This window comes from Manganibacter manganicus (assembly GCF_002075885.1).
Taxonomy (GTDB): Bacteria; Pseudomonadota; Alphaproteobacteria; order Rhizobiales; family Rhizobiaceae; genus Mesorhizobium; species Mesorhizobium manganicum.
The window spans coordinates 1-57,671 of record NZ_MDET01000018.1 but is presented as its reverse complement, the minus strand read 5'-3'; the positions used below and the strand labels follow the sequence as shown (position 1 = coordinate 57,671).

Annotated in this window: 50 protein-coding genes and 1 tRNA gene (1 of these 51 running past the window's edge); 29 read left to right on the top strand and 22 right to left on the bottom strand. The window is 59.7% G+C overall.

The window, feature by feature from the left end; translation table 11 throughout:
* Both BFN67_RS12800 and BFN67_RS12795 read left to right on the top strand, forming a co-directional pair.
* On the top strand, window positions 1-1,178 hold the 3' portion of the coding sequence (locus tag BFN67_RS12800) for an alpha-hydroxy acid oxidase (RefSeq protein ID WP_080919959.1). Its footprint begins 16 nt before the window's first position; the window shows 1,178 of its 1,194 coding nt (coding positions 17-1,194); its start codon lies beyond the left edge, outside the window; it ends in the stop codon at window positions 1,176-1,178.
* 1 nt (window position 1,179) lies between these two features.
* Window positions 1,180-1,965, top strand: coding sequence for a metallophosphoesterase (locus tag BFN67_RS12795; protein WP_245295251.1), 786 nt, complete (start codon window positions 1,180-1,182; stop codon window positions 1,963-1,965).
* On the opposite strand, the gene BFN67_RS25085 is transcribed toward BFN67_RS12795, so the two are convergent.
* Together BFN67_RS25085 and BFN67_RS12790 are read right to left on the bottom strand one after the other, a co-directional pair.
* Window positions 1,938-2,069 carry a hypothetical protein gene (locus BFN67_RS25085; RefSeq protein WP_280951331.1) on the bottom strand — a complete coding sequence of 44 codons (132 nt, stop codon included), beginning with the start codon at window positions 2,067-2,069 and terminating at the stop codon, window positions 1,938-1,940. The two genes, BFN67_RS12795 and BFN67_RS25085, sit on opposite strands and share 28 nt — an antisense overlap.
* 261 nt (window positions 2,070-2,330) lie before the next feature.
* Complete coding sequence (locus BFN67_RS12790) at window positions 2,331-3,035, bottom strand: type 1 glutamine amidotransferase (RefSeq protein ID WP_080919981.1); 705 nt, start codon at window positions 3,033-3,035, stop codon at window positions 2,331-2,333.
* A gap of 93 nt (window positions 3,036-3,128) precedes the next feature.
* On the opposite strand from BFN67_RS12790, the gene BFN67_RS12785 reads away from it, so the two are divergent.
* From BFN67_RS12785 to BFN67_RS12770, 4 genes are all read left to right on the top strand, one after another.
* Complete coding sequence (locus BFN67_RS12785; protein ID WP_080919958.1) at window positions 3,129-3,791, top strand: hypothetical protein; 663 nt, start codon at window positions 3,129-3,131, stop codon at window positions 3,789-3,791.
* A 32-nt stretch (window positions 3,792-3,823) separates the two neighbouring features.
* Complete coding sequence (locus tag BFN67_RS12780) at window positions 3,824-4,558, top strand: 16S rRNA (uracil(1498)-N(3))-methyltransferase (RefSeq protein WP_080919957.1); 735 nt, start codon at window positions 3,824-3,826, stop codon at window positions 4,556-4,558.
* Between the two features lie 130 nt (window positions 4,559-4,688).
* Entirely contained in the window at window positions 4,689-6,062 is a 1,374-nt protein-coding gene (locus tag BFN67_RS12775; RefSeq protein WP_080919956.1) for a glutamate--cysteine ligase, read from the top strand.
* Window positions 6,063-6,135: 73 nt separating this feature from the next.
* Entirely contained in the window at window positions 6,136-7,023 is an 888-nt protein-coding gene (locus BFN67_RS12770) for a DUF937 domain-containing protein (RefSeq protein WP_080919955.1), read from the top strand.
* A gap of 132 nt (window positions 7,024-7,155) precedes the next feature.
* Here the strand turns inward: BFN67_RS12770 and BFN67_RS12765 are convergent, their stop codons facing one another.
* The gene (locus BFN67_RS12765; RefSeq protein ID WP_080919954.1) at window positions 7,156-7,446 is read right to left on the bottom strand and encodes a DUF1127 domain-containing protein; all 291 of its coding nucleotides are present in this window, start codon (window positions 7,444-7,446) and stop codon (window positions 7,156-7,158) included.
* 186 nt (window positions 7,447-7,632) lie between these two features.
* Here BFN67_RS12765 and BFN67_RS12760 point away from each other — a divergent pair, with 186 nt between their 5' ends.
* A complete protein-coding gene (locus BFN67_RS12760) occupies window positions 7,633-8,589 on the top strand; it encodes a LysR substrate-binding domain-containing protein (RefSeq protein WP_080919953.1) in 957 nt (318 codons plus the stop codon).
* A 51-nt stretch (window positions 8,590-8,640) separates the two neighbouring features.
* Window positions 8,641-10,086, top strand: a complete 1,446-nt coding sequence (gene xseA / locus BFN67_RS12755) for an exodeoxyribonuclease VII large subunit (protein WP_080919952.1) — start codon at window positions 8,641-8,643, stop codon at window positions 10,084-10,086.
* A gap of 60 nt (window positions 10,087-10,146) precedes the next feature.
* On the opposite strand, the gene BFN67_RS12750 is transcribed toward xseA, so the two are convergent.
* The 3 genes from BFN67_RS12750 to BFN67_RS12740 form a co-directional block, all read right to left on the bottom strand.
* Window positions 10,147-10,527, bottom strand: a complete 381-nt coding sequence (locus BFN67_RS12750) for a hypothetical protein (RefSeq protein ID WP_245295250.1) — start codon at window positions 10,525-10,527, stop codon at window positions 10,147-10,149.
* Between the two features lie 114 nt (window positions 10,528-10,641).
* Window positions 10,642-10,718, bottom strand: a tRNA-His gene (locus BFN67_RS12745).
* Between the two features lie 289 nt (window positions 10,719-11,007).
* On the bottom strand, window positions 11,008-11,457 hold the full coding sequence (locus BFN67_RS12740) for a phasin (protein ID WP_080919950.1): 450 nt from the start codon (window positions 11,455-11,457) through the stop codon (window positions 11,008-11,010).
* 244 nt (window positions 11,458-11,701) lie between these two features.
* On the opposite strand from BFN67_RS12740, the gene BFN67_RS12735 reads away from it, so the two are divergent.
* Window positions 11,702-15,130, top strand: a complete 3,429-nt coding sequence (locus BFN67_RS12735) for a PAS domain S-box protein (RefSeq protein WP_080919949.1) — start codon at window positions 11,702-11,704, stop codon at window positions 15,128-15,130.
* A 307-nt stretch (window positions 15,131-15,437) separates the two neighbouring features.
* Here the strand turns inward: BFN67_RS12735 and BFN67_RS12730 are convergent, their stop codons facing one another.
* Window positions 15,438-17,396 (bottom strand): acetoacetate--CoA ligase, encoded by a 1,959-nt coding sequence (locus BFN67_RS12730; protein ID WP_080919948.1) that lies wholly within the window; start codon window positions 17,394-17,396, stop codon window positions 15,438-15,440.
* 207 nt (window positions 17,397-17,603) lie between these two features.
* Between BFN67_RS12730 and BFN67_RS12725 the strand changes: the two genes are divergently transcribed.
* Entirely contained in the window at window positions 17,604-19,472 is a 1,869-nt protein-coding gene (locus BFN67_RS12725; protein WP_080919947.1) for an AsmA family protein, read from the top strand.
* A gap of 14 nt (window positions 19,473-19,486) precedes the next feature.
* Here the strand turns inward: BFN67_RS12725 and BFN67_RS12720 are convergent, their stop codons facing one another.
* From BFN67_RS12720 to BFN67_RS12690, 6 genes are all read right to left on the bottom strand, one after another.
* Complete coding sequence (locus tag BFN67_RS12720; protein ID WP_080919946.1) at window positions 19,487-20,305, bottom strand: ABC transporter permease; 819 nt, start codon at window positions 20,303-20,305, stop codon at window positions 19,487-19,489.
* Window positions 20,302-21,273, bottom strand: a complete 972-nt coding sequence (locus BFN67_RS12715; RefSeq protein ID WP_080919945.1) for an ABC transporter permease subunit — start codon at window positions 21,271-21,273, stop codon at window positions 20,302-20,304. The genes BFN67_RS12720 and BFN67_RS12715 overlap by 4 nt, the downstream gene beginning before the upstream one ends.
* Window positions 21,274-21,283: 10 nt before the next feature.
* Window positions 21,284-22,423 carry an ABC transporter ATP-binding protein gene (locus BFN67_RS12710; RefSeq protein ID WP_080919944.1) on the bottom strand — a complete coding sequence of 380 codons (1,140 nt, stop codon included), beginning with the start codon at window positions 22,421-22,423 and terminating at the stop codon, window positions 21,284-21,286.
* Window positions 22,424-22,489: 66 nt separating this feature from the next.
* Window positions 22,490-23,587, bottom strand: coding sequence for a polyamine ABC transporter substrate-binding protein (locus BFN67_RS12705; RefSeq protein WP_080919943.1), 1,098 nt, complete (start codon window positions 23,585-23,587; stop codon window positions 22,490-22,492).
* Window positions 23,588-23,960: 373 nt separating this feature from the next.
* The gene (locus tag BFN67_RS12695) at window positions 23,961-24,917 is read right to left on the bottom strand and encodes a DMT family transporter (protein ID WP_080919941.1); all 957 of its coding nucleotides are present in this window, start codon (window positions 24,915-24,917) and stop codon (window positions 23,961-23,963) included.
* Between the two features lie 126 nt (window positions 24,918-25,043).
* Complete coding sequence (locus BFN67_RS12690) at window positions 25,044-26,483, bottom strand: helix-turn-helix domain-containing protein (protein ID WP_080919980.1); 1,440 nt, start codon at window positions 26,481-26,483, stop codon at window positions 25,044-25,046.
* Between the two features lie 245 nt (window positions 26,484-26,728).
* On the opposite strand from BFN67_RS12690, the gene aceA reads away from it, so the two are divergent.
* The 3 genes from aceA (at window position 26,729) to BFN67_RS12675 (ending at window position 28,962) form a co-directional block, all read left to right on the top strand.
* Window positions 26,729-28,018 carry an isocitrate lyase gene (aceA, locus tag BFN67_RS12685; RefSeq protein ID WP_080919979.1) on the top strand — a complete coding sequence of 430 codons (1,290 nt, stop codon included), beginning with the start codon at window positions 26,729-26,731 and terminating at the stop codon, window positions 28,016-28,018.
* Between the two features lie 28 nt (window positions 28,019-28,046).
* Window positions 28,047-28,289, top strand: a complete 243-nt coding sequence (locus tag BFN67_RS12680; RefSeq protein WP_080919940.1) for an SMc00767 family acetate metabolism repressor — start codon at window positions 28,047-28,049, stop codon at window positions 28,287-28,289.
* 280 nt (window positions 28,290-28,569) lie between these two features.
* A complete protein-coding gene (locus tag BFN67_RS12675; protein ID WP_245295249.1) occupies window positions 28,570-28,962 on the top strand; it encodes a DNA-binding transcriptional response regulator in 393 nt (130 codons plus the stop codon).
* 13 nt (window positions 28,963-28,975) lie between these two features.
* Here the strand turns inward: BFN67_RS12675 and BFN67_RS12670 are convergent, their stop codons facing one another.
* Window positions 28,976-29,689, bottom strand: a complete 714-nt coding sequence (locus tag BFN67_RS12670; RefSeq protein ID WP_080919939.1) for an HAD family hydrolase — start codon at window positions 29,687-29,689, stop codon at window positions 28,976-28,978.
* A 149-nt stretch (window positions 29,690-29,838) separates the two neighbouring features.
* Here BFN67_RS12670 and BFN67_RS12665 point away from each other — a divergent pair, with 149 nt between their 5' ends.
* From BFN67_RS12665 to edd, 6 genes are all read left to right on the top strand, one after another.
* Window positions 29,839-31,260, top strand: a complete 1,422-nt coding sequence (locus tag BFN67_RS12665; RefSeq protein ID WP_080919938.1) for a glutamine synthetase family protein — start codon at window positions 29,839-29,841, stop codon at window positions 31,258-31,260.
* Window positions 31,261-31,295: 35 nt separating this feature from the next.
* Complete coding sequence (locus BFN67_RS12660; protein WP_080919937.1) at window positions 31,296-32,582, top strand: NAD(P)/FAD-dependent oxidoreductase; 1,287 nt, start codon at window positions 31,296-31,298, stop codon at window positions 32,580-32,582.
* 246 nt (window positions 32,583-32,828) lie between these two features.
* Window positions 32,829-33,623 (top strand): SH3 domain-containing protein, encoded by a 795-nt coding sequence (locus BFN67_RS12655; protein WP_080919936.1) that lies wholly within the window; start codon window positions 32,829-32,831, stop codon window positions 33,621-33,623.
* 385 nt (window positions 33,624-34,008) lie between these two features.
* On the top strand, window positions 34,009-35,478 hold the full coding sequence (zwf, locus tag BFN67_RS12650) for a glucose-6-phosphate dehydrogenase (protein ID WP_080919935.1): 1,470 nt from the start codon (window positions 34,009-34,011) through the stop codon (window positions 35,476-35,478).
* Window positions 35,460-36,179 carry a 6-phosphogluconolactonase gene (gene pgl / locus BFN67_RS12645; protein ID WP_080919934.1) on the top strand — a complete coding sequence of 240 codons (720 nt, stop codon included), beginning with the start codon at window positions 35,460-35,462 and terminating at the stop codon, window positions 36,177-36,179. Before zwf ends, pgl begins: the two co-directional genes overlap by 19 nt.
* Before the next feature lie 60 nt (window positions 36,180-36,239).
* Window positions 36,240-38,063 (top strand): phosphogluconate dehydratase, encoded by a 1,824-nt coding sequence (gene edd / locus BFN67_RS12640; RefSeq protein WP_080919933.1) that lies wholly within the window; start codon window positions 36,240-36,242, stop codon window positions 38,061-38,063.
* Window positions 38,064-38,076: 13 nt separating this feature from the next.
* Here the strand turns inward: edd and BFN67_RS12635 are convergent, their stop codons facing one another.
* The 3 genes from BFN67_RS12635 to BFN67_RS12625 form a co-directional block, all read right to left on the bottom strand.
* Entirely contained in the window at window positions 38,077-39,315 is a 1,239-nt protein-coding gene (locus BFN67_RS12635; RefSeq protein ID WP_080919932.1) for a vWA domain-containing protein, read from the bottom strand.
* A 92-nt stretch (window positions 39,316-39,407) separates the two neighbouring features.
* Complete coding sequence (locus BFN67_RS12630; RefSeq protein ID WP_139789163.1) at window positions 39,408-40,370, bottom strand: GlxA family transcriptional regulator; 963 nt, start codon at window positions 40,368-40,370, stop codon at window positions 39,408-39,410.
* A gap of 172 nt (window positions 40,371-40,542) precedes the next feature.
* On the bottom strand, window positions 40,543-42,669 hold the full coding sequence (locus BFN67_RS12625; protein WP_080919930.1) for a GumC family protein: 2,127 nt from the start codon (window positions 42,667-42,669) through the stop codon (window positions 40,543-40,545).
* A gap of 160 nt (window positions 42,670-42,829) precedes the next feature.
* On the opposite strand from BFN67_RS12625, the gene BFN67_RS12620 reads away from it, so the two are divergent.
* Window positions 42,830-44,128, top strand: coding sequence for a lipopolysaccharide biosynthesis protein (locus tag BFN67_RS12620; RefSeq protein ID WP_080919929.1), 1,299 nt, complete (start codon window positions 42,830-42,832; stop codon window positions 44,126-44,128).
* 6 nt (window positions 44,129-44,134) lie between these two features.
* Here the strand turns inward: BFN67_RS12620 and BFN67_RS12615 are convergent, their stop codons facing one another.
* The 3 genes from BFN67_RS12615 to BFN67_RS12605 are packed head-to-tail and all read right to left on the bottom strand — an operon-like array spanning window position 44,135 to window position 47,018.
* On the bottom strand, window positions 44,135-45,055 hold the full coding sequence (locus BFN67_RS12615) for a DUF6492 family protein (protein WP_080919928.1): 921 nt from the start codon (window positions 45,053-45,055) through the stop codon (window positions 44,135-44,137).
* Window positions 45,052-45,855: a WecB/TagA/CpsF family glycosyltransferase gene (locus BFN67_RS12610; protein ID WP_080919927.1), complete on the bottom strand. Its 804-nt coding sequence runs from the start codon at window positions 45,853-45,855 to the stop codon at window positions 45,052-45,054. Before BFN67_RS12610 ends, BFN67_RS12615 begins: the two co-directional genes overlap by 4 nt.
* The gene (locus BFN67_RS12605) at window positions 45,852-47,018 is read right to left on the bottom strand and encodes a glycosyltransferase (RefSeq protein WP_080919926.1); all 1,167 of its coding nucleotides are present in this window, start codon (window positions 47,016-47,018) and stop codon (window positions 45,852-45,854) included. Before BFN67_RS12605 ends, BFN67_RS12610 begins: the two co-directional genes overlap by 4 nt.
* 172 nt (window positions 47,019-47,190) lie before the next feature.
* Here BFN67_RS12605 and BFN67_RS12600 point away from each other — a divergent pair, with 172 nt between their 5' ends.
* The 4 genes from BFN67_RS12600 to BFN67_RS12585 all read left to right on the top strand — a co-directional run bounded on the left by BFN67_RS12600 (window position 47,191) and on the right by BFN67_RS12585 (window position 50,745).
* Window positions 47,191-48,189, top strand: a complete 999-nt coding sequence (locus BFN67_RS12600; protein WP_080919925.1) for a glycosyltransferase family 2 protein — start codon at window positions 47,191-47,193, stop codon at window positions 48,187-48,189.
* Window positions 48,158-49,477, top strand: a complete 1,320-nt coding sequence (locus BFN67_RS12595; RefSeq protein WP_080919924.1) for an O-antigen ligase family protein — start codon at window positions 48,158-48,160, stop codon at window positions 49,475-49,477. The genes BFN67_RS12600 and BFN67_RS12595 overlap by 32 nt, the downstream gene beginning before the upstream one ends.
* Window positions 49,478-49,534: 57 nt before the next feature.
* Complete coding sequence (gene proC / locus BFN67_RS12590; RefSeq protein ID WP_080919923.1) at window positions 49,535-50,350, top strand: pyrroline-5-carboxylate reductase; 816 nt, start codon at window positions 49,535-49,537, stop codon at window positions 50,348-50,350.
* 104 nt (window positions 50,351-50,454) lie between these two features.
* Entirely contained in the window at window positions 50,455-50,745 is a 291-nt protein-coding gene (locus BFN67_RS12585) for a hypothetical protein (RefSeq protein ID WP_080919922.1), read from the top strand.
* Between the two features lie 238 nt (window positions 50,746-50,983).
* Here BFN67_RS12585 and BFN67_RS12580 read toward each other — a convergent pair whose 3' ends face one another.
* Window positions 50,984-51,181: a hypothetical protein gene (locus BFN67_RS12580; RefSeq protein WP_080919921.1), complete on the bottom strand. Its 198-nt coding sequence runs from the start codon at window positions 51,179-51,181 to the stop codon at window positions 50,984-50,986.
* Window positions 51,182-51,470: 289 nt separating this feature from the next.
* On the opposite strand from BFN67_RS12580, the gene BFN67_RS24555 reads away from it, so the two are divergent.
* The 4 genes from BFN67_RS24555 (at window position 51,471) to BFN67_RS12560 (ending at window position 54,781) form a co-directional block, all read left to right on the top strand.
* Window positions 51,471-51,641 (top strand): hypothetical protein, encoded by a 171-nt coding sequence (locus BFN67_RS24555; RefSeq protein ID WP_192856827.1) that lies wholly within the window; start codon window positions 51,471-51,473, stop codon window positions 51,639-51,641.
* 398 nt (window positions 51,642-52,039) lie between these two features.
* Window positions 52,040-52,756 carry an HNH endonuclease gene (locus BFN67_RS12570; RefSeq protein WP_204842171.1) on the top strand — a complete coding sequence of 239 codons (717 nt, stop codon included), beginning with the start codon at window positions 52,040-52,042 and terminating at the stop codon, window positions 52,754-52,756.
* Window positions 52,743-53,456, top strand: a complete 714-nt coding sequence (locus BFN67_RS24015) for a hypothetical protein (protein WP_139789162.1) — start codon at window positions 52,743-52,745, stop codon at window positions 53,454-53,456. Before BFN67_RS12570 ends, BFN67_RS24015 begins: the two co-directional genes overlap by 14 nt.
* Entirely contained in the window at window positions 53,453-54,781 is a 1,329-nt protein-coding gene (locus BFN67_RS12560) for a hypothetical protein (RefSeq protein WP_139789161.1), read from the top strand. The genes BFN67_RS24015 and BFN67_RS12560 overlap by 4 nt, the downstream gene beginning before the upstream one ends.
* A gap of 451 nt (window positions 54,782-55,232) precedes the next feature.
* On the opposite strand, the gene BFN67_RS12555 is transcribed toward BFN67_RS12560, so the two are convergent.
* The gene (locus tag BFN67_RS12555) at window positions 55,233-56,108 is read right to left on the bottom strand and encodes a TIR domain-containing protein (RefSeq protein ID WP_080919917.1); all 876 of its coding nucleotides are present in this window, start codon (window positions 56,106-56,108) and stop codon (window positions 55,233-55,235) included.
* A gap of 385 nt (window positions 56,109-56,493) precedes the next feature.
* Between BFN67_RS12555 and BFN67_RS12550 the strand changes: the two genes are divergently transcribed.
* Window positions 56,494-57,641, top strand: a protein-coding gene (locus tag BFN67_RS12550; protein WP_139789152.1) for an IS3 family transposase whose coding sequence is annotated in 2 segments (ribosomal slippage) — window positions 56,494-56,743 and window positions 56,743-57,641 — 1,149 coding nt in all. Because the reading frame shifts where the segments join, the coding sequence is not laid out codon by codon here.
* Window positions 57,642-57,671 lie beyond the last annotated feature (30 nt).

Sequence of the window (57,671 nt, the reverse complement as noted above, 5' to 3'; positions counted from 1 at the left end):
CCATAGACGATTTGAAACAGCGCGCGCGCCAGCGCGTGCCGAAAATGTTCTTCGACTACGCCGATTCCGGCGCCCTGACGGAGAGCACCTATCGGGCGAACGAGGAGGATTTCTCCAAGATCAAGCTGCGCCAGCGCGTTCTGGTGGATATGACCAACCGCTCGCTTGCCTCGACCATGATCGGTGAGCCTGTGTCGATGCCGGTGGCGCTGGCCCCGACCGGATCGACGGGCATGCAGCATGCCGATGGCGAAATGCTGGCGGCGCAGGCGGCCGAGGAATTCGGCGTGCCGTTTACGCTGTCCACCATGAGCATTTGTTCGATCGAGGACGTCGCGTCGGTGACGAAGAAGCCGTTCTGGTTCCAGCTTTATGTCATGACCGACAAGGATTTCGTGCTCAACCTGATCGACCGTGCCAAGGCTGCGAAATGCTCGGCGCTGGTGCTGACGCTGGACCTGCAGATTCTCGCCCAGCGCCACAAGGATGTGCGCAACGGCCTGACCGCGCCGCCGAAGATGACGATTCCCAACATCATCGACATGGCGATCCGGCCGGGCTGGTGCCTCGGCATGTTCGGCACCAAGCGCCGCACCTTCCGCAATATCGTCGGCCACGCCAAGGACGTGAAGGACCTGTCGTCGCTGTCGGCATGGACCAATGAGCAGTTCGACCCGAAACTGTCGTGGAAGGACGTCGAATGGATCAAGGAACGCTGGGGCGGCAAACTGATCCTGAAAGGCATTCTCGACAAGGAGGATGCGGTCATGGCCGCCAAAAGCGGCGCCGATGCGATTATCGTTTCCAACCATGGCGGACGCCAGCTTGACGGCGCGCCGTCGTCGATCTCGGTGCTGGAGGAGATCGCCGACGGCGTGGGCGACAAGATCGAAATCCACATGGATGGCGGTATCCGATCCGGGCAGGACGTGCTGCGGGCGCTCTGCCTTGGCGCCAAAGGCGTTTATATCGGCCGCCCGTTCCTCTATGGGCTGGGGGCCGGCGGCAAGGCCGGCGTGACCACGGCGCTGGAGATCATCCGCAAGGAACTGGATACGACGCTGGCCTTGTGCGGCAAGCGCGATATCCGCGAGGCCGGCAAGGACATGCTTTATCGGCCGGACCGCCCGCTGCCCGCCGAAAAGCGCAAGGCCGCAACGGCAAAGGCCGGGAAGTAGCGTGCCGGAACGGACGGTCGATCTGGCTCAGGCGCGTGGCCCCGACGGCACGTTGCTCTACGCCATCGGCGATGTGCATGGCCGGCTCGACCTTCTGGCCGCCATGCACCACCACATCGCCGCGGAAATCGAACTGGCATTGTTTGAGGGCAAGGCCGCGGACTGGCGTATCGTGCATCTCGGCGACTATGTCGATCGCGGCCCTGACTCCAAGGGCGTGCTCGATTTTCTGGTCGCCGCGCAAAAGCGCGATGCCCGCAATGTCATGCTGGCCGGCAACCACGATGTCGGCTTTCTCGGTTTTCTCGAAGACCCCGCCAGGGGTCAGCTTTTCCTGAATTTCGGCGGCGTCGAGACGGCACGCTCCTATGGCGTGGAGCTTTATTCGGCCCCGACGCTGGAGGAAGACCACGCCGATCTGTTGTCCGCCATTCCCGACGCTCACATGATTTTCCTGCGGGCGCTGGATTTCTCGGTGATTTTCGGCGATTTCTTCTTCTGCCATGCCGGTATCCGGCCCGGTCGCCCGCTCGACCGGCAGCGCATCCACGATCTGATCTGGATTCGCGACGAATTCCTCGACAATGACGACAACTATACAAAAGTTGTCGTCCACGGCCACACACCCGCGTCGGAAGCCGAATTGCGCCGCAACCGTATCAACGTCGATACGCGCGCCTATGAGACAGGCCGACTCACGGCATTGGCTGTAAATGGCGCGAAAAAGCGTATCCTGTCAGCAACGAATGACGGCGTTTTTCAGCGTAGCGCAGCGGTAACGCCGTAACCATCAACTGCATGATGATCGTTGGCGGAATCGGCAGCATAAATGCCGAGGCCGCACATCACGATGGAGGCCAGCATGGCGAAGGACAACAATGCTGCTTTCACGGAAGTCATCTCTTGTTATAGCCTTTCACACATCAGCACAGGCGCGTTACCAATGCGTTGAAACTCAAAATTTGTGATAAAGTTTCAGCGATTTCTCGCTTTGGCAGTCATTGTTCGGCGCCTGTGTCGCCAAGGCCACAGGTCCCGCACGCCGTGATCCCGGCGGCCTTCTAGAGCGGGAAGCGGACACAACCCAAGCGATAAAAACACTATCCACCGCGGATTTTTTCGGCCGTGCCAAATTTGCCACGCGGCGTTGCCTTACCGCCTTATGGCGGCCACCCAATTGCGGGCAATGGCGAGACCTGCGGCATCAGCCTCCGGGCCGTTTACAGCCATTTCACCGTCAAGACGTTCTGCCCAATCAGGATGGTGAGAGCAAATAAAGTCCGCAAATATATCGCTCCAAGTTCGAACCAGTTTGCAGTCGGCTTCGAAATGAAACTGGAAGCCGTAAACGGCGCGGCCGATTCGAAACACCTGGTTCGACACTCCACCGCTTTCAGCAAGTTTCACCGCTTTGTCCGGCAGCGAAAACGTGTCGTCATGCCATTCGAAGATCGGAAATTGTTGCGGCAAAGTTGCAAGCACCGGATCGATTTTGGCTGCGTCCGTCAGCGCGATCCGTTGCCAGCCGAATTCGGTTGCTCCGCCAATCTGGTTTTTTCCGCCGAAGGCGCGGGCGACCAACTGGCCGCCCAGACAGATTCCGAGTACGGCATGATCGCGGGCCGCAAAATCGCGTATCAGCCCAAGTAGGACCGGAAAATAAGGATGGGTTTCGTCGGCGAGCGCATTCTGGCCACCGCCCAGAATGATCAATCCGTCATGCCTTGCGCCATCCGCCGGCAGGGCATCGCCCAGATAGGGTTTCCGCAGATCGACTTCGGCCTCCGCCTCGGTCAGTGCCGTACCAACCTGTCCCAAGCCGGTATCATCGAAATTCTGGACAACGAGGACACGCATCGCCATTCCTGACAGAAAAGAATTGGGCGAGCGATACCATGGCGCGGCGAGGTCGGCCAACATGAGAGCCGCCGCGAAATAAGGGAAAATCATATGCCATTGCAAAATCGCATCGATCCGTTCGGCGCAATTCATGCCGTAACCGAGCGCGGCCTGTTCACCGGCAATCGCGGCATCATCCACGATCCGGATACCAGGACGCTGTTGAGAAGACGCTGGGCATCGCAGGCATGGCTCATCTGCTTGTGTGAGTTCCAGAGCCGCAGGCGCGTGCCAATGGGCCGCAACCGGCCCGGTGGCCCTGATGGCCGGGGTCTGCCCGGATGGACCGAGCTTTTCTTTCTCGATGAAGTCACCGCGCTGGCCGCCGGGCATCGTCCTTGTTTCTTCTGCCGCCGCGAACGGGCAAAGGATTTTCTCATGCTGTTCGGGCGCGCATGCCATGCCGAAGAACCGCGCGCACCGACGCTGGATGCCCGGCTTCACAAGGAGCGGCTTGCCTCCGGCGGCACACCGCCAATCATCGCCTTGGACAGGCTCGCCAGCCTGCCGGACGGGGCGATGATCGCCGATGGTGAAGCAGCCTATGCACTGCGGTCCGCAAAGCTGCTGCGCTGGTCATTTTCGGGCTATATCCCTGGCGTCGAACCAAGCGCACTGGCAAAGCGTCCGCTTCGCATCCTGACCCCGGCAGCCACGCTGGCCGTACTTGCCCAAGGTTATCGGCCCGTCTGGCATTCGACAGCAGAGGCTTGACGCCGGGCTTTCGTGTATCGCATTGCTCGGCGATGCGCGCCAATTACCGATTGCAGCGGCTCCATGTGCCGAACGACCTTGCCAGCCAAGCGGTTGTGGAAGCAAATCCTCAGCAAAGCCACTATCTCGCCCATGTCCTGCGGCTGGCCGAGGGCGCGAAAGTGCTGTTGTTCAACGGCCGCGATGGTGAGTGGCTGGCGACAATCGACAGTAAAAGCAAGAAGGCCGTGCGATTGATTGTCGCCAGCCAGCAGCGGCCTCAGCCACCTGCTCCGGATCTCGTCTATTGCTTTGCGCCGCTGAAGCAGGGCCGGCTCGACTATATGGTCCAGAAGGCGGTCGAAATGGGCGCAGGCATCCTGCAACCGGTCATCACGCAACATACGCAGGTAACAAAACCCGGCATGGACCGGCTTGCCGCCAATGTGACGGAAGCCGCCGAGCAATGCGGTATCCTTGCCCTGGCCGAACTGCGGCCCCCGTTGAAACTCGACCGATTACTTGCTGGATGGGAGCCGGAGCGACGCCTGATCTTCTGCGACGAAGACGCCGATACCAACAATCCGATGCCAACATTGCAGGCGATCACGGAAAACAGGCTCGGTCTTCTGGTCGGCCCCGAAGGCGGGTTCTCGGAGGAGGAGCGCAAAATGCTGCGCACCTTAGCTTTCGTCACCGCCGTTCCGCTTGGGCCCCGCATTCTGCGCTCCGATACGGCGGCCGTCGCTGCTCTGGCGCTCATACAGGCAACAAAGGGCGATTGGTGAGTCAACACTGCAAGACAATGCACACGATCAATCCGCTTGATACGTGGCTCAGCAATTTTCTCTTGATCGGCTCCTGACATTTCGCCATCAAGCGCGGGCGGCCCAAACGGACCTGTCAGAAAGGCTTTGCATGGCGCGTGATACCACCGATTCCCAGCCTGTTTCCGGCATGGACGAACTCGCCTCCTATCTGGCGGCGGGTTGCAAGCCGCGCGAGCAATGGCGCATTGGCACCGAACATGAGAAATTCCCGTTCTATGTCGATGGCAACGCGCCCGTGCCCTATGGCGGCGAGCACGGTATCCGCTCCATCCTCGAAGGCATGCAGCAAAAGCTCGGCTGGGATCCGATCATGGATGCCGGGCGTATCATCGGCCTTGTCGAGCCGACGGGACAGGGCGCGATCAGCCTGGAGCCGGGCGGCCAGTTCGAACTGTCCGGCGCGCCGCTGGAGACAATCCACCAGACCTGCCGCGAGGGCAATGCCCATCTTTCGCAGGTGCGCGAGATCGCCGAACCGCTTGGCATCCGCTTTCTCGGTCTTGGCGGCAGCCCGAAATGGTCGCTCGCCGAAACGCCGATAATGCCGAAATCGCGCTATGAAATCATGACGCGCTACATGCCGAAGGTCGGTACAAAAGGCCTCGACATGATGTACCGCACCTGCACCATCCAGGTGAATCTCGACTTCGAAAGCGAAGCCGACATGCGGCGCAAGATGCAGGTTTCGTTGAAGTTGCAGCCGCTGGCAACAGCGCTGTTCGCCAATTCGCCGTTCACCGACGGCCGGCCGAACGGTTTGCAAAGCTGGCGCGGCGATATCTGGCGCGACACCGACAACCAGCGTTCCGGCATGCTGGAATTCTGCTTCTCATCCGATTTCGGTTTCGCCGACTACGCCGAATGGGCACTCGACGTGCCGATGTATTTCGTCATTCGCGACGGCCACTATCACGACATGACTCATGTCACGTTCCGGCAATTCATGGCGGGTGCGGCGCGCAAGGAAATTTCCGACGGCATGCCGACCATGGGCGACTGGGCGAACCATCTGTCCACGCTGTTTCCAGATGTGCGCCTGAAGCGGTTCCTCGAAATGCGCGGCGCCGACGGCGGACCGTGGCGGCGCATATGCGCCCTGCCCGCCTTCTGGGTCGGTCTGCTTTACGATGCCACAGCACTCGACGCCGCCGAAGCGTTCACGGCGGATTGGAGCTATGCGGAGGTCCAGGCGATGCGCGATGCGGTGCCGGAACAAGGCATCGCGACTCCGTTCCGCAACACGACGCTACGCGAAATCGCGCGCGAGGTGCTGGCCATTTCACGCGATGGCCTGAAACGGCGCGCCAAGCTGAACCGCGACGGCTATGACGAAACCACGTTCCTCAACACACTGAACGAGGTGGTGGCGCGTGGCACCACCAGCGCCGAGGAGATGCTTTCCGCCTACCACACACGCTGGGGCGGCTCGATAGAGCCTGTCTTCCTCGAATATGCTTATTGAACGAGCCCGCAAAAACACTTCTACAGCCTGCGGAAAGGCTTTAGGCTCCTCCGACTGGATCGAGGAGGAAAACATGCTTCCCTTATTCGACATGCTGGCGCAGGCCCAGAATGGTCAGGGCGTCGAAATGCTGGCCAAGCAATTCAATCTCTCGCAGCAGCAAACCGAAGCAGCCGTGGAGGCTCTATTGCCGGCCTTTTCACAAGGGCTGAAGCGCAAGACCGCCGATCCATACGGACTCGGAGTTGTCATGGCGGCCATGGCGAACGGCCAGCACGCGAAAGCTTTCGATGACGCCACCCAGGCTTTCTCGCGGCAAGGCGTTGAGCAAGGCAACGATGTGCTGGGCCAGTTATTCGGCTCGAAGGATTTGTCGCGCGCGGTGGCTTCGCAGGCCGCGCAAGCTACCGGCATCGGCAGCCAAGTGCTGCAACAGATGCTGCCGGCAATCGCCTCGATGATCATGGGCGGCCTGTTCAAGCAGGCCACCAACCAAACGCCGGCGGGCCAAGGCGCGGCAGGCGTGCCCGGCGACAATCCATTTGGCCGCATTTTCGAAGAGATGATGAGACAAGGCGGCGGCCAAAGCACGTCTCAGAAGCCGCAAAGCCCGTTCGATCCCGCAGCGAACAACCCCTTCGGCAAGATATTGCAGGATATGTTCGGGGGCGCCGTCACAAGCCAGCAGGTCCCCGGAGGAAGCCAACCGCAAACGCCGCAGAATCCGCTCGGCGACACGCCGTGGGGCAAGATACTTCAAGACATGCTTGGTGGGGCGCAAGGGCAGGCACAGCAATCAGCGCCGCAACCGCAGGCCGACGACGGCGCACTGACGAAAAGCCCGTATGAGGAGATATTCGGCAAGATGTTCGAGACCGGGCGTCAGCAGCGCGACGATTACCAGAAAGGCGTGGAATCGGTATTTGATCAATTCCTGAAAGGCATGGATCGCAGCCGCTAAGTTTCAATAAAAAGCCCGGTCCACTGAGGGACCGGGCAAGTTATGCAGGCGGCCGGTAGGGGACCGGCAGGGAGTGTGGGAGAAGCCTGCAATCAAAAGCCGGGCCGGTAAGGCCACAGACTGAAAAAGCATTCAGCCGATCTTGCGGGCGGCATCTTCGATGGAATCGATCCGCTCGCTTGCCAGTTCGCGAAGCCGCATCGTCGGATCATTGCCGAACGGGCCGCTCATGGCGACATGAAGGTCGGAGCGAGTGAGGCCGATGTCGGCCAATTCAGCATCGGATAATTCACCCAGCCGATAGAAATCGCGGCGGTTCTTCCAGTTCCGATAGAAGTTGTTGGCAGCCGCGGTCAATCGCGCCGCTATCGTGGCGGGCGCGGCGAGGCGTGAGGTTTCAACTGCACAGTTATGTACGGTCATTGCCCGTCTCCTTCTTCGCGGACAAGTCGTTTTCTCGGCGAGCCAACTATCCAGCCATGGGAAAACGGAGAACAGTGCTCGATTCACGTGTCTTCATGTGAACGACTAGAATATGAATTTGGACAATTGATTAATCCAACGAATGTTTCTAATCTTTACCATCAACAATGATGATGGATGAGATCCATGCACGCTCCGCTCGACCTCGACCAGTTACAAACCTTCATCACGATTGCCGATATCGGCTCGTTCACGCGCGCCGCCGATGAGGTGCATCGTACGCAATCGGCGGTATCCATGCAGATGCGCCGACTGGAAGAGCGCATCGGCAAGCCGCTCTTTGAAAAGGACGGCCGGCTCAACAAGCTGACCGAAGATGGCGAGAGGCTGCTCTCCTACGCGCGCCGGCTGATCTTCCTCAATCGCGAGACGCTCGCCGCCTTTGACGATCAACGGCTGGAGGGAACAATCCGCATCGGCACGCCGGACGACTATGCCGACCGCTTCCTGCCGGAAATCATGGCGCGCTTCGCCCGCTCCAACCCGCATGTCGAACTGACCGTCATCTGCGAGCCGACGCCAGGCCTGGTCGAGCATATCAAGCGCGGCAATCTCGACCTGGCGCTGGTCACGCACAACGAAGCAAAGGCGCAATCGGAAGTGGTGCGGCGCGAGCCGTTGCTTTGGGTATCATCGGCCAATCATCTGACGCATGAGCAGGACGTGCTGCCGATGGCTTTCGGCCGGCCGAATTGCATCTGGCGGCGTGCCGCCTGCGACGTGCTCGACCAAATGAAGCGCGATTATCGCGTCCTGTTCACGAGTTTCTCTGCAACGGTTATTGCCGCCGCAGTGCTTTCCGGTCTGGCGATCTCCGTTCTGCCGGAATGCGCCCTGCGCCCCGGTATGCGCGTATTGGGCGAGGCCGACGGCTTCGGCATTCTGCCTGACTGCCGCATCGGCATCATGCGCGGGCAATCCAGCCGGCCGGAACTGGTGGAGGCGCTCGCCCGTCATATCTCGGAGAGCCTCGACAACATCTCGATCCCTATCGCCGAAGAAGCGGGAAGCTTCGACTTCGCCGCTTTGTCCTATACGAAAATGAAACGTCCGAAACCGAACCCGGTCATGCCCGGCTGGTGACTTCGAAAGCTTGGGCTTGACGCCTAGGGTCCGGCGTTCCTCTATCCCTGAATGAACGGTACATTACCCGAATCACGCAGCAACGCCACCGAATATACGGTGAGCGAAATCTCCGGCGCCCTGAAGCGTACGGTTGAGGACACGTTTGGCAATGTGCGCGTGCGCGGTGAGATTTCCGGGTATCGCGGGCCGCATTCTTCGGGCCATGCCTATTTTGCGCTCAAGGACGATCGTTCCCGGCTTGAAGCCGTGGTCTGGAGAGGCACGATGGGCCGGCTTAAATTCCGCCCCGAAGAGGGTATGGAGGTGATAGCCAGCGGCAAGCTGACCACCTATCCCGGCTCTTCGAAATACCAGATCGTCATAGACAATCTCGAACCCGCCGGTGCCGGTGCGCTGATGGCGCTTCTAGAAGAACGCAAGCGCCGCTTGCAGGCGGAGGGCCTGTTCGATGCCGCACGCAAGCAGTTGCTGCCCTATATGCCGCGGGTCATCGGCGTCGTCACCTCGCCGACCGGTGCGGTGATTCGCGACATCATTCACCGCACCAAGGACCGCTTTCCATTGCATATCGTCGTGTGGCCGGTGCGTGTGCAAGGCGAGACCGCCGGCGCCGAAGCGGCAGCGGCTGTTCAGGGCTTCAACGCATTGCCGTCTGGAGGTTCCATTGCGCGTCCCGATGTGGTGATCGTGGCGCGCGGCGGCGGCAGCCTGGAAGATCTATGGGGCTTCAATGACGAAGCGCTTGTGCGCGCGGTCGCGGCTTCCGGCATTCCAGTTATCTCAGCCGTGGGCCATGAGACGGATTGGACGCTTATCGATCTGGTAGCCGATGCCCGCGCGCCAACCCCGACGGGGGCCGCCGAGATTGCCGTGCCGGTCAGAAGCGAACTCGAAGCCACATTGGCGCGACTTGGCGCGCGGCTCGCCGGCTGCACCTCACGAAACCTGGATCGCCATCGACAGGCCGTCCGTGCAGCCGCGCGCGCTTTGCCCTCTCCCGATCAATTGCTGGGGGTGAAGCGCCGCCGTTTCGACGAGGCAGAAAGCCGGCTGGAGCGCGCGCTCTCGATCTGCATTGAGCGCCAGCGGACACGCTGGGCGGCGGTTCGGCTGTCGCCGCTCCCATTGATACGGCTGAAAGACACGGCGCGCACGCGACTACAGGTCGCCAGCCGCCGGCATGACCAGGCGCTTCCGGCACGACTCGACCGGCTGCGCAGTCGCCTGACCCAGGCGGACCGCCTTCTGGCGACCCTGAAACTTTCGGAGCAGGCGATTCTCGAGCGCGGCTATGCTCTCGTTCTGGACCAGTCTGGTGCGCTGGTCAGGCGCGCGGCGCAAGTGAGTATCGAGCAGGCGCTGGAACTGCGCTTTGCCGACGGGGCCGCGTATGCCATTGCAACGGACGGCAACGACCGCAAATCGGAGCCACGAACACCGACAAAATTGCCCGGCCGCTCTAAAAATCCTAGCGGCCAAGGCTCGCTTTTCTAGGCTAGGTATTTAAGAGGCGATCCAGGCATCCTTGGAAGGGTGCGCACGCCGCAGGATGAACTAGCGGCCGCCGGCCGAGGCCGCTCGCGGCGGAAGAGCGTCAAAATCGGCGGAATTGTCCTGCGCGGCCTCAGCGTCGACCGCGTCTTCAAGCCGAGACACAATCAGTTCCTGAATATCGCCAACTTCTTCCTGGATATCCTCAAGAGGAATCCCTACTTCGGCCGCCTTTTCAGCACACTCCTTGGCCAACACCTCGGCTTGCTTCTCAAGCCGTACCGGCTGTGACGGAGCCTTGCACTTCTTGCCGATCCAATCTTTTAAGAATTCGATCGCATGTTCGCTCATAGTGGATAACCCATCACGGTTTGCACATTCGCTTGCATCCGTATCCGGCGCGGTGCCTTCGCACGCCCTGAGTTCGAAACGGATGCTATTCAAGCCGAGTCGCCGCCACGCGGCAACCGTTTCCTTTCAGAGATGTAAAATGGTGCGTGGAAAGCCCAATTTCCATGCTGGAATTTCAAATCCCTGTGAGAATTCAATTGTTTGGGGTGGTACCGTTGGGTGGGCTCGAACCACCGACCTCCGGATCCACAATCCGGCGCTCTAACCAACTGAGCTACAACGGCCTATAGCACTGCGATGAAATGAAGCGACCCTTGTCTGGCCTTCCTTCTTTCGGCGAAGCGTCCTTACGAACAATCGAAGTTTAATTCAAGAGCGGCGAAAGGCAAAAGGCGCATTGTGAACGAGATGGGCTCTTTGGCGTACTGGCTTGCCCCGAACATAGAAAAAGGCCGGCGGGAGGAGCCGGCCTTCTGCAGCGGTCGGCAAAGCCGACCGTTTCCCGGCTGGCGGGGGAGAACCACCTGCCGGGCATTAAATGTTCCTGTCGAACCATAACGGATCGGGCGCCAATCAGGCGGCCTTGAATTCGTTGAATGCCTTCTCGAACACACCCTTGAAAGGCTTCGACAGATCTTCGGCAGCCTTGGAAGCGCTGGCCTGGAAATCCTTGGCCTGCTCGGCAGTCAGTTCGAACCGCTTGCGCAGGAAGGCGGTCTGCAATTCGACGGCCTCGGCGAACGATTTGGCGCCGACCAGCGACTCGAGATGGGAAAAGTTGGCCTCGGTGTTTGCGCGCAACGCGGCAATCGTCTTCAGCGACAGATCGCTGGAGACGGCTTTTGTAGTCTCATAGGAGTCCTCAAGAGCTTTCTGCGCCTCGGCGGAGCCGGTCTTCAACTGCGCATAGGCCTCCTTGGACTGTTCAACGCCCTTCTCGGCGAAGGCACGAAACTGCTCTGTTGCCTTGGAGGCGTCGAAGCTGGGAAACTCAATGGTATCGGCAGTCTTGGTCTTGGACATTTTTCAACCTTTTCTGACGTTTCGGGCTGACGAAAGCCGCCCCATTCATTCATGGCACTCATATAGCATGAATTTTGTGCATTGCAACATTTTTATTGCGACGCACAAATTTCAGTATCGACGGCGTTAACCAAGTGCCCCGATTCCGCATCTTTATACGCATTGGCTTATGGACCTCAGTGCCGCGTCCTTTTATTAACAAAGCGTTAACCGAAGCTGCCGCATGCCGAGGTGCGCTGAACAGATGCCGTCAGACAGTTATTCTTTTCTCGATGTCGTCGTTGTCGAGGAGGTCCGGGAGCGCTTCGCCGTCGGTGACGCCCTGGTCATCATTTCGACCGATCTTGAGCAGGTGATCTGGGCGAACGGCCCAGGTGCGGCCGTTTTCGGCCATGCCGACATCGAGGCCATGATCGGTGCGCGCTCGAAACTGCCGCCGATCGCCCGACGGCAGATCAAGGCGACGCCAGGGTTTCCGCAAATTGGGCACAATCGCATCATTTTGCTGCGGCTTGCCGAGGGCATGACCAGCCGTGCCGTCATGTTCCTTGCCAGCGCAATCGAGATGCCGGACCGCGAACCGGCGATCCTGCTGGCCGCGCCGGCCGGCCAGACCGGGGCGCACGGCGATGCTACAACCGCTATAAGCGGCTTTACGGAAGACGGCCACTTCATCGCCATGGTCGACAGTGAAGGCGAAATCGAAGCGGCATCCGCGGGGTTCGAGGCACTTGGCATCGAACGTTCGGCGTTGGCTGCCCTGATTGACGATGTCGCGCATGACAGCGATCGCCTTGTCAAGCGACTCATCCGCGCCGGGCCGCAGATGTTTCCAGCGGGGCTTGCCCGATTGACCGATCAGCCGGCGCGACACCTTCTTGTGGTCATCGACGATGCCCAGGCGGACGGCGAACCCGAACAGAATGTCATGGCGGCAATGCCGGCACAGGCCAATACCCCCGTCTCGCAGGCCGAGGGCGGCCCTCACGCGCATGATCGCTGGTACTTCAGCGAGACGGACCAGCGAGCGCCATCGAGCGACGAAAATGCGCGGCTGGAGCCGACAAGGCCGGACGCCGCAGCGCCAAACACCGAGGATGCGCAACTTGCCCAATCGACCGGCGAGCCTCACATTTCGCCGGTGCGCTTTGTCTGGCGAACCGACTCGGAAGGCCGTTTCAGCATGATCTCGCCGGAATTCGCCGCTATCGTCGGTGCGGCAGCGGCCGACATTGTCGGGCGCAAGTTCAGAGACGTTGCCACCGTGCTCAACCTTGACCCCGCCGGCGAGATTTCCGGCCTTCTGGAACGGCGGGACACCTGGTCGGGACGATCGGTTCTATGGCCAGTCACCGGAACCGCGATGGCTATGCCCGTCGATCTTGCGGCATTGCCGGTCTATGATCGCAACCGCATATTCGAAGGTTTCCGCGGCTTCGGCGTAGCCAGGCCAAACGACGCGCGCGATGATCCGGAAAGAATCGGTCTGGCGCTCGTTCCCAATGCGCCTTCAGCCGAAGCGCCGCCCACTACCGCCTCGGAAGCGGCAAAAGAAGAGCCTGCCACCGACGCCCCAGACCCTTTCCGCGGCGAGGTACCTGCCCTCACAATCGTGCCGAAGCCTGAGCGGCGGTTTACGGACAAGGTGATCCGGTTGGCCGAACACCGGCAACCCGCGAAAGACAGAATCTTGTCGAGCCTGGAGCGCAGCGCGTTCCGGGAAATCGGCGAGAGATTGAAGAAGGACGGTAGAAACGACAATGATGAGGCCGAAGTCGCACTAAACTCGCCGGCCACACTCCCTTCCACCGACGTAACCTCGTCGGCAAACGACACGACCTGGCCTGAAGAGACAAGCCCGTCGCCTGAAAGCGGCACGGCCAAGGGTTCCCTGCTCGACCTTGCCAGCGATGACAGAAGCGAAAATGAGACCGCTCCGGCAACCGCCACGCCGACCGGCGATCACGACAGCATGGCCGCCGCCGACCTTCGCGACGCCGCCGACGACGAGTGGACCGCCCCATTGGAGGCGGGTAGCCCGGATAATCTTGTCGACCCCATCTCCCCTGCCCCCCCTGAAGAAGACGGTCAGCCGCAAGGCCAGACCGCTATTCCAGCACACATCGCCGAAGGTTTCCTGCCATCCGCCTTTCCTGCAGTTGATCACGGCCGTCAGCGGCCGGATACATCCATCCTCGCCAAGCTGCCGGTACCGGTGCTGATCCATTCGGGCGATGTCCTGCACTATGCTAATGACGAATTTCTAGATCTCACCGGTTATGAAACGCTCGATGCCCTGGAAGCCGCCGGCGGGCTCGAAACGCTTTTTGCCGATCCTTACGGCGATGATGCCGCCACGGATGAGGCCGACCACAATCTGCATTTGAGAACGCAGCAGGGCACGGAACTGCCGGTCGATGCGCTGCTGCGCTCCGTACCCTGGCAAGGCGGCAAAGCGCTGATGCTGGTGGTTCGCCGTACCGGCGATGAGCGGCCCGATCCGCATCCGGCGCCAAGCCGGGCAGACAATATGGTCCAACCTGACACGGCCGATCTCAAGTCGCATATCGCCGAGATGCGCACCATTATCGACACGGCAACCGATGGCGTGGTGCTGATCGACCGCGGCGGCGTCATCCGCTCGATCAGCCGCCCGGCGGAAGCCCTGTTCGGTTTCGAAAGCGACGAGGTCGCCGGCAAGCCGTTCACCTCGCTGTTCGCCATAGAAAGCCAGCGGGCGGCGCGTGATTATCTGGCCGGGCTCTCCGAACATGGCGTCGCCAGCGTGCTCAACGATGGCAGGGAGGTGATCGGCCGCGAGGCACAAGGGCGTTTCATACCGCTGTTCATGACTATAGGCCGATTGCCCAACGAGAGCGGTTTCTGCGCCGTCGTTCGCGACATCACGCAATGGAAGCGCGCCGAGGAAGACCTCACACAGGCACGCGCACTGGCCGAGCGAGCCTCGTCGCAGAAGACCGATTTCCTGGCTCGCATCAGCCACGAGATCCGCACTCCCCTCAATGCCATTATCGGCTTTTCCGAACTTATGGTGGACGAGAAATTCGGCCCGATCGCCAATGACCGTTATCGCGACTATCTGCGTGACATCAACCGCTCGGGCAATCACGTCCTCGACCTGGTCAACGACCTGCTCGATATCTCGAAGATCGAAGCCGGCCAGCAGGAGATGGATTACGAGGCGGTGTCGCTTAATGACACGCTCGCCGAGGCGGTGGCGACGATGCAGCCACAGGCCAACCGTGAACGCGTCATTATCCGCTCCAGTTTCGCGTCCCGGTTGCCGGAGATTGTTGCCGACCTGCGCAGCGTGCGCCAGATCGCCCTCAATATTCTGTCCAACGCCGTGCGCTATACGCAGGCCGGCGGACAGGTCATCGTTTCCACCGCCTATGAGATTTCCGGCGATGTGGTGATGCGGGTGCGCGATACCGGCATCGGCATGACCCAATCCGAGATCGAACAGGCGCTGAAACCGTTCAAGCAGATCAATGCGCTGAAACGCGGGCGAAACGACGGAACCGGCCTCGGTCTGCCGCTGACAAAGGCGATGGTCGAAGCCAATCGTGCCCGCTTCACCATCAACTCGACGCCCGGCGAAGGGACGCTTGTGGAAGTGGCCTTCCCTTCAACGCGCGTGCTGGCTGAATAGAAAAGAGAAGGCGCCGCTGGGGCGCCTTTGAGTTGCGGTATTGTCACAAAAGGGCTTGAGCGAATCCCAATCAGAAGAGGAGGATTAGGCCTCAAGTTGCAGCGACTATCGCGACCAATATGTCAACAAATCCTTACCTGGGCTAATAACATTTTACAGATCGGCACCATCCGTGAAGACGAGGTAAATTCGCGGGAAATAATTTATTAACCACAACGCGTCGCAGTCTTTAAGATTCGCTATGCGCTTAGCTGTTTGATTTCTGCGCATTCTTTTCCCCAGAACCGGGTGTTCCGGGAGGCATGCTTTAATTCTGCAACTCAGGCCTGTTCTTGAACAGTTCCAGAGCCTGTGGATTGGCCAGCGCCTCCTTGTTCTTCACCGGCCGGCCATGGACGATATCCCGCACGGCAAGTTCAGTGATCTTGCCCGACTTGGTGCGCGGAATATCAGCAACAGTGACGATCCTGGCAGGCACGTGACGCGGGCTGGCGCCGGCGCGTATTTTCGCCTTGATGCGCTTTTCAAGGTCCTCGTCCAGGACCATACCTTCGGCCAGACGCACGAACAGCACGACGCGCACGTCGCCATCGAATTCCTGACCAATGCAAATCGCCTCGGCCACTTCCGGCATCTGCTCGACCTGATTGTAAATCTCGGCCGTGCCGATGCGCACACCGCCCGGATTGAGCGTGGCATCGGAGCGGCCGTGAATGACAATGCCGCCATGGTCCGTCCATTCGGCAAAATCGCCATGGCACCAGATATTGTCAAAGCGCCCAAAGTAGGCAGAATGATATTTGGCTCCGTCCGGATCGTTCCAGAAGCCGACAGGCATTGACGGGAAAGCTCTGGTGCAGATCAGTTCCCCCTTGCCGCGCGCCAGGGGCTTGCCTTCATCGTCCCAGACATCGACGGCCATGCCGAGGCCTGCTCCCTGGATCTCCCCCGACCAGACCGGCTCTGTGGGGACACCCAGCACAAAACAAGAGACGATATCCGTGCCGCCTGAAATCGAGGCCAGATGAACGTCATGCTTGATTTCGTCGTAGACGAAACGGAAATCTTCCGGCGACAAGGGCGAACCAGTGGACGAGATCGTCCGCACGCTGGAGAGATTGTGGCTGGTGATCGGCCGTAAACCCGCCTTGCGGACGGAATCGATGAACTTCGCTGAAGTGCCGAAATGCGTCATGCCTTCTGCATCCGCATAATCGAACAGTGCATTGCCATCGGGATAAAATGGCGAGCCGTCATAAAGCAGAAGCGTCGCCCCACACGAAAGACCGGACACCAGCCAATTCCACATCATCCAGCCACAGGTGGTGAAGTAGAAGAAGCGGTCGCCTTTCATGGCACCGGCATGCAGGCGCAACTCCTTGACGTGTTGCAGCAGCGTGCCGCCGGCCGAATGAACGATACATTTGGGGATGCCGGTCGTGCCTGATGAAAACAGGATATAGAGTGGGTGCGCGAACGACAGCCGTTCGAAGGTCACGGGGCGGATCGCGAAAGGCTGCAAAGCGTCCGAAAACGCCTCGGCCGTATCGATCGTATCGGCCACATCGGTGGATGTGCCGAGATAATCGACGACCAGCACCTTTTTGACCGTCGGCATTTTTTCCACCACGGCCGCCACTTTGGCGGCAACCTCCATGGCCTTGCCGTTGTACCAGTAGCCATCTGGAACGATGAAGATAGCGGGCTCGATCTGGCCGAATCGATCGAGCACGCCCTGTTCGCCGAAATCGGGCGAACAGGACGACCAGACCGCACCAAGCGATGCCGTGGCCAGCATGGCGGCTATCGTTTCGGGCATATTCGGCATCATCGCCGCAATCCGGTCACCTGCCCTGATGCCCAGCGTGATGAAAAGCTGTTGCAGGCGCGATACCAGCCCATGGAGTTCGTCCCATGAAAGCCGCCGCTCGACCTTGTTCTCGCCACGAAAGACGACGGCCTCAGCCGATCCCGTACGCACAAGCAGGTTTTCGGCGAAATTCAGCCGCGCTTCAGGAAAGAAACGCGCACCAGGCATCATCTCGGCGTCAGCGAGAACGGTTGCGCCCTTCTCGCCGATCACATCGCAGAAATCCCACACCAACTCCCAGAACGCCTGCCGGTCTTCAACCGACCAGCGATGCAGGTCGGCATAGGTCGTAAATTCACGCGCCGCGCGTTCTTGCGCTGCTTGCCGGAAAGCAGCCAGCGGGGCGGTTGCGATGCTGTCGGCAGATGGCGTCCAAAGGGGTTTGTCAGAGCTCATAAGCAGGCCTCCCGGATTCACATTCGCTTAAGCATATCGCCATGCAGACGTGCAACAGCCAGTTATTGCCCATCAACCACACAGGCAAATGCCATCGCCGAGCCATAAACACTTGTAAAGCTTCATCTGTCGGTTACACCATCAGCGGGCTTGAACCGCCGCCGGTTGCGACCGGCTCTCAGAGTTTTTGCGACAATACGGGGCAAGATGCCTTCACCTTGGTTCCGACGGGCGATACTGGCGCTGAGTGCAGTGGTGATCGTGATCGCGGCTGCGGTTGCCGCACTGCCTTATTTCGCGTCCACACGGATCGTGCGTGATCGCATCGCGTGGGAAATGAGTGCGTGGAGCGGCTTCCGCGTCGCCATAGCCGGCGCGCCGAAAATCGAGGTGTGGCCACAGTTTCGTGCCATCCTGACCGACGTCACGCTTTCGCAGTGGACAGATACCGACGCGCCGCCTGTGATGAAGGCAGAACGTGTCGAGATCAATCTCTCGGCGCTGGCTGCCTTGCGTGGCGATGTGGTGTTCACCGCCGCCACCCTGATCCGGCCAACCTTGAGAGTCGAGCGTACAGACAAGGGCCTTTATCTTCCCGCGCTGCCAACAGGCGGGCGCATCAGCCGTGCAATCGATGCGGCCCGAACTCTGGTTAGCGCAAACCCCGCCAAGCCTGACGAGAGCAAGCTGGCATCTGACGCTTTCGGCTCGGTGGAATTCCGCGACGGAAGGATCGTGACGCCGGTAAAAGGTAAAGCCGGCGAGCTTGTGACGAGCCTGACCGGCCAGGTGAACTGGTCCGCGCTCAACAGCGGCGCCAGCTTCACGACGACCGGGATCTGGCGCGGCGAAAGCGTTTCGCTCGATCTGTCTTCGCAAAAACCCTTGCTTCTGTTCGCAGGCGCTCCCGAGCCGCTTGCGATCGCATTCAAGGCTGCGCCCGCCAATTTTTCCTTCGAAGGCACCGGCGCCTTTTCAGGCAAATCCTATTTCGATGGACAAACGAAATTTTCCGCGCCCTCGCTCAGGCGTGTGCTGGAATGGATCGGGGTCGGCGTTCCTCCGGGTACCGCCATCGGCGCCGTGGCATTTACCAGCAAAATTAATGGCAATGCGACGCGTATGAAATTCAGCGAGGCGCAAATCGCGCTGGACAAGAACCCCGGCATGGGGGCTCTGGACTTTTCATTCGCCGAAGCACGGCCTTTGATTGCCGGAACTCTGGCATTTGACACGCTCGACCTGCGAGCCTTCCTGTCTGCCTTCACACCGCTCGCGTCTCCCGGCAGCAGGGTGAACAACGAGCCGGACACCAGCTTTTCGGATTGGCTGAACCTCGATTTGCGGCTATCGGCCGCGCACGCCAATGTCGGAGCGACGCAACTGACCGATGTTGCCGCCACCGCCCAGGTGAAGGATGGACTTTCCGCTTTCGATGTATCGGATGCCTCCGCCTTTGGCGGCAATATTCAGGCCAGTCTGCGCTTTGACCGTAAACCGGATGGGACACAGTCGGAAATCCGCTTCCTCGCCTCCGACATCAACGGTGCGGCGTTTGCGGCAGCCGCCGGCATGACCAGGCTGGTGCCAAGCGGAACGGGATCGGTTTCGCTCATACTCAAGGGGCCGGGCAAGGCATGGCAGTCGATTCTCGAAAATGCTTCCGGTTCGGTCACGGCAAGCTTCGGCCCTGGCACCTTGAGTGGTTTGAACCTGCCCGCCTTCATGAAGCACGCGCAAGATGGCGGCTTTTTTCCACTGGACGCGGTTGCCAACGGCACTCTTCCGATTGACGGAGCCGAACTCAAGGCGACCATTTCCAACGGCGTCGCTCGCATCGAGAAGCTCGAAGCCCATTCGCCCAAATACAAGGTCTGGCTTTCCGGCATTGTGCCTTATTCCAGCCGGGGCCTCGCTCTTTCAGGCGGGGTGATCCAGCAGGCACCGTTGGCGACCGACCAGAACGGACAGACCGCGAACAAGCAGATCGGTCCCGACGAGGCTTCGTTCTTTGTTGGCGGCACGTGGAGCACGCCCTTCGTCTCGCCGGTAACAGAACGCCGTCCGCTCCAGTAGAGGCCGCACCTTCTTCAGGCGCGCTGCGCTGCCTGCTCGTCACGGCGACGTTGCACTTCACGACGCTTGTTGACGACGGATGCCGCGATGACGCCGAGCGTGACCAAACCAATCAAGAGCGTGCAGGCGGCGTTGATTTCCGGCGTCACGCCCAGACGAACCTGGCTGTAGATTTTCATCGGCAGCGTGGTCGCGCCGGGGCCGGAGGTGAAGGACGCAATAACCAGATCGTCCAGCGACAGCGTGAAAGCCAGCATCCAGCCGGAGATAACGGCCGGCAAAATGACCGGTAGCGTCACCTGAAAGAAGGTCTTTACCGGCGGTGCCCCGAGATCCATCGCCGCCTCTTCCAGCGAACGGTCGAAAGAGACAAGGCGCGACTGAACCACCACAGCGACAAAGCACATCGTGAAGGTGACATGAGCCAGCGTGACCGTGACAAAGCCCCGGTCCAGATTGACCGCGACGAACAACAACAGCAGCGACAGGCCGGTAATGACGTCCGGCATGACCAGGGGCGCGAAGATCATGCCTGAAAACAGCATGCGGCCGCGAAATCGCGTGTAACGCGTCAGCGCCAGCGCACCGAGGGTGCCGAGCACCGTCGCGACGCTGGCCGAGATCAGGCCGACACGGATCGTCACCCAGGCTGCGTCGATCAGGCCCTGATTGTGAAAGAGCGAGCCGTACCATTTTACGGAGAAGCCGCCCCACACCGTCACCAGTTTGGATGCGTTGAAGGAAAAGATCACCAGAATGACGATCGGCAGATAGAGGAAAGAAAGGCCGAGAACGACCGATACGATGTTGAAGCGGCTCCAGGTGCTGTTCATCGACCCCGCTCCTGAGTGCGCGCCTGCACATGCTGGAAATAGACGATCGGAAGGATCAGGATCATAAGCAGGACCACCGCCACGGCAGACGAAACCGGCCAGTCGCGATTGGAGAAGAACTCCTTCCACAGCGTCTTGCCGATCATCAGCGTCCGCGACCCGCCGAGCAGGTCGGGGATAACGAACTCACCAACGGCGGGGATAAAGACCAGAAGGCAACCGGCAATGACGCCCGGCAGCGACAGCGGAAAAGTAATCTTCCAGAACGCCCCGATCGGCGTGCAGCCGAGGTCCTTTGCCGCTTCGATAAGCGAATCGTCCATTTTTTCCAGCGTCGAATAGAGCGGCAGGACCATAAACGGCAGATAGGAATAGACGATGCCGATGAAGATCGCCTTGTAGGTATTGATGATAATCAGCGGGTCATCGATGACGCCGATGCTGAGCAGGAACTGGTTGAGCAAGCCTTCGGGCTTCAGGATGCCGATCCAGGCGTAAACGCGGATCAGAAACGAAGTCCAGAACGGCAGGATGACCAGCATCAGCAAGGTCGGGCGGATCGACGCCGGCGCGCGCGCCATGCCATAGGCGATCGGATAGCCGACCAGCAGAGCCAGGACGGTCGAGATCGCGGCGATAACCAGGCTCGACACATATGCGTTGAAATAAAGCGCGTCCTGCGTCAGCCAGATATAACTATCAAAGCTCAGTTCCTTGAAGGGTGCCAGAAAACCGGAAATCCCATCGGAAAAGTCCATCACCGGCGTATAGGGTGGGATGGCGATTGCCGTCTGCGAAAGCGAAATCTTGAAGACGATGACAAAGGGAATGAGAAAAAAGAACAGCAGCCAAAGGTAAGGAACAATAATGACCAGCCGGCCAGCTATACCGAGAGAGAGCCGCTTCAAAATCGATGCATCGGCATCTTGTCGCGGGCTGGTCTCTACGCTTGCCGTAGCACTGGACATGGCCGTTCCCCTATCGCGTCAGCACAACGCCGGCGTCCGGCCGAAACGATATCCATGCGCGATCATTCCATGTCAGCGGATCATCGATGATGCGCGCCGCGTTCAACGTGCTGGCCTTGATCACCTGGCCGTCGTCGAGTTTGACATGATAGACGGTCATGTCGCCCAGATAAGCAACATCGTAGATTTCGCCCTCAATGGCGTTGACGGCATCGGTGGGCCTGGTTGACGAAACCCTGATCTTTTCTGGACGAATTGCAAAAGACACCTCGGCACCGGGCAATGCGTCCCCGGCGCTGTCAACAATGATCTCAGCACCACCATTTGCGGCGATGCGTGCATTCTCCTTGCCGTTCCGCGCCAGTTTGCCATCGAACATGTTCACATTGCCGACGAAGCCAGCGACAAAGCGCGAGCTTGGCGCCTCATAGACCTCGGCGGGTGTCGCCACCTGCATCACCTCGCCCTTGTCGAGAATCGCTATGCGATCCGCCATGGTCATCGCCTCTTCCTGGTCATGCGTGACGACAACAAAGGTGAGACCCAGATCCTGCTGGAGATCCATCAGTTCGAACTGCGTCTCCTCACGCAGCTTTTTGTCGAGCGCGCCCAAGGGTTCGTCGAGCAGCAGCACCTTGGGCCGCTTGGCAACCGAACGCGCCAGCGCCACGCGCTGACGTTGCCCGCCGGACAGTTGATGCGGCTTGCGCCTGGCGAACTGTTCGAGCTTGACCAATCTCAACATCTCGGTGACGCGCTTTTCGATCTCGGCCCTGGCCATGCCCTCTTGCTTGAGACCGAAGGCGATGTTGGCCTCGACCGTCATATGCGGAAACAGCGCGTAGGATTGAAACATCATATTGACCGGCCGCCGATAGGGCGGGATACCGGCAAGGTCCTGACCATCTAGCAGGATGCGGCCTTCGCTCGGTTCCTCGAAACCGGCTAGCATCCTCAACAAAGTCGACTTGCCGCAACCGGACGCACCGAGCAGTGCAAAGAATTCGCGTTCGAAAACAGCAAGCGACAGCTTGTTGACTGCGGTGAAATCGCCGAAGCGCTTGGTCACATTGTCGAATTGGATATAGGGCTTGGCATCAGGATCGCTCCATGGCGCGAAATCCCTGCGGATGCTGCCCAGCGATTTCATGGTCCGCTCCGTACATTGCTGGCAACTGAAAAACGGCCCCGGCGAATACCGGGGCCGGTTCAGTCCTTACTGACCGGTAACAATCTTGGTCCAGGTGCGGGTGAACAGGCGCTGCGTCTTCGAATCCAGAGCCGTGTTGACGAACAATTTCTCCATCACGTCAGGTGTCGGATAGACGGCCGGATCGTCCAATATCTCGGGGTTGAGATATTGTTGCGACGCTTTGTTGCCATTGGCATAGAAAACATAGTCGGAAGATTTGGCGATCTCTTTCGGATCCATCATGAAATTCAGGAATTCCAGCGCCTCTGCCTTGTGCGGCGCGTCGGCAGGTATGGCCATCTGATCGAACCACATCTGCGTGCCTTCCTTCGGGATCGAATAGGCGATCTCGACCCCGTTCTTGGCTTCCGCGGCGCGGTCGCGCGCCTGGAATACGTCGCCGGACCAGCCGACCGCCGCGCAGATGTCACCATTGGCCAATGCGTTGATATATTCCGACGAATGGAACTTGCGCACATCGGGGCGAACTTTAAGGAGCGTCTCCTCGACCTTGGCAAGGTCCTCGGGCTTATGGCTGTTGGGATCGAGCCCCAGATAAGCCAGCGTCACCGGAATCATGTCGGTTGAAGAATCCAGGAAGTTGATGCCGCAGCCCTTGAGCTTATCGGCATTCTTGGGATCGAACACGGCGCCCCAGCTATCGATTTTATCAACGCCGAGAGCCTCCTTGATCTTCTTCGTGTTATATCCAATACCGATCGTACCCCACATGTAATTGATGGAATACTGATTTCCCGGATCGAAGATTTCCGTGCGCTTGCTCACCACATCCCACATGTTCTTCAGATTGGGCAGCTTCGACTTGTCGAGCTTGGCGAAAACGCCAGCCGTGATCTGGCGCTGCAGGAAGCTTCCCGTAGGTACAACCACGTCATAGCCGCTACCGCCCGCCAGGAGCTTGGTCTCCAGGATTTCGTTGGAGTCGTAGACGTCGTAAACAACCTTGATGCCGGTCTGCTTGGTGAAATCGTCGAGAACGGATTTATCGATGTAATCCGACCAGTTATAGACGTTGACGACACGATCCTCAGCGTGGGCGCCGAAGGCGAATGTGCCCAACAATACCGTTGTCGCAAAAAGCCAGTTCGCCTTGCGGTTCATGATCTTCTCCCTTTGCAAATTTCCCCTGCCAGCTCGTCGCGGCCGGTCATGTGTTTCAGACTATTGAGCTTTCCGGCATCCCACAAGTGGCGAATACTTCCATTGCCGGCATCGACGGCTCGTACGATCTCGGCAAGTGCTTCGAGCGGAAGCCGAAGGCGGCCGCAGGGTGCGACCTCGAACTGGGCGATAAAACAGCGATGCGCTCCGGCCATGAGGCGGCCGGCATGGAGACGTGGCAAGATAAGCCTGTCTTGTTGTTGCCGTTCTTCCAGCCTGCCCGCGCAACGGCAGCCTTGTCAATGGCAAAGCTCGATCACAAACGGCTTCCTTCGACAAAGCCGTGCAGTGGCCGTTCCCGGCGGGCGAAGCATCAGTTCGGGGTCGGCATTCCGGTAACACCTGGCCGTCTCGGTCGTGGATGACGCGTGAATTCAAGCGCCAGGTGAACAAGCAGCGCGGCAAAGACGATCGCGCCTCCAATAATGGTGCGGGTGGAGGGGACCTCGCCATGCACCAGCCAGACCCAGATGGGGCCGAGCAGCGGCTCGAAGGTGCCGAGCAGAGCCGCCACCGCAGCCGGAATCATCCGCGCGCCGGTAGCAAAGAAAGCCAGCCCCAGCCCCAGATTGACCACACCAAACGCGAACAGCCACCCCATGTCGCGAGGCGAAACGGCGAATGCCGTCGCCTGGAGCCCGGCAAAGATGGCGGCAAGCGCGGCACCGAGGCAGGTTGCGGGCGTCATACGGACATTGGAAAAGCGCCTCGTAATAACCGTCGCCGTGGCCAACGCCACCGCGATGATCAATGCCAGCCCGTCGCCTACCGGTGACACCGCCCCACCCAGCGATTCCGAAACCATCACGGCAACGCCCGCAATGACGACGGCAATGGCAAGCCAGGTCGTGCGGGAAACCTTTTCACGAAACAGGATCCAGGCAAAGAATGCGGCCAGCAACGGCACACCGGCCTGCATGAGCAGAATGTTGGCGACAGTCGTGTAGGCAAGTGCAACGACGAAACAGGTCGATGCCGTGGCAAAGCAGCACGCGACCGCCAGCCCCGGCAGACCCATGGAACGAAAAAGGCCGAGTGTGCCGCGCCTGCCGTCGCGCCAGGCCATAAAGCCAAGCAGGAAGGCCACCGCCCAGACGGAGCGCCAGAATACCACCGTCCAACTATCGGTGGCATCTATGAAGCGGGCGATCGTGCCGCCAAAACTCCACATCAACGCCGACAGGAACACCAGCAGCGAGCCGATTCGCTCATCGTGCTGCGAAAGGGCCGGATCGGCTGTCTGGCGCAATGGGGAGGCCGTATCACTCATGGGGAGAGCTTCGCAATTCCATCGCCGGCATACTTTGCCAGAAACGGCCAATACAGATGCGTTCTGGATAGCGTGGAGTGAAACTTTCGGCGTGATCCAGATCGTCGTGGCGCTTGTGGCAGGCGGCTACTGAAAATCGAAGGCGCTGAGCCCAGTCACCATCTCGTCGAGCCCCAGTGGCCGCGTCAGCGGAGGTTCGGCGCGGGTGAGGCAGCCTGGACGCTCGCACAGACGGCAGGCCGCGCCGACGGGCGTGGCCATATTCTGCCCCGTCTTCCCATGCTGGCCGGCGGGCAAGGCCGCGCCATAGATTACCTCGTCCTTGAAGGCGATGTCACAGCCGAGCAGCAACGCGGTCCGCCGGGGCCGCTCGGTAAATGTTCCCTGCGGGCCTTCCAGCGTACGCGCGATGCACAGGAATTCGGCGCCGTCCGGCATCTCGACGGCCTCCACCAAAATCTGGCCCGGCTGCGCGAAAGCGGCATGGACCGGCAGCTTCGGGCAGCCGCCGCCGAAACGGCTATGCGGAAAGCCTTCGGCCCCGGCCCGGCGAAAGCGGTTGCCGGCATTGTCCACCTCCAGCATGAAGAACGGAATGCCGGCCGTACCGGGCCTGCGCAGCGTGGTCAGCCGGTTGGCTGCCTGCTCGAAGGAAACGCCGAAGCGCGACTTCAGCGCATCGACATCGTAGCGAACGCGCTGGGCGACCGACTGGAACGCCGGATAGGGCATCATCAGAGCATGCGCCGCATAGCGGCCAAGTTCGAAGCGCGCCAGTCGCCGGGCTTCGTCTGACGTCAGTTTCAACCCCTGAATTCCTGCCGCTACCGCCACCGACATACGGATTAGGCAGGCCTCCATCGCCACCTCGCGAAGCTGATCGAAAGGCGACAGGCGCTCGGAAATGAACAGGCGTTGCGAATGCCGATCATAGCGGCGGCGCCAATTGGGCATGGTGGCCACCGGCAACACTTTTACGACGATGCCGTACTCCCGTTTCAGCCATGCCTTCAGCGCGCCGTAAAGATCGTCGCCCGGCTCCAATACGCTGGTAAAGGCCTCGGCCTCCTCTTCCAGCGCCGGGAAATGGTTGGGATGGCGCTCGAAAACCTCGCGCACCTCATCCATGGGAAGGCGCGCGCCTGAAAGCGTGGTCGCCCGCCCTTCCTGCGCAAGCAGTTCCGAAAGATCGGACAGCCGCTCGGCCTGCTCGCGATAGGCGCGAAACAACTTTATCACCGCAGCCGTCGCATTGGGCGCGCCTTCCGCCAATTCCACCAGTTCCTGATCGCCCGGCAATTCACCGGCCAGAAGCGGGTCGGAAAAGACCTCCCGCAGAGCGGAGAGCGCGCCATGCGCCTCGCCATGCAACTCCTCCGGCTCGACCTTGTAGATGGAGGCGAGCTTGAGGATCAACTGCACCGTCAGCGGCCTCTGATTGCGCTCGATGAGGTTGAGGTAGGAAGGGGAAATGCCAAGCCCCTCCGCCATCGCGGTTTGGGTCAAACCCTTGGCGTTGCGGATACGCCGGATACGCGGTCCAGCGAAAATCTTCTGCTCAGCCATGCGATGCGCCTCCATATTTACAAGATTTCACAATGGCGGCCCGCCGAAAGCCCGGAATCGCGAGTTTACAAGATTTACAAATTTACTCCCAGCATTAGTCAATCGCAACACTAGTTTTCTCTTATTTTTGGGAGAGAATGTTGGATTTTCTGGCTTCCTTCGCGTCGCAATGTAAAGCAAGTCACATTCAACACGCCACCCAAGACGGCAGATTTGATGAAGCACTTCAGAAAGCGGAGCAGACCATGACTGATTTTTACAACCTCGTCCCTTCAGCGCCCGAAGGCCGGTTCGACGGCATCGAGCGCCCTTACGACGCCGAGGCCGTAAAGCGCCTGCGCGGCTCCGCCCAGATCCGCTACAGCCTTGCTGAGATGGGTGCGAACCGGCTCTGGTCGCTGGTTCACCAGGAAGACTTCGTCAACGCGCTTGGCGCGATGACCGGCAACCAGGCGATGCAGCAGGTCCGTGCCGGCCTGAAGGCGGTCTATCTCTCCGGCTGGCAGGTTGCCGCCGACTCCAACACCGCCTCTTCGATGTATCCCGACCAGTCGCTCTATCCGGCCAATGCCGGACCGGAATTGGCCCGGCGCATCAACCGCACGCTACAGCGCGCCGACCAGATCGAAGTCTCGGAAGGCAAAGGCCTGTCCGTCGATACATGGTTCGCGCCGATCGTGGCGGATGCCGAGGCCGGCTTCGGCGGCCCGCTCAACGCCTTCGAGATCATGAAAGCCTATATCGAGGCCGGGGTGGCGGGCGTCCACTTCGAGGACCAACTTGCCTCGGAGAAGAAGTGCGGCCATCTCGGCGGCAAAGTGCTGATCCCAACGGCGGCCCATATTCGCAATCTCAGCGCCGCGCGTCTTGCCGCCGACGTGATGGGTGTTCCGACGCTGATCGTTGCCCGCACCGATGCGGAAGCCGCCAAGCTTTTGACCTCCGACATTGACGAGCGCGATCAGCCCTTCGTCGATTACGATGCCGGTCGCACGGTAGAAGGCTTCTATCAGGTCAGGAACGGCATCGACGCCTGTATCGCCCGCGCCATTTCCTATGCGCCGCATTGCGATCTGATCTGGATGGAGACGTCCAAGCCGGATCTCGGCCAGGCGAAGAAGTTTGCCGACGCCGTTCGCAAGGTGCATCCGGGCAAGATGCTGGCCTACAACTGCTCACCTTCGTTCAACTGGAGAAAGAACCTCGATGACGCCACAATCGCCAAGTTCCAGCGCGAACTGGGCGCCATGGGCTACAAGTTCCAGTTCATCACGCTGGCCGGCTTCCACCAGTTGAACCACGGCATGTTCGAGTTGGCGCGCGGCTATAAGGACCGGCAGATGGCAGCTTACTCGGAGTTGCAGGACGCCGAATTCGCCTCGGAGGTCAACGGCTACACTGCCACCAAGCACCAGCGCGAGGTCGGCACCGGTTATTTCGACGCCGTGTCGCTTGCCATCACGGGCGGCAAGTCTTCGACCACCGCCATGAAGGAATCCACAGAACACGCGCAATTCCGCCCAGCGGCGGAATAGCGCGCGAGCCAAAGCAAGGAGAAAAGCAATGGCATCGATCAGTCGAGTCAAGGAACGGGCAGAAGAACAATCAACTGCCATGAACCCCGATCAGCAGGCCACGATACGCATGCTGGCTAACGATCTCCACCGCCTCAACCAGTCGGTCATGAAGGCGGTCGAGGCCGGTGTCTCGGTGGAACTCGTGCGCTCGGCACGCCACCACGACGCCAACGGCAATTGGGGCGATCTGCTGATCCCTGTCATCGTGACGCAATCGCATAACGGTTGATTGCAACACTGTCTTGCATCATCCCGCCCGCGGTGAACCGCGCGGGCGGGATGTCACGTATTTTTCAGGTCCACCTCAACTCCAGCGAATTGAATTCGACTTAAATTTCGATCAATTTAATGTCGATTCCTGCACAGTATATTGCTGCTTGACACCTACGCCGATCTCAACCATTGCTGCTGGCCATACAACTCTGCATTGAGATTGAAAGCGCGCAGCACTCTTCATGTGTCCATCCCGACATGATCGTGAACCACCGACGGCCCATGTCCAGGACGGCGTGACAAGCCTGACAGTCGATTTTTCCAGAGTGCTTGTCGTCGGTACGTCGCCCGTCAACTGCGTGGTCGTTTCCAAGATCGTGGAACGCTGCGGCCTTAAACCGCTATCAAGATCGCCGGAGGCGGCCGCCAAGGCTGTCCTCGCACTGGCGCCGGGGGTCGTTGTTCTTGATGGTGCCGACGGCGACGCACATGAACTGATCGACGCACTTCAGGCCATGCGCCACGCCACGGCAGACACGGTGCCACGCATTATCCTGCTTTCTTCTCGGAATGGCTCGCCGGCCAGCCTCGGCTCACCCGACATGGTGGATGCGGTGGTCACGAAACCTGTCATGCCGGAGCGGCTACAGCCGCTCATAGAGAATTTCGCCGCGCAAGTCCGCAGCTAGGTCGTGAACCTAGTTACTTCCCAGCCTCTATCGAAGCGATCAATGCGGGCAGTTCGCCAAGATGCGCAATCTCGCGGAACCGCGATATCTCGCGTGGCGGTTCCAGATGTTCCAGCACCCAGGTCAGTTCATGCGGAACGTGGACTCCCCAGCCCCCTGCTTCGATAGCCGGCACGACATCGGACTTCAGCGAATTGCCGATCATCATGCTGCTAACCGGACCATCGCCATGCCTGGAAAAAACGCGCCGGTAGGTTTCTGCGCTCTTGTCGCTGACGATCTCAACGGCATCGAAAAGCCCAGCAAGACCGGATTGCGCAAGTTTGCGCTCCTGATCGAACAGATCTCCCTTAGTGACAAGCACAAGGCGATAGCGGCCGGACAAATGCTCGAGCGTGTCGCGTACATAGGGCATTATTTCGATTGGATGGGCAAGCATATCACGGCCCGCGGCCAGTATTCGAGCCAAGGTATCGCCGGACACGCGCCCGCCGGTGACGGCGATAGCCGTTTCGATCATGGAGAGCGTGAAACCCTTGATGCCGAACCCATATATGCAGAGATTGCGCCTCTCCGCTTCGAGAAGGGCCGCGAGAACGACCTCTTCCTGCACCTGGTCGGCCAGCAGTGCGGCAAAAAGCTTTTCCGTCTGGCGGAAAAACCGCTCGTTTTGCCAAAGCGTATCGTCGGCATCGAAGCCTATTGTCGTCAGCCGGGGTATGCCCATCCACTTTCACTTTTCAGATTCATCATTAATTTAAAGCAGAAAAGCCTTTATCGACCCGTCGTTTCAAGCCTGGCGGAATACACGGCACCCCTTTTCTTCGCCTTCGCGACAAGGCATACTTTGAAATCCGCAACTCGATCTGGTGCCTGATGCCGCCTGCCAAGAAGGACGTTCGTCCCAAACGCGCCCGTACTCCCGCCTACGTAAAAAATCTCAGAGGGGTCAAGACCTGGAAGGAAGCGACCAACTGGCTTGAATGGCGTGGCATCGAAGATATCGAATGCATTACCCCGGACCAGGCGGGCATAGCACGCGGCAAGATGATGCCGTCGAAAAAATTTACCTCCAACACGTCACTGGCATTGCCCTCCGCCGTTTTCATGGCGACCATCTCGGGCGGTTACCCGGAGAACGGCAACGGTTTTCACTATCCCGAGGATGACGGTGACCTGAAGCTGCTGCCCGACCTTTCGACCTTAACGGTCGTTCCCTGGGAGGAAGACCCGACTGCGGCCGTCATCTGCGATCTTGTCCATCAGGACGGTCGTTCGGTGGAATTCACTCCGCGCAACGTTTTGAAACGTGTACTCGCTGCCTACGACAAGCGTGGACTGAAGCCGGTCGTCGCCCCGGAAATCGAATTCTATCTGGTGCGCAAGAATCCCGATCCTGATTACCCGTTGACGCCGCCCGTCGGGCGGTCCGGCCGCGCCATTGGCGGCGGCGCCGGCTATTCGATTGCCGGCGTCAACGAATTCGATGAACTGATCGACGATATTTATCATTTCTCCGAAAGCCAGGGGCTCGAAATTGACACGCTGATCCACGAAGAAGGCGCCGGCCAACTTGAGATCAATCTGCGCCACGGCGATCCGGTGGAATTGGCCGATCAGGTCTTCATGTTCAAACGCACCATTCGCGAGGCCGCGCTCAAGCACGACACCTATGCCACTTTCATGGCCAAGCCCATCCAGGGCCAGCCCGGCTCGGCCATGCATATCCATCAATCGATTATCGACAAGAAAACTGGCAGGAACATCTTCAGCAATGAAGACGGCTCCGAAAGCGATGCCTTCTTTCATTTCATCGGCGGTATGCAGAGACATGTACCGAACGCGCTGGTCATGCTGGCGCCCTACGTCAACTCCTATCGCCGGCTGACCCAGGCGGCTTCCGCCCCCGTCAACAACAAATGGGGTTACGACAACCGAACGACTGCTTTTCGCGTCCCACGCTCCGACCCGGCCGCGCGCCGGGTCGAAAATCGCATTCCCTCATCCGATGCCAATCCATATCTCGCCCTGGCGGCTTCGCTCGCCTGCGGGCTGCTCGGAATGCTGGACAAGACCGAAGCCGAACCAGCGGTGGTGACCGCCGCCAATGAAGATCAGATCGACCTGCCGCGCGGTCTGCTGGAAGCGGTGGACCTATTTGAAACCGACAATCGGTTGACGGAAGTGCTGGGGCAATCCTTCGCCGCCACATTCACCGCCATCAAGCGAGCCGAGTTCGAAACCTTCATGGAAGTGATCAGCCCCTGGGAGCGGGAATATCTGCTGCTGAACGTCTAGGCCGTCGCCGTCAACCAGTCTGAAGCATGATCGATATGCCCTACCAATCTCCCATTTCTCCCGGCTATTCCTGGTATGAAGACACCGTCGGCCCACGACCGGACTATCCCGAACTCGACGGCGACCGGGATGTCGACATCGTTATTATCGGTGGCGGCTTCACGGGCCTGTCGGCCGCGACGCATCTGGCCAAAGCCGGAACGAACGTCGTTTTGATCGACGCACATCGCTTCGGCGATGGCGCGTCCGGCCGCAATGGAGGGCAACTCGGCACAGGCCAACGCGCCTGGGCGGAAGAACTGGAAACCGAGTATGGGTTGTCGCGCGCCAAGGCCTTGTTCGGACTGGCCGAAGACGCGAAGGCACATCTGCTCGAATTTGCAGAGACCAATGGGATCGATATCGACTATGTGCCGGGCCAATTGTCGGTGGCCCACAAGAAGCGCTATGTCGATGACTATCGTCGGCATGCCGAACTCATGGCGGAGCGCTTCGGCTACCCGCACATCAAATTCATGGACGCCGGAGAGACGGCCCAGCGACTGGGCTCGCAAGCATTTTTCGGCGGCGTACGCGATACGGGCACCGGCCATATCCACCCGTTGAAACTGGTGGTCGGCACTGCACGGGTTGCAGCCGCGGCCGGAGCACAGCTATTTGAAAATACAAAAGCCACCGGCATCTCTTCCAGTGGCGGCAAGGTGCGGGTGACGACAGCGAAAGGCATGATTACGGCGCAGAAATGCCTGCTCGCCGTGAATGCCTACGGTGGCTCACTGGAACCGGCCAGCGCAGCGCATGTCATGCCGATCGGCTCCTTCATTGGCGCCACGGTGCCGCTTGGTGAAGATTCCACAGTTCTGCCAGGCTGGGAAGCTGTGGATGATTCCCGTTTCGTCGTGCGTTATTTTCGAAAATCGAAGGATGGTCGACTGCTGTTTGGCGGCCGAGAAATCTATGCCGTCAAAGACCCCAAGGACATTCACGTCCATATCCGCAAGCAGATCGCGGAACTCTATCCGGATCTGAAGGATGTAGAGATCACGCATGGCTGGGGCGGCTATGTCGGCATTACCTTGCCGCGAAAGCCCTTCGTGCGCGAAGTGATGCCGAATGTGATTTCCGCCGGCGGCTATTCGGGCCATGGCGTCATGCTGTCGAACTATGTCGGCAAGCTTTATGCCGAGACCGTCTCGGGAAACCGCGACCAACTCAACTTGCTCGCCGATCTCGCCATTCCTGCTTTCCCCGGCGGTCGCCGTCTGCGTGCGCCGCTGCAGTTCCTGGCTCTCAACTGGTATGCCATGCGTGACCGCATTTGATCCGCCGACGGTCAGATCGGACACGATTTGCGGGTTGCCAAGCCGACAAAAAGGGAGTCTATTTCCGCCGACGCAAGAAGCGAGCCCTTTTGAGAAATACCACAATCAGGGCCTAGTGATGCCATAATCGCCGATCAATGGGTGGCATGTGGCAAAACAAGGTGGCGAAGCCACTGCTCAAATGCTTCAGGCGTCGGGACCGACGCTGATCTCTGGAAGGCTCGTCGCCGTCCTCCGATCATAAGAATGTCGGCCTATCTGGAGGTGGCAGGTGTGAAGGGGTCTTTTCGTTTCGGCATGCCGAGACATCGACGCTATTCGATGCAATATGGCTACGATGCACGACCGAGCTTGTGGCAGCGGATCAGGGCAAACGCCCATTTTGTCATTGCCGGTGTCGGCACGGTAAGCCTGCTTGGCATTGCCGGCATTGGTTTGTGGCTGGCCATGCCAGGTGGTGACAGACAAGCTTTTGCGGAGGCCACAAAGGCAAACGACCACGCCGAACCGGTCATCGTCGCCGGTTCCGGACCGGTTGCAGCCAATACCACCCAATCGATCTTGGAGCAGGCAACCGGGATGGCATCGGCGACAAGCAGTAACGCTGCGGCCGAACATTTTTCCGGCGCCGGACGTTCGAGCGGCGACGCCATCGAGTCTCCGATCCCCAATCAAACTGCTCCCCAGGAACTCAAGCAGGCTTTCGCCTCCACAAAGATCGACCCAATTGCTGCGGCTGCAGTTGCTGTCAACAAGGAAGCGACCGGCAGCAATGGCAGTGCCCACGACAATTCCAAAACAGCCGCGATTCCGACACCACGACCAACGGCAAACGACGCCAAAGCGGAGAATGACGGCGAAGCTGGCCACATATTGAGAGGAGTCAATATGCGGGCTCGCCCGAAGAAGGGCGCAACGGTGCTGACAACGATACCAGCTAAGACACAGGTCAAGATCATATCCTGCAAAAACTGGTGTGAAGTCGTGTATCAGGGCAAACACGGCTGGGTTTACAAGAGCTTCGTCACAAGCGACGGCTGAGTCGCCACTCGACTCTGTGAGGCTCAAATTCATCGGCCACCAGTGGCGTGCCGGTGATGAATGTGCCCTCATCCGAGGCCAGCCAAGGTGGACTTCGACCGTCTCGCAAGCTCTGGGCGGCCACCACACTGGCACCTTCTCAGGCAAAACGCTTTCGCTATGCCCTCCCCCGTAGCCAGGCGCGGCACCCATGTTGGCAGCAATCTTGTGCTTCAACCACATCATTCCTGCTCCTGTCCCGGCCGGGATGGAACTCGTCAGCTTCGATGCCCGTTGTTGCCGCAATTTCAAAATCCTCCAGTGTGACATCAGGGCACTGGATTGTTTAAATCGATTAGATTATAGAGCTTATGCAGTTTGGCGGCACCTCCACAGAACAAAGAGCATGACCAGTCAGATCATCCCCGTCGATCCGTTCGACTTCATCATTTTCGGCGGCACCGGCGATTTGTCGGAGCGCAAGCTCATTCCGGCCCTCTATTATCGCCAGCGCGACCACCAGTTCAGCGAGCCGACACGCATCATCGGCACGTCGCGCTCGAAGCTTTCCGACGATGAGTTCCGGACCTTCGCGCGTCAGGCCGTTTCGGATCATGTGAAGGCTTCCGATGTCGATCAAAAGGAGCTGGACACGTTCCTGGCGCGCCTTTCCTATGTCTCGACCGACGCGACCACCGGTGCCGGATTTGACGATCTCGCCAAGGCGATTGGCGAGAGCCATTGCATTCGCGCCTTTTATCTTGCCGTCTCCCCCACGCTCTTCGGTGATATTTCGGACCAGTTGAACAAGCACAAGCTCGTCTCGCCGAATTCTCGCATCGTGGTGGAAAAGCCCATCGGCCGCGACCTCGACTCGGCACATGAATTGAACGACCTGATCGGCAGCAATTTCGACGAGAGCCAGATTTTTCGCATCGACCATTATCTCGGCAAGGAGACGGTGCAGAACCTGATGGCATTGCGCTTCGCCAATGCGCTGTACGAGCCATTGTGGAATTCCGCCAATATCGACCATGTGCAGATCACCGTAGCCGAGACGGTGGGGCTGGAAGACCGCTTCACCTATTACGACCGGGCCGGTGCGCTGCGCGACATGGTGCAGAATCATATGCTGCAGCTTCTTTGCCTCGTCGCCATGGAAGCGCCTTCTTCCATGGAGGCCGACGCGGTACGCGACGAGAAACTCAAAGTTCTGAAGGCGCTCACGCGCATCAACGGCAACGAGGCGCCGAAGCACACGGTACGCGGCCAGTATCGCGCCGGCGCATCTGCCGGCGGACCCGTGAAGGGCTATATCGAGGAACTCGGCAAGGACAGCGACACCGAGACCTTCGTCGCCATCAAGGCCGAGATCGCCAATTGGCGCTGGGCCGGTGTGCCCTTCTACCTGAGGACGGGAAAGCGGCTGGCGGCGCGCGTTTCTGAAATCGTCATCGAGTTCAAGCCGATCCCGCATTCGATCTTCGGCGAAGGCGCCGGGCCAATCTTCGCCAACCAGCTCGTCATCCGCCTGCAGCCGAATGAAGGCGTCAAGCAATATATCATGATCAAGGACCCCGGCCCCGGCGGCATGCGGCTGAAACAGATCCCGCTCGACATGAGTTTCGCACAATCGTTCCAGGGCCGCGCGCCGGACGCCTATGAACGGCTCATCATGGACGTCGTGCGCGGCAACCAGACGCTGTTCATGCGCCGCGACGAGGTGGAGGCGGCATGGGCGTGGATCGATCCGATCCAGCACGCCTGGGAGAGCGCGCGGCAGGAAGCACAGGGCTACACATCCGGCACCTGGGGGCCGTCCGCCTCGATCGCATTGATCGAGCGCGACGGGCGGACATGGCACGAAAGCAACTGACGATGGCTGAGCCTTACAACTGGAAAGAATTCACCGACCGGACCACGCTGGAGCGTTCACTCGCCGACACGATCGTCAACCGTCTTGCATCTTCCATCACCAAGCGTGGTAAGGCATTGATCGCGGTCTCCGGCGGCAACACGCCAAAGAAACTCTTCCAGGTCCTGTCCAACGCCGATCTCGCCTGGGATCGGGTTATCGTGACGCTGGTGGACGAACGCTTCGTGCCGCCGTCCTCCCCACGCTCGAACGCAGCGTTGGTGTCGGAAAACCTTTTGCAGAACAAGGCGGCGGCGGCACGCTTCGTCCCGCTCTACAAGGACGCAACGAGCCTTGAAGACGCGGCATCGTCGGACAGCGTAGACATGCAGACCCTGCCCTGGCCGGCAGACGTCGTCATCCTCGGCATGGGGCTCGACGGCCACACCGCTTCCTTCTTCCCTGACGCGGGCAATCTGGCCTCTTTGCTGGACTCGGCCTCGACCCGGACCGTCCTGCCGGTGCATGCCCAAAGTGCCGGCGAGCCGCGCCTGACTCTTTCGGCGGCGCGCATTCTCTGCGCCGGTTTCCTGGCGCTTCATATCGAAGGATCGGAAAAGCGAGCGGCCTTCGAGCAGGCAATGACGAATGAACCGAAGAAACCCATCCGCTCGGTGATCGAGGCAGCGCCGAAGCCGGTCGAGGTGTTCTGGGCGCCTTGATTACGGCACCCGCCAGATTGAACGGCAGGCGACGATTCGGGACCGGCAAGGAAAGCAGCCATGACAGCAAGGAAAGACATCGAAGCCATCACGGAGCGGATTCGCGAACGTTCCAGGCCGGGTCGCGAAGCCTATCTCGGCCGCATTGCGGCGGCTGCGGGCGCTCGCGCCAACCGCGCCGTACTTTCCTGCGGAAATCTCGCGCATGGCTTTGCCGCTTGCGGCCCATCGGACAAGGCGGCCCTCAGCGGCGGCGGTGTGCCCAATCTCGGCATCATCACCGCCTATAACGACATGCTTTCGGCGCATCAGCCCTTCGAGTCATTCCCCGCGCTGATCAAGCAGGCAGCACGTGACGCCGGCGGTATCGCGCAGGTGGCGGGCGGCGTGCCGGCGATGTGCGATGGCATCACGCAGGGCCAGGCCGGCATGGAGCTTTCGCTGTTCTCGCGCGACGTCATCGCCATGGCCGCGGCTATCGGCCTTTCCCACAATATGTTCGACGCCGCCGTCTATCTCGGCGTCTGCGACAAGATCGTTCCGGGGCTGGTGATCGCGGCACTTACCTTCGGCCATCTGCCGGCGGTTTTCATTCCGGCCGGGCCGATGACCAGCGGCCTGCCCAATGACGAGAAGGCAAAAGTGCGCCAGCTTTACGCCGAGGGCAAGGTCGGGCGGGAGGAACTGCTGCAAGCAGAATCCAAATCCTATCACGGCCCCGGCACCTGCACCTTCTACGGTACGGCCAACTCCAACCAGATGCTCATGGAAATCATGGGCCTGCATCTGCCCGGCGCCTCTTTCGTCAATCCGGGCACGAAGCTGCGCGACGCACTGACAAGGGAAGCCACCGAACGCGCGCTGGCCATCACCGCGCTGGGCAATGCCTACACGCCGGCCGGCCGCATGATCGACGAACGCTCCATCGTCAATGGCGTGGTCGGCCTGCATGCCACCGGCGGCTCGACCAACCACACGATCCATCTGATCGCCATGGCCGCTGCGGCGGGCATCAGCCTGACATGGCAGGATATTTCCGACCTGTCTGACGCCGTGCCGCTTTTGGCACGTGTCTATCCGAACGGACTCGCCGACGTGAACCATTTTCATGCCGCCGGCGGCATGGGCTTCCTGATCCGCGAATTGCTCGATGCCGGCCTGCTGCACGAAGACGTCCAGACGATCTGGGGCGAAGGCCTGCGCGCTTACGCAATCGAGGCCCGGCTTGGCGCCGATGGCACGGTCGAGCGCGAAGCCGCGCCTGCAAAAAGCGGCGATGAGAAAGTGCTGGCGCCGGCCACAAAGCCGTTCCAGCCGACAGGCGGGCTGAGGGTGCTTTCGGGTAATCTCGGTCATGCCGTCATCAAGACCTCGGCAGTGAAGCCCGACCGGCGTATCATCGAAGCACCGGCGCGCGTGTTCGATAGCCAGGACGGGCTGAACGATGCCTTCAAGGCGGGCAGCCTGACCGGCGATTTCATCGCCGTCATCCGCTTCCAGGGCCCGAAGGCCAATGGCATGCCGGAACTGCACAGGCTGATTACGATTCTCGGCATTTTGCAGGATCGCGGCCAGCGCGTTGCACTGGTAACGGATGGGCGCATGTCGGGCGCCTCGGGCAAAGTGCCGGCAGCCATCCACGTCACCCCCGAAGCGCTCGATGGCGGGCCGATCGGCAAGGTGCGCGATGGTGACTTGATGCGGCTGGACGCCGAAGCCGGGACGCTGGAATTGCTCGTTCCGGCTGCCGAACTGGTGCTGCGGGCGGCGGCCAAACCCGATCTTTCGGCCAATGATTTCGGTATGGGCCGCGAATTGTTCGCTGGCTTCCGGCACATGGTTGGCCATGCCGACAGCGGCGCAACGGTGTTTGCGGCGGCCTAACCCGCAGACCGCATCAGTCCACCGTCAGTTCGAGCTTTCCGCCAGTCTTCACGCTCGCGGGCAGTTCGCGCGTGCTGCCATCCGAATGTGACGCGACGACCACATAATCGCCAGTCGGCAAAGTGGCTTCCAGCGTCTCGCCATAACTGGCGGCAAAGGTCTTGCGATTGCCTTGCCCATCCTTTTGCGCGCCGACAATCTCGACCCGGAAAGCGCCGGGCGCCTTGATGTCCAGCACGCCGGCATCGAGCACGAAAACCGGCTTGTAGGTTTCGCCGGCCTTGAGCGACAATTGCTGTTCGGCATCCGCTTCGCCGAGTTGTGCTACCACAATGTAGTCGCCCGGCGGCAACGTGCCCGTGTAAGCGCCGTGCTGGCTGGCCACGAGATCGCCGCGGCTTCCATCCGGCAGCGCCTTGTATACCTGCCAGCTATTGTCATCGCTCACCGGTGCGCCACCCTGCGCCAGCATGACGGTCGGCGCGAAATCGGCCTCTTTCACGGCTGGTTCAACCACAGCCGTTTCGGCTGGAGGCGCAGTTTCTTCCGGCTTCGCGGTGGTTTTTTCCTCTTCGGGAACGGGCTTCTGCTCGGCCGCTGGAGGCGGCGAAACAGCGGCAGCCGGTGCGGCGACAGTCTCTGCAAGCGCCTGCTTCAAGCCTTGCGCATCGGCGGCCTGGATATATTTACCGCCCGTCGCATCAGCGAGACAGGCGACCTGCCTGCCCTCATCGGCATCGAGCCCGAAGCCGACAATATCGACCACCGGCCCGGCGCCACCTTCTTTCAATTGCTTGCCAAGCGCACAGGGATCGCCCTTGCAGCTTTCGACACCGTCGGTGATCAGCACGATCTTGGCCGGAGCGTTTGCAGACGATCCCAATGCCTTCGCAGCCTGCTTGACTGCATCGGTCAGCGGCGTCTGCCCCTGGAATTTCAGATTATCCATGGCGGAGGTGATGGCACCGGAGGTGCCCGTTGCCGGCGGCACTATCAATTCGATGTCCTGGCAGCTATCCTTTTCGCGATGGCCAAATGCCATGAAGCCGATTTCAGCGTCGGCAGGCGTACTTTGCAAAGCGCTGCGCAGGGATTGGCGCGCGATCTCCTGCTTGGGCTTGCCGTCGATCTGGCCCCACATCGAACCCGATGAATCCAGTATGACGATGATCCGTTCGGAAGCCTGCCCCAGCGTCGTCATCCACAAAAGACCGACCGCCGCGGCAACGACGCCCCGCGAGAATCCCGTCATGTCGTTCTCCTGAAATGCTCTCTCGGCGCGCGACCCTATTGGAGCATCGCGGCGCTGACAAGGCGCGGCATGGTGACCTCAACATGTCGTGTTCAATAGGTGGTGCGGCGTTCCTCGGAAGGCGGACGGCCAAACTGCAAACGGTAGCTCTGCGCAAAATAGGAATGCGAAGTAAAGCCGGTAGCAATCGCCACATCGAGGATCGGCATGTTGGTCTGACGCAGCAACTCGCGCGCCCGCTCCAGCCTCAGCCGCATGTAATAGCGGCCTGGCGTCATATTGAGATGGCGCAGGAACAACCGCTCCACCTGCCGCACCGACAAGCCAGCCGATTTGGCGAATTGTACGGCCGAAAGTGGTTCGTCGAGATGATCGGCCATCAGTTCGACGATCTTGCGCAATTTCTCCGACTTTCCGGTCAGGTCGCGCTCCGGTCCAACCCTCTGGCGATCGTCCGCCGAGCGGATGCGCTCATGCTGGAACTGATTGGCCACGCTATTGGCGATAGAGGCGCCGAAATCGGCACGCACGATCTCCAGCATCAGGTCGATCGAGGTGGTGCCGCCGGCGCAGGTATAGCGCTTGCGGTCGATCTCGAAGACGTTGCCGGTGCAATTGATGTCCGGAAAGCGTTCAAGAAAGCCGGCACGGTTCTCCCAATGGATCGTACAGCGATACCCATCGAGTTGCCCGGCTTCGGCCAGCAGATAGGAACCGGCCGACAAGGCCCCAAGCGCGCCGCCGCGCCGCCCCCAACTGCGTAAGGCTCCGAGAGCCTTGCTCTTGCCTGGAAACTCAGTTGCCAGCCCAAGCGAAACGAACAGGATATCGATCGCAGGAATGTCCGCCACCGCATAGTCGATCTTAATCGGCAGGCCGTTTGACGCCATCACCGCATCGCCATCGACGGAGACTGTCGTCCAGCCATAGAAGTCATGGCCGACAAGACGATTGGCCGACCGCACGGTATCGATTGCCGCCGCCAGCGAAAACATCGAAAATTTATCGACCAGCAAAAATCCGAACTGCCGGCCACCTTGAACAGGATCGGTCATGATCGCCCCTTCTATAGCAAGAGGTCCTGGCGGCAAAGCGGATGCTCTTGATCAAGAAGCAGAAAGATGGGCTTTCGCGACCGTGGCAAGCGATGTCACTATGTTTCCATCGGCATGGCAATCGTCCCAGGCGCGACTTGAATGCCATAAATCCATCACCGACCATGGCCGGTCAGAAATAGTCGCGCCCCGATCGGTTCTCGCTGAATTCGCGCACGGCCTGGCGGAATTCGCGCAAGCTGGCACGAATTTCCTCCAGCGACATTTCCTCGTCGGCAGGCTCCTTCGCATGAGGCTCACGCCGGGTCGGCGCGGGCTCCAGTCCGGGTTCAAATGCGACATCGGATCGGATCGCATGCGGTGAAGGCGTGATGTCGTTTTCATCGACGCGCCGCTGAGGCGGTCGATCATTACCCTGCGAGCGACGGTCGGCGGTCTCGCGCAGGCTTTCATAAGCGCCGCGCAAACCACCCAGACCGACACCGGCGGCCAGGCCTAGCAGCAGGCCGGCCAGGGTAATCATCGCACGTGACGGACCTTCTGGATCCAGCGGCGGAAACGCCTTGGAAATGACGCTGACATTGGCTGTATTTATGTCCTTCTGCTCGTCGGTCTGCTTGGCACGCAACAGGAAGGCTTCGTAAACAGTGCGCTTGGCGCTCGCTTCGCGCTCCAATTCACGCAAAGTCACCAGATCGTCGTTTATGTCGCCGTTCCGCACCTTCTGCTGCGCGAGCCGGGAAGCCAGATCCTGTTCGATCTGGACGGCGCGCTTCAATTCCGTTTGCAGAGAAGAGACGATGCGCCGTAACTCGGTGGCGATACGTTGCTTCGCGCCAGACAACTGGGCATCAACGATTTGACGCGCCGGATGACGCGGGCCGTATTTGATCGCCGCGCGATCCGCCTCCTGCTTCAGCGTCGCATATTGCAGCCGCAGATCCTGCATCGTCGGAGAGTTGATGCCTTCAGGCAGGCCGCCGCCGAGAACCGAATCAACATCGACGGAACGAGCAGAAGCCGCCTTGGCGTTCAATTCCATCGTGTGCGCCCTCGCGACGGAAAGCTGTTCGTTGAGTTTCAATAGCTGATCGTCGGAGATCAGATGCCCCTTCGCATCGACAAGATCGTGGGTAGCACGGAAATCTTCGACCTTGCGTTCCGTAGTCTCCACGCCCTTGCGCAACTCAGCCAGTCGAGATGTCAGTTCATCGGTAGCGCGGCCGGCCTTCTTCGACTGGATCTGACCGTAAGTCTGCAGGAACACGTCCGTCATCGTGTTGGCGATGAGAGCCGACTTGTCGGCATTTTCCGTCGTCACCGTTATGCTGATGACGAATGTCTTGCCGCTGCGCTGAACGGTCACTGCCTGCCCAAGAGTTCGGACGGCGATCACTCGGCGCCGATCCTCGACACTGGCGGCACTGTCATCATGCCCGGGCAACAGAGACCGCACAAACTCTCTCACGCTGAAAGCTGGGCGCGAGCCATTGAATTCCGGATCTGCATTGAGATGCAGTTCATCCACCACCTTGTTCAACACCGTGCCGGACGTGAGCACTCGCATCTGGTTCTCGACGATGGCGAGCGTTGCATCTGAAGCGAGAATGGAATCGGTGAGACTGCGATCGGTCAGGTTCAGGTCACGAGGATCGACGATCAATTCCGTTGTCGCCTCATATTTCTTGGGCGTCGAAATTGCGATGGCGGCACCAAGAACCGCGCCCAGCAAGGCCATCGCCACGATCAGCGCCTTGGAGCGACCAACGCCGCCGAACACCTTCATGGGATCGATCAGAGGCTTCCAATACTGGCCGGCAGTATCGTCCGTGTAAGCCGATCCATGACCGGTCTGATGGTCCAGGAGCGTCGTGGCCACTGCATCCGGTCTCGACGGTTCCGGTGGTTCGGAAATTGAATTAATCGGCTTCGCTTCGCCTCCGGACTTGTCGTCACGGATATTTCCGTTCGCCGGTGCACGACGCAGCCGTGCCCAGCGCGGCAAATGCCGCAGAAAGCCGGATCCGGGATCGTTATCCGCATCGCGGGACGCCAACGGACCGGAACCCGACTCGGCCTTGCTTGGCGCCTCCTCCGTATCCTCGCGAGGGGACCTGCGGCGCAGCGCTTCAATATGAATGTGTCGCGCACCGGCGTCCTCACGCCACGTCGTATCGATGTGCTCCGCGACTGAAAGCAGTGGTAGCGAACGAATGTTTTCGCGCATGGGCATGGCCGCCCCTTTTTCGCGCACAGCGTGCCTGTCTCGCCGGTCCTCGCGATCTTGCCTGTCGATCATGGCTGGAACTTCTTCCCCGGCGGCTCCGAACACCTTACCCGTCCGTTAAGCCAAGCTAAACAACCATGGAAAACAAAAGATTAATTTTCGGAGTGCGCAGCACGAATATCCGTGTCGGGCGGAACGCCGAATTAAGCATTACCGCCTATGCTGGCGAGCGATGGCACGGCTTGGAGACATTCAGCGCAGAGGCGGCCTCTCGCGGCTCGGCACGCTTACGGCCGAGCGCCGCGGTCTGCTGCGCGACTATCTTTCCGCGGTCAGTGGCGCAGGCGGCAGGCTGGTATTCTCGCTCGCCTATTTCGTGGCACTGGCCAATGTTCTTTCCATATCCGATTTCGGCATGTTCGCCACTGCCTCTGCAGCCGGTGTCATGCTCTCTCGCCTCCTGGCGTTCGGCTTCATCTCGGCGCTCTACAGAACCGCCACCATCAGGCCGAAATTGATCGGCACCTTCACAACCGGCTTTCTGCTTTTGGCTTTCCTTTCTCTGCCGATACTGGCGGCCGCATCCTATGCCGTCTATCTGATCTTCTTTTTCGGGGGGGTGGCGCTTGCCGCGTATTGCAACGTCGTCGTAGCCGAGGCGCTGCTGTGGCGTCCCTGCGAAGTGGCGATGATCGTCAATAACGGGCTTGGCCGCTACGGTCGTGCAGCGATATTGACGATCCTGGGAACGGCGATGCGCGCCGGCGCTGCCGTGCTTTTCGCCTTTTCCGGCCTGCAAACGCTGGAAGCATGGACGCTGTTTTATATCGGGGCCAACGCCTCCGCACTGATCGTTGCTTTCTGGTTCTTCTATCCGCGCCAGAGATTGCGCTTCAAACCCACGCTCTACTGGCGCCGCCTAGCCGATTCCGCCTATGTGGCAGGGGCCGAAGTGCTGTTCTATCTGCAGATGGAACTGGACAAACTGCTGGTGCTCTCACTCGGAGGAGCTCATCTCGCCGGCATTTACGCCATTGTCATGCGGCTGGTGGACCTGACTGCCATCCCGATCCGCACATTCTCGATGATGCTGGTGCAGCGCATGATGCGGACACCCGAAATATTGTCGCGCCTTGCGGTCAAGATCGGCATCGAAGGCGGTATATTTTTGGTCTCGACCGCCGCCCTTCTGACGCTCGGCCTTATCCTGCACTTTTTCCCCAATGCGCTCGGCCGCAATGTCGGCGAAGCAGCTCCGCTGGTTCTGCTGGCGCTCTGCGTGCCGGGGCTGCGGAACCTCACCGAATATCAAGCGGAACTACTGTTTGCGCGCGGCCAGACCTTGATCCGCGCCTTCAACCTCGCGGTCCTTGCCGGCCTGAAGGTTACGTTCCTGGCCGTGGCGATCTCGGCGGCCGATGGCGATATCCCGACGCTGGTCCTGACGCTCAATCTCGTCTTCCTGCTGCTTTATCTTGCCTCGGCGCTGCTCACCTACGCCGCGATGCGTCGCCCCGCCAAGGCAATCTGAACCTGCTCAGGCAACCCTTTCGATCAGACGGCGGACACGGCCGATATCGTTGCTGATGAACGATTGCAGGCCGATGGCCACCTGCTCGGGCGCCATGGAAGCGATAAAGGCTTCCAGTTCGGCGTCCGACAGGGAATCCCACCACTGTACGCGGCAATAGTCCTGCGAGCCGTGAAAATGATCTGCTCCGCCCAGCACCTCATCGACATAGCGGCCGTAGATGATGCATTCGGAAAACTTTCGCTCAGCCCCGATCGCCTCCGCCCAATGGCGGCCGGCGACGTCTTCGATATGACGACACATGGCAAGCTGCGTGTCGCGCCGCCAGGCGATCAGCGTCGTGATGTAGTCGTGGCGCAGGCGAGACCGCTCCGTAATGCCGAGCAGTTTTGCGGCATTATCGGACCAGACATGATGGTCGGCAAGGCGCCGCCCCTCCAGACCATCGTCACGCCGAAACAGCCGCGTCTTGCCGTCGCGCTGGAAGATCCCGCAATCGAACGGTTTCAGAAAGGCGACATCGGAATCGCAATAGACCAAAATATCTTCCGGCACGTGCCCGGCGACGGCGATACGACGCAATTGCTGAACATGCCAGCCGCGCAGTGGCTTGGTCCGCAAGCTCAGCCAGATGCGTCGGCGAAAAAGGCTCGTCGGATCATCGAACGGGCGTAGCCAGCCGGGCAGCAGCGCGCGCTCGTCAATGATGGTGCGGCGCGCGCCGGCCAATTGCCGAAACAGCGTGACATCGCGTTTTTCGACCAGGATATAATGCCGGTCGAAACCGCTGACCTGGCGGTCCATGGTCTCGCAAAGCAGGCGGCAGCGTTCGAAATCCCGCCTATAACTGGGGGTGACAATAGCAAAACGCGGCTGCACGGACGGCGCTCTTTCCGCAAACCGCTCTGAGGCAACGCGGCTGTTCATTCGCGCACGCTCCCGCTGGTCCGCCCACTCGCTTTTGGACCGAACAACTTTTGGATAGCGACACGCGCCAGAAAGAGCGGATTGCCCAAGACATAACGCCGCCAAAGCCGCTTCGGCTCCAGGCCCATGCGAAAAACCCATTCCAGCCGTAGGCGCCTCACCCATTTCGGCGCACGCGGAACCGCACCGGCAAGGAAGTCGAAAAGTGCGCCAACCGCAATTGCTACAGTGCAATGGCGCTGATCGAGATGACGCGCCATCCACAATTCCTGGCGCGGCATGCCCATCGCCACCAGCAGGATATCCGGTCGTACTTCCGCGAGTTGACGCAGAATGCCGGGTTCGTCCGCCGGGGAGAAAAAACCGTCATGCATGACTGGATACCGATGCTGCGGCGCAACTATTTTTAGCTTGTCCGCCGCCGCCTCGACGTTACAGCGCGACGCGCCGAGCAAGCCCACCGTGATTGGAGGCGTGGCGAAACGCAGCAGCGCGGGCACGAAATCAGTGCCGTTCAGATTGGCCCGAAACGGTACGCCATAGAGCAGCTTTGCCGCGATATCGACGCCAACCCCGTCGGGCAGAATGAGAAAATCCTGCAATGCCGACGCAAAATCGGGATTGGTCGTGGCAAGGTTGGCACCATGAGCGTTGAGAAAACCCAGTTTGGTGAAGCGCCGCTCCTTGATGCGGCGTTCGAGCAGATCGAGGGCCTCGGCCCGCTCGATATTGGCGACGGCGACGCCCAGAATTTTACGTGCCGTGTCAGCCCCGGCAATGGGCTTGGCATGAACATTCATGCGCCGACCTCCTGCCTGCGTGCGGTAAGCGTGGCAAGGCCACGCGCAACCGCTGCGTCGAGCGCCTTCAACTGGCTGGCATGGAAGGCAGCGCCATCGGCGTCGCGCGGCGCCTTTGCCGCTGCGGCGAGCCCATTGGCAAAGGCCACAGGATCGTCGGTAACGACGCAATTGACCGGCCGATAGCCGATGCCACGCAATGAACGGCTGGTGGCGACCGATGGCAGGCCGAGTTCAAAGGTCTCGATGGTTTTCAGTTGCACGCCGCTGCCGGCAGTGCTGATCAGCGGCACGACGGCACCGGAGCGCACAAAGGCGCGGGCATCCGGCACACGACCGACAAATTCGACCCCCGGATGCGAACTACTCATGCCTTGCGGTATATTGCCGGCAATGCGAACTCGAAACGTGCCTGGCAGATGCGGCACGACTTTTTCCAGAAACCAGTCGAGGCCGATCCTGTTGGGTTGCCATGTCCATGTGCCGATGAGCGCCGCATCGCACGCTATGGCGCGGCTGGTCTTTGCCGGCACGGTTCGCATCGTCACCAATGGTAGCACTGCGGATTTCCTGTCGTCGGCAACGCCGAGCGGCGCCCTGTCATCCTGCGCCAGCGTGAAGACGAAATGCGCCTTTCGGCAAAGCCGCGCTTCCAGAATTTTCAAAAGCCGTGCCTCGCGACGAAACAGCCAGCGCTCGAGGCCCGAACTGGCCGCTGCATTCTCCTCTGCCGAGCGATATTCGACATTATGGGCGACGAAGATCGACGGCCTGTCGGCAAGCACCGCCTCGAACGCGGCAACGAATTGGACGGAATTCAAAATATAGCCGTCGAACGGCCCCGCATCGCGAATCCTCGCACGTATCGCCTCATCGGGCACCACAAGCAACTTTGCCGAAGCAAAGGTCAGGCCGGTTTTCAAGGCCTTGGCGAGCCACACCAGCTTGGTGCGCAATCCGGCATTTTGCGTGCGGACGTCAAGCGCACCCACAACCAGCGTATTGTCTGGATCGGCGGGTGATCGGTCCGGCCATGTGAAGCCGATGACAGTAACGTCGGCGCCGGCGCGGCGCAGCGCATCGATGATCGCCGCATTGGCGATCTCGTAGCCGGAGGCAAGCATGCCGTCGGGCACGATCGAAGTGGCAAACAGCAGACGCATCTCACCCTGTTCCTGAGCGGGTCGGTAGCAAAGCCGGGTGAAGCCTTGCTTAAACGCCAGCATCAGTAGCCATTAATCGAGATATTTCCGTGCCTTACCACTGAAGGTGATTAACGAAACGTTATCATCGTCATGATAATGGGAGCACACTTTCAGCAGTTGGCGCATCACGATGAATCCCCTGCCATCATCCGGTTCCATATCGATTGCAGGCCGCTCTCCAGACTTGGAGGCCGAGACGATCGAAGTGGTGGTGACGCTGCCCACCTTCAAGCGTCCGCGACAGGTGCTGGAAACGCTGGAATCGCTGCGCCGGCAAAAGACGACAAGGCGCTTCGCCGTGATCGTCATGGAAAACGAAGCCGAAACGCGCGAGGGTGCGCAAGCCACGCTGCCGCTTTTCGAGCGGGGCGATCTTGCCGGTCTGGTCATCATTGCGCATGAGAGGGGCAATTGCTGCGCCTATAATGCCGGCTGGCAGACCGCGATCCTGCAATTTCCCAATTTCCGCCATCTCATCGTTATCGACGATGACGAGACCGCCGCGCCCGATTGGCTGGAAACCATGTGCCGAGCCGCCGAAACCCTGCAGGCCGACATCGTCGGTGCACCGCAGGTGCCGGTCTTCTCCAATCCGGTTCACGCCGGATGGAACCAACATCCTGTATTTGCGCCGCCCTATCGGCAAAGCGGGCTGGTGCAGGCGCTCTATTCATCCGGCAATCTTCTGATAAGCCGCAAGGTACTGATGACGATGGAACAGCCGTTCCTCGACCTGAAGTTCAACTTTACCGGTGGCGGCGATTCCGACTTTCTCAGCCGCGCGAAGCAGAAAGGTTTTAGGCTCGGCTGGTGCGCGGAGGCGAAGGTCTTCGAGACGGTGCCGCCACGCCGAGTGGAAGCCGACTGGATACGCGCGCGGAGCCTGCGCAATGGCGCGCTTTCAACACTGGTAGAGAAGAAGAAGCGTGCTGGCACACCCTTTGCACGCACGAAGGTGCTGCTGAAAAGCCTTGCCTTGTTGACGGCATCACCAGTACGCGCCTTGCTGCGGTTGCTGCGCACCGGATCACCGGCGATCGCCTCCTACCCGATCTATGTCGCCATCGGACGCCTGGCGTCCGAGTTCGGATATGCCAATGAGCAATACCGCCAGCCTGAAAAGAACTGAGCGCGCGCCGCTGAGCGCCGCGTTCACGCGCCAGGGTATCGCCACCGCCATTGCCGCCCTGCTTCTTGCCGTCATTCTCGTGTCGTTCAGGCCCTTCGATCCTGCCGGCGTCCAGTTGGCCGGTGATAGCGGCGATATCGTCAATCAGGCCGGCTTCGGCATTCTGGGAGCCGTATCTCTGTTTTCGCTGACAACATTGACGGACGGGCGCGTACTTCGTGGCCTGCTCAGCCCGTCATGGATGCTGATGCTCGGCTTCTTCATGTTTTCCGTGATGATGGCAACCGACCCCGCCTCGGCCATGCGCACGGCCTCCTTCACGCTGATCGCCATGACAGCGATGGCAACGGTCCTGGCGCTGCCGAAGGATGCCGACGACTTTTCGACGGTGCTCATCTTCGCCGCCGTAATCGTCATCGGCCTGTCCTATATCGGTCTTGTGATATTTCCGAACGCCGCGATGCACACGGCAGAGTCGGCGGAACCCGAACATGCCGGCCTGTGGCGGGGCGTCTTCACGCACAAGAATATTGCCGGCCCGGTGATGGCCTGCTTCAGTTTCGCCGGGCTCTATCTTTTTCGCAGAGGCCGGCGGTTCTGGGGAGCCGTCATAATCGTCCTGGCGTTGAACTTCGTGCTGCATACAGGGTCCAAGACGACGCTGGCGCTGGTGCCCTTTTCCATCCTCATGGTGATGTTGCCGGGAATGATCGGCTTGCGATTCTGCACACCCATTCTCTTCGTTGCCGCCATTACTGTCACCGCGCTCGGGACGCTCGGCATCGTGTTCCTGCCACCAATGAAGCATCTGGCCGCCAGCTATTTTCCACATCTGACCTATACCGGGCGCACGACCATCTGGCAGTTCGCCGGAGAGATGTTGGCAGATCGGCCATGGACCGGCTATGGTTATGAGAGTTTCTGGGGCACGCCACTGCTTCTCAACCAAGGCCAACCCTTCGACCGGGCATGGGATGTCCGCAATATCGTCCACGGTCACAATGGGTACCTCGACATCGCCGTGCTGATGGGCATACCCGCTGTCTGCATAGCCACGTACACGTTCGTCATCGCTCCGGCACGCGATTATCTGCGCATTTTCCCGTTCAAGGAAAACATCTATCTGGGCGATTTCTTCATGATGGTGGTGCTGTTCACCTCTCTCAACGGCTTTCTGGAAAGTTTTTTCTTCCGGCGGGCCGATCCGGTCTGGATGTTCTTCGTGCTCGGTTTGTTCGGCCTACGGCAGGCTTCGCGGCGCTCGTTTGTGCCGCGCCGCGCCGTGTAACGGCCTTTCACAGCAGGCTGAAAGGCTTTAAGGCAGAGCAGTTCTGGGAGACGCCTCATGACGATCAGACTCATTCTCGCCGGCTGCGGCAATATGGGCTATGCAATGCTGAAAGGCTGGCTGGACGCCGGCAAACTCGCTAAGGGCCACGTCCTCGTCGTCGAACCCAACGATGAATTGCGCGAGCGGGCCGAAGCGCTTGGATGCCAAGGGGTTGCGGATGCCGCGGGCATTCCGGCGAATGCATCCCCTCAATTGATAGTGCTGGCGGTAAAGCCGCAAGTGATCCGCGCCGTGGCCGAAGCCTACAGGCGTTTTGCCGATGGCCGCACCACCTACGTATCGGTTGCGGCCGGGACATCGGTGGCCACGCTGGAAGACAGCCTGGGCGGCAGGCCGCCAGTCATGCGTTGCATGCCCAACACGCCAGCGGCAATCGGCAAAGGGATGATGGTGGTGTTCTCCAATCCGCAGGTCGGCGAGGCGGTGAAACAGCAGGTTCTCGACCTGCTTTCTGCAAGCGGTGAAGTGGCGACGATTGCCGATGAAAAGCTGATGGATGCGGTAACGGCGGTTTCCGGCTCCGGCCCGGCCTATATTTTCCATTTTATCGAAGCCTTGACGGCAGCAGCACAGCAGGCCGGCTTGCCCGAACAGACGGCGAAACTGCTTGCCATGCAAACGGTTTACGGGGCAGCCACGCTGGCCGCGCAAAGCGGCGAGGAGCCGGGCGTGTTGCGCCAGCAGGTGACAAGCCCGAACGGCACGACGGCCGCAGCCCTTGGCGTGCTGATGGGCGACGACAGGCTGACCCGGCTGGTCACGGAGGCCGTCGAGGCCGCACGGCTCAGATCGATCGAACTCGGCAGATAGCGGCTGGCGTGGAAATGGCCATTCCAATCCGTGCTGCCGATTGTTACGGTATACCCATGAAAGCGACGAGGCCCGGCGCCGGACGATTTTCATGGGTTCTGGCAATGATCCTGCTGACCGGTTGCGGATCGTTTGGGGTGTCGGGCAATGTCGATCCTATCAAATTCGACACGATGAGTTGCACCGACCTCAATGGCGAAATTGGCGAAACGGCAATCGCCATATCCGATGCCGCGGTGCGACGCGGCAAAATCAGCCGAGTCAACGTCCCATTCTGGGTGCCAGGCGGCACAAAGGCGGTTACGGCGCTGAAAAACCGACGCACGACCCAGATTGAACACTTGCAAGCAAAGCAGGACGCACTTGGAACGGCCAGGAAACTGCGCTGCAACTAGGATCAGGTCAGCTAGGGTCAGGACCCATTAATCTGGTCGAAATGGCGCCTGAAACGGCAAAGTGATGCAAGAAGAAGCGCGAAGAACGGGATTGTTCCCCTGGTCGAGCGGTTCGACGCAGCAGTTCACAGCCGTTTTGGCGTCCACAGGATGTGGTTCGCGCTGCTTCTTCTTGATTTACTTAGCCGCGTTTATGCGACGCCAGGCGATTCCGTCTGGCAGCAAAATGCTCTGGCGATCAGATGCCCGCGCCGCCTTGCAAATCCTGATCGCCCGGCCTCGCCAGCCCGATCACCTCGAAAACGGCATCCGCATGGCTCAGAAACCACGCCCAGGCCGGCTTGCCGTCGAAGATGATATCTTCGGCATGCCCTGCCTTGCGGCACAGGGCGCGCGCGGCACGCTCGCGTAGATTTGTCATTTGCACAAAAGACATACCAAAGCCTCCACAAATGATGTCATTTGCGTTCAGGCTCAGGCCGGATGAACTGCCCCGCTCACGCAGGGCCCACGTACATCTGAGTTAAGATATCTTCTCACTATTCCGCCCACTGTCAAGAGCAGTTCAGACAAGCATCATGCATGGAAAATAATGGTGCTGCCAGAGAGGATTGAAAGCTGGCCGCATCGCCTGAAAACCCCGGATTTCCGGGCTTCTTGGAAATCGTCTTGTAGCTGTTCCTTGTAGCAATCGCAACAAGGCTAACCCTATGGAGACGGACCAAATGACCATCGATAAAACCCCATCCCTCCCGAACACTGACGCCGAGGCCATCACCTTTGCGCTGGACCGCCTTGAGCCGTTCGAGGTGGCCGACTTCCTGTCAGACTATCGAGATGGAAAAGACCTAACGCCGTGGCTTGACGCATGGCATCAGGATCGACGGGCCGCGTAAGACGCCGCCGTTCCATCCATCTCGGATCATTGAGGCCTCGGCTTCAGGCGTCGAGGCTTTTCTATTTGACTATTTACTAAATTATCGATATGCGCTGAAGCATCATCCAAATAAATATAGACATACGAACACCATATATACTCCGTTAGAAGAACCATTGTAAGGTAATTCTCTGGAGGGACTGTGGGGTATAGCACGATCCACCAAGGGCGACCTTGGGGGTGAAAGGTATGGATACTTAAGGAGGCCTCATCACCCTCTACGGTATCGACACCATCATCCATGGAGAGTGGGTTCTGTTGACATCGTGAATAGGGGTCTAGGGATCACCGAGAGGTCACTCCCTACTGATGAGCGCCAGTTAGCGCGAAACCCATACCGTTAGGAGATACCAGCACGTGAACAGTGCGAATACACTTGGACTACCATCAGGACTCCTTGATGAAGACGCCCCCCAAAATGCACTTGCCTCACTGGACACAGGGATATCAGACGGCAGACTTACAGCAGAGACTATTCACGAACTCCTCGCCTATGATCCCGACACTGGGACACTGACATGGCGAGAGAGAGACCGACGCCACTTTAAGACCGATGGTGAACAGAGAGGATGGAACACGCGGAACGCGGGAAACGTAGCAGGGAGCCGAAACTCTAGCGGCTACTTGCAAGTGACGATCTTCGGGCAGCACCGCCGCCTTGCGCATGTACTTGCATGGGTCATTCAAACGGGCCAGTGGCCGCTGCATCAAGTGGACCACATCAACCACGTGCCCGCCGACAACCGCTGGAAAAACCTCAGAGAGGTCACGCCTGATGAGAATATGCGCAACCTTGGGAGGAGGAGAAAGAGCAGTACCTCCACCGTCACAGGGGTCCATTTCGATAAGAAATCAGGCAAGTGGAGAGCGCAGATAAGAGAGGATGGACGGACTCGCGACCTAGGAATCTCCGATACGGAAGACGAGGCCATACGGGCACGAAAGGCCGCTGAGATTGCATTAGGCTACCACCCTAACCACGGTATAGACACGGCCAAGGGTGAGCGGCCTTTGTTTGGCGACAGGATAGAGAGGTGGACCGACGAGGAGGAGGGCCGTAATGACCTCCCGTAACCGCCGTATCACCGCCGCCAGAGACGTTAAGCGCCGCGCCAAGCTGCCTCCTCCAGAGATAGCCGAAAGGTGCGCGGCGTTTGGATGTGCCAGTCTCACACAGCGATCCAAGGGAAAGGGCTTCTCGGAGGTCTATTGCGCCCAGCATATCGAGCGTATCCGCCGCCACGGCCATCCTACCAGAAGCAGTTACCGGGCTTGGGAACTGAAACCATACCGGCAGGCAGCAAAGGCGTGGCTGAGGCTCCATCAAGAGGATTTCTACGTGCGGTCAGCCATCGCACAGCTTGATTCCCTCATGGCCGTACAAGGGCGTTCCAAGGACTTCTATCATCAGCGTTCAATGCTACCGAAGGACAAGGCGCGAAACATTCTCGCAAGGCTCCATGAGGCAGGAAAGACCGGGGAGAAACTTCTGGAAATCGTCCTCACCATCAAGGCCGCACACGCGGAGCTAGGGCCATGGGGCTATCCAGACTGGCTGCACGTCCAGATAGCAAAGCAGGCAAAAGGTCTTCGCGGGGTCAGCGGTACGCAATACCCCTGCATGGTCAAGAAGTACGCATACCGTTCACCCAGAGGGGCAGGACTCTACATGCGACTCTTGGGGGCCATGATCGAGGAGAGAGCCCGCGATGCCGCCGACAGTGAAGCCGTCGAGGAGGTCAGGGCACTAGCAGGAACAAGGAGGAGCCATTGAGGCAATCCATCGAGACATCCAGTGGAAGCGTAGGGGATAGAGAGGCCCGCCAAATGGAAGCCCATGAGGACGCCTCCACTCCCAGCCGCGACATTCACCACGACCCTTGGCTAATTCCTGCCAGTGCCGACCTCATGTCCCTCGCCATGTCCATCCTCAAGAACCTTGAAACCATCCGCCCCAAGACCAGCCGCCAGAGGTCCAACGCGAAGGAACGACGCCGGGACATCGTGATGAACGTCGTTGCCAGTCTCGCCCTAATCGCCCGCCATTACCCAGAAGGAACCCGCCTCGCCATCAGCGCCGAAAACACCAAGCGCACCCGTTATGATCGCATAGGGGTCTCCCGCGAGGTATTCATGCAGATGGTCAGGGAGATGGAGGCGGCCAGATACCTTATTCGCCACAAGGGAGCGCGGCGACAGGCACGAACGACCATTGAGCCGACGCTGCATTTTTGCCATCTGGTCTCCGACATGGAAATCTGGTTTGGCCGCGCCGAGGGGGCAGAAACGATTATCCTGAAAGCCAGCACCGGCAGAGACCGTCCCAAAGTCCTCATCGACTACGAGGACACCGCTGAGACCGAAACCATGCAGGCCGAAATGGCAATCGTTAACACCATGCTTGGTGGCGCGGACATAAAGCTAGGCACCGTGCCGACCCCCGCGCCGCCATTCCTTACGCGGCGCTTCCAGATCGATAACCCCGACGAACCGCATACGTTCGATCAGCACGGGCGGCTATACGGCGGCTTCTGGATGTCGATGGAGAAGACCGAGCGCCACCTTCTCAGCGTCAATGGCGAACCCGTGACGGACCTCGATTTTACCGGCATGTTTGTCCAACTTGCCTACCGGGAAGCGGGCCTTGCACTGCCGAATAGCGACCCATACGAGGGCATAGAAGGCCTTCCCCGCGCCGCCGCTAAATTGGGCATCTCAGCCTTGCTTTGCCGCTCAGGGCCTATGTGCAGACTCCCCAAAGGCATCAGGGAACTTGTAGGAAATGCGTGGTCTGCCAAGCGCCTCAGCGCCGCCCTGGAGGAGAGACATCCCGGCATCGCCAATCTATTCGGCAAGGGGCTGGGCCTACGGCTGATGAAAACCGAAAGCGAAATCTTGCTGGCGGCACTGGGGCAGCTTTTCGCACAGGGCATTCCGGCGCTTCCCATGCACGATGGCCTGATGGTTCCGGCATCAAGTGAAGAAGCGGCACAGCGGGCCATGGCGCGAGCTTCCATCAGCGTTATCGGCGTTGCGCTTCCCATCGCAAAAAAGCGGATTGCGAGACCAAATAACGATAACTCCCCGCCTATGGACTAGTAGTAGCCCCTCCCTGTATAGGCTTTAAGTTAGCAGCCGGGAAGGTTACTCTCAGCATATGGCCTCTCCCCTCCCATCGTCGGCCTAATACCGGATGGATGGACAGGAGGCCGTGGCATGATGAAGGCAGGAAACCGAGGTATAATGCTCAATGTGACCAACACCATACCGGGATACTCTTTGACTATCCTTCCGGTATAGGGGTAGAAGGATGGAGATAGCCCTCTTCTCCTCTCGGTTACTCCCAGCACCATCTTTCAAGTCCCAAGAGGTCTCCCCGCAAGGTATCCCATCCGTGCGGTATCTCTTCCAGCATCCCCCCATCCCCATGTTACCCGCCATGTCCACCTCCATGCCTTCACCCTCCAGCTACCACCCGGTGAGGGAGAGGGTCTTATGAATGAGTATCAGGGAGGAGCGTGGGGGAGTCCATAAGGTATCGGAGGGAGAGTTATGTCATCACCTTGTTCCAATCAACATCATAGCCAACGGCTACAAGTTCTTTCGCCAAAGCTACCTTCCATGCGCCTGCGGGGTCTAGCTCAGTCCACACTATGCCCAGAATATCGGAAGGTAGTTCTAGGTCCCCGACCTTGAGCGCACATACCCGTTCGCGACCGAGGCGACCGATGAAGTAGCCTAGTTCAAGTATGACATTCTGACGTGCCCGTAGCTTCTGACCTTCATCTTTCGCTCCTCCAACGTCATCCGGCGTGAGCACGATGACCGCAAAGCCCACGTCAGCATAAGTTTCAAACTTCTCGATGACCGTTTTGCCAAGGTTCGCTTGCTCATGCAGGATTACCGGCTCAAATCCCATACGTTCAAGATGACGGGCAACTGCCTCTCTAGGCCCAGAATCATGACCATGAACAACAAACACCCGCCTTATGTCTAAGCTCGGCAAGTTGCGGCTAGATGGTGCCGAGACCACTACGGCAGCCCCCGCCTCCTCAATGCGTTCCTCAAGTACTGATATTGCTTGCGCTAATAAATCAAGTGACTCTTGCTTTCGTTTGGCAAGACTAATTCTTATCTCGCCTAAAGATGTTGACTTATACATATTGATAGGCCAATCGAAGGCCGAGGCGCGGTGATACCTGCGGTATTCTACTGTGTCGTTGCCGAAAGTCCGAATTAACGCCTCATCGATTGACGCCCTGAGTGACCGCACGGCAGATGTGGGATCGTCTGCCGGAACGGTATCCGGCTCAAAGGCCTCTACCTCTTGGACCCTTTTTCGGAGCCGAGGGATTGCTTGTTGCATCTCCTGCACCGTGAGCGACGCTGGATGTGGCCCAACGAACCCTGTTGCCTTCTTCACCATATGAAATCCCCTACACCCAAGACCCAATCTGAGTCGCCATACTTCAATCTCGCATATCGAATTTCAATCCCGGATCGCCGCAAAGGGGTGGCTCACTCGACACTCAGTATATACGTGACAGCGGGCGGACTTACCCCCTCGCCCCAGTCCCCAGCCCTTCCCAAACGCAACAGATGGCCTTCCCATCAGATCGATACCGGGTGGCACTCCCTACGCCCGGTATTTAACAATCACAACCTACGTTGACATTAGATAAATAGGCCGCTAGACCCCCCTTGAAGCGTTCAACAGGGGGCCTTGGGCCGTGAAACAGTACGTAATCTATGGCCTGCTGCCGGTTTCGTGGACACCGAGATAAGGTGTTTAACGGAACTGGAGAGAGGGAATGCAGAGAAGGAAGTTCAGCCGCGAGTTCAAGCTTGAGGCAGTGAGACTGGTGAAGGATCGGGGCGTTGCGGTTGCGCAGGCCGCCCGTGATCTGGATCTCCATGAGAACGTGCTGCGCAAATGGATCAGGGATCTTGCTGCCGATCCGCAGCATGCCTTTCCCGGTCATGGCCAGATGAAGCCGGAGCAGCTCGAGATCGACCGGCTGCGCAAGGAAGTCGCCAAACTGAAGGCGGAGCGCGACATCCTAAAAAAGGCCGCAGCCTACTTCGCGAGGGAAGCGATATGAGGTTCGCTTTCATCGCGAGGCACCGGGGCATCTGGCCGGTGGCATGGCTGTGCAGTGCACTGGATGTATCCCGCTCAGGCTTCCATGCCTGGCTCAACCGTAGCCCCAGCGTCCGCTCGCGGCACGACGAGATACTCGTCTCCCGGATCGACCGCAGCTTCAAGAGCAGTGACCGCACCTATGGCGCCCGTCGTGTCTGGCATGACGTCCTGGCCGAGGGTCTGTCCTGCGGCCTGCATCGCGTCGAGAGGCTCATGCGGGAGAACGGGTTGCGTGCCCGGCCGCGCCGCCGTGGGCTGCCGAAGGACGCCGGCGAGCGGACCGCCGTCTCGGACAACCTCCTCGACCGCGCCTTCGAGGCATCGGCTCCGAACCAGAAGTGGATCGCCGACTTCACCTACATCTGGACCGCCGAAGGTTGGCTCTACGTTGCCGCCGTCGTCGACCTGTTCTCCCGGCGCGTCGTCGGCTGGGCGATGAAGGCGGAGATGACGGCCCAACTCGTCACCGACGCCCTCATCATGGCGATCTGGCGCAGAGGAAAACCCGATAGCCTGCTTCATCATTCGGACCAGGGATCGCAATACACCAGTGAGCAGTTCCAGCGCCTGATGGCTGACCACGGCATCACCTGTTCGATGAGCCGGTCGGGCAACGTCTGGGACAATGCTGCGATGGAGAGCTTCTTCTCGTCGCTCAAGACAGAGCGGACGGCCCGCAAGGTCTACAGGAGGAGGGACGACGCCAGGGCGGATGTGTTCGATTACATCGAACGCTTCTACAACCCTCGGCGACGGCACTCGACACTGGGCTATCTCAGCCCCGTCGAGTTCGAGGAGCAAGCTATGTTAGCTTAACCTGGTGTCCGAAAAACCGGCAGCAGGCCA

What these genes read in the sequence shown, in the direction of transcription:
- BFN67_RS12790 (WP_080919981.1), bottom strand. Translation starts at nt 3,035, where the DNA reads ATGCGTGTCCTCGTTGTCCAGAATTTCGATGATACCGGCTTGGGACAG.
- BFN67_RS12785 (WP_080919958.1), top strand. Translation starts at nt 3,129, where the DNA reads ATGCCATTGCAAAATCGCATCGATCCGTTCGGCGCAATTCATGCCGTA.
- BFN67_RS12780 (WP_080919957.1), top strand. Translation starts at nt 3,824, where the DNA reads ATGCGCGCCAATTACCGATTGCAGCGGCTCCATGTGCCGAACGACCTT.
- BFN67_RS12775 (WP_080919956.1), top strand. Translation starts at nt 4,689, where the DNA reads ATGGCGCGTGATACCACCGATTCCCAGCCTGTTTCCGGCATGGACGAA.
- BFN67_RS12770 (WP_080919955.1), top strand. Translation starts at nt 6,136, where the DNA reads ATGCTTCCCTTATTCGACATGCTGGCGCAGGCCCAGAATGGTCAGGGC.
- BFN67_RS12765 (WP_080919954.1), bottom strand. Translation starts at nt 7,446, where the DNA reads ATGACCGTACATAACTGTGCAGTTGAAACCTCACGCCTCGCCGCGCCC.
- BFN67_RS12760 (WP_080919953.1), top strand. Translation starts at nt 7,633, where the DNA reads ATGCACGCTCCGCTCGACCTCGACCAGTTACAAACCTTCATCACGATT.
- xseA (WP_080919952.1), top strand. Translation starts at nt 8,641, where the DNA reads ATGAACGGTACATTACCCGAATCACGCAGCAACGCCACCGAATATACG.
- BFN67_RS12740 (WP_080919950.1), bottom strand. Translation starts at nt 11,457, where the DNA reads ATGTCCAAGACCAAGACTGCCGATACCATTGAGTTTCCCAGCTTCGAC.
- BFN67_RS12735 (WP_080919949.1), top strand. Translation starts at nt 11,702, where the DNA reads ATGCCGTCAGACAGTTATTCTTTTCTCGATGTCGTCGTTGTCGAGGAG.
- BFN67_RS12730 (WP_080919948.1), bottom strand. Translation starts at nt 17,396, where the DNA reads ATGAGCTCTGACAAACCCCTTTGGACGCCATCTGCCGACAGCATCGCA.
- BFN67_RS12725 (WP_080919947.1), top strand. Translation starts at nt 17,604, where the DNA reads ATGCCTTCACCTTGGTTCCGACGGGCGATACTGGCGCTGAGTGCAGTG.
- BFN67_RS12720 (WP_080919946.1), bottom strand. Translation starts at nt 20,305, where the DNA reads ATGAACAGCACCTGGAGCCGCTTCAACATCGTATCGGTCGTTCTCGGC.
- BFN67_RS12715 (WP_080919945.1), bottom strand. Translation starts at nt 21,273, where the DNA reads ATGTCCAGTGCTACGGCAAGCGTAGAGACCAGCCCGCGACAAGATGCC.
- BFN67_RS12710 (WP_080919944.1), bottom strand. Translation starts at nt 22,423, where the DNA reads ATGAAATCGCTGGGCAGCATCCGCAGGGATTTCGCGCCATGGAGCGAT.
- BFN67_RS12705 (WP_080919943.1), bottom strand. Translation starts at nt 23,587, where the DNA reads ATGAACCGCAAGGCGAACTGGCTTTTTGCGACAACGGTATTGTTGGGC.
- BFN67_RS12695 (WP_080919941.1), bottom strand. Translation starts at nt 24,917, where the DNA reads ATGAGTGATACGGCCTCCCCATTGCGCCAGACAGCCGATCCGGCCCTT.
- BFN67_RS12690 (WP_080919980.1), bottom strand. Translation starts at nt 26,483, where the DNA reads ATGGCTGAGCAGAAGATTTTCGCTGGACCGCGTATCCGGCGTATCCGC.
- aceA (WP_080919979.1), top strand. Translation starts at nt 26,729, where the DNA reads ATGACTGATTTTTACAACCTCGTCCCTTCAGCGCCCGAAGGCCGGTTC.
- BFN67_RS12680 (WP_080919940.1), top strand. Translation starts at nt 28,047, where the DNA reads ATGGCATCGATCAGTCGAGTCAAGGAACGGGCAGAAGAACAATCAACT.
- BFN67_RS12670 (WP_080919939.1), bottom strand. Translation starts at nt 29,689, where the DNA reads ATGGGCATACCCCGGCTGACGACAATAGGCTTCGATGCCGACGATACG.
- BFN67_RS12665 (WP_080919938.1), top strand. Translation starts at nt 29,839, where the DNA reads ATGCCGCCTGCCAAGAAGGACGTTCGTCCCAAACGCGCCCGTACTCCC.
- BFN67_RS12660 (WP_080919937.1), top strand. Translation starts at nt 31,296, where the DNA reads ATGCCCTACCAATCTCCCATTTCTCCCGGCTATTCCTGGTATGAAGAC.
- BFN67_RS12655 (WP_080919936.1), top strand. Translation starts at nt 32,829, where the DNA reads ATGTCGGCCTATCTGGAGGTGGCAGGTGTGAAGGGGTCTTTTCGTTTC.
- zwf (WP_080919935.1), top strand. Translation starts at nt 34,009, where the DNA reads ATGACCAGTCAGATCATCCCCGTCGATCCGTTCGACTTCATCATTTTC.
- pgl (WP_080919934.1), top strand. Translation starts at nt 35,460, where the DNA reads ATGGCACGAAAGCAACTGACGATGGCTGAGCCTTACAACTGGAAAGAA.
- edd (WP_080919933.1), top strand. Translation starts at nt 36,240, where the DNA reads ATGACAGCAAGGAAAGACATCGAAGCCATCACGGAGCGGATTCGCGAA.
- BFN67_RS12635 (WP_080919932.1), bottom strand. Translation starts at nt 39,315, where the DNA reads ATGACGGGATTCTCGCGGGGCGTCGTTGCCGCGGCGGTCGGTCTTTTG.
- BFN67_RS12630 (WP_139789163.1), bottom strand. Translation starts at nt 40,370, where the DNA reads ATGACCGATCCTGTTCAAGGTGGCCGGCAGTTCGGATTTTTGCTGGTC.
- BFN67_RS12625 (WP_080919930.1), bottom strand. Translation starts at nt 42,669, where the DNA reads ATGATCGACAGGCAAGATCGCGAGGACCGGCGAGACAGGCACGCTGTG.
- BFN67_RS12620 (WP_080919929.1), top strand. Translation starts at nt 42,830, where the DNA reads ATGGCACGGCTTGGAGACATTCAGCGCAGAGGCGGCCTCTCGCGGCTC.
- BFN67_RS12615 (WP_080919928.1), bottom strand. Translation starts at nt 45,055, where the DNA reads ATGAACAGCCGCGTTGCCTCAGAGCGGTTTGCGGAAAGAGCGCCGTCC.
- BFN67_RS12610 (WP_080919927.1), bottom strand. Translation starts at nt 45,855, where the DNA reads ATGAATGTTCATGCCAAGCCCATTGCCGGGGCTGACACGGCACGTAAA.
- BFN67_RS12605 (WP_080919926.1), bottom strand. Translation starts at nt 47,018, where the DNA reads ATGCGTCTGCTGTTTGCCACTTCGATCGTGCCCGACGGCATGCTTGCC.
- BFN67_RS12600 (WP_080919925.1), top strand. Translation starts at nt 47,191, where the DNA reads ATGAATCCCCTGCCATCATCCGGTTCCATATCGATTGCAGGCCGCTCT.
- BFN67_RS12595 (WP_080919924.1), top strand. Translation starts at nt 48,158, where the DNA reads ATGAGCAATACCGCCAGCCTGAAAAGAACTGAGCGCGCGCCGCTGAGC.
- proC (WP_080919923.1), top strand. Translation starts at nt 49,535, where the DNA reads ATGACGATCAGACTCATTCTCGCCGGCTGCGGCAATATGGGCTATGCA.
- BFN67_RS12585 (WP_080919922.1), top strand. Translation starts at nt 50,455, where the DNA reads ATGATCCTGCTGACCGGTTGCGGATCGTTTGGGGTGTCGGGCAATGTC.
- BFN67_RS12580 (WP_080919921.1), bottom strand. Translation starts at nt 51,181, where the DNA reads ATGTCTTTTGTGCAAATGACAAATCTACGCGAGCGTGCCGCGCGCGCC.
- BFN67_RS24555 (WP_192856827.1), top strand. Translation starts at nt 51,471, where the DNA reads ATGACCATCGATAAAACCCCATCCCTCCCGAACACTGACGCCGAGGCC.
- BFN67_RS24015 (WP_139789162.1), top strand. Translation starts at nt 52,743, where the DNA reads ATGACCTCCCGTAACCGCCGTATCACCGCCGCCAGAGACGTTAAGCGC.
- BFN67_RS12555 (WP_080919917.1), bottom strand. Translation starts at nt 56,108, where the DNA reads ATGGTGAAGAAGGCAACAGGGTTCGTTGGGCCACATCCAGCGTCGCTC.